39 protein-coding genes and 2 pseudogenes are annotated in these 44,896 nt (G+C 63.9%); 20 read left to right on the forward strand and 21 right to left on the reverse strand.

All coding sequences use genetic code 11. The features are described 5' to 3' along the window. A pseudogene (locus tag BM145_RS14530) lies at positions 1-213 on the reverse strand (IS21 family transposase); the annotation flags it as partial. 51 nt (positions 214-264) lie between these two features. Here BM145_RS14530 and BM145_RS16550 point away from each other — a divergent pair. Next, on the forward strand, positions 265-504 hold the full coding sequence (locus BM145_RS16550) for a WYL domain-containing protein (protein ID WP_281244369.1): 240 nt from the start codon (positions 265-267) through the stop codon (positions 502-504). A 92-nt stretch (positions 505-596) separates the two neighbouring features. On the opposite strand, the gene BM145_RS14535 is transcribed toward BM145_RS16550, so the two are convergent. The 10 genes from BM145_RS14535 to BM145_RS14580 form a co-directional block, all read right to left on the reverse strand. Continuing rightward, positions 597-1,613, reverse strand: coding sequence for an amidohydrolase family protein (locus BM145_RS14535; protein WP_093334393.1), 1,017 nt, complete (start codon positions 1,611-1,613; stop codon positions 597-599). Between the two features lie 237 nt (positions 1,614-1,850). Beyond that, entirely contained in the window at positions 1,851-3,050 is a 1,200-nt protein-coding gene (locus tag BM145_RS14540) for an MBL fold metallo-hydrolase (protein WP_218149666.1), read from the reverse strand. Positions 3,051-3,079: 29 nt separating this feature from the next. After that, positions 3,080-3,817: an SDR family NAD(P)-dependent oxidoreductase gene (locus BM145_RS14545; protein ID WP_093334395.1), complete on the reverse strand. Its 738-nt coding sequence runs from the start codon at positions 3,815-3,817 to the stop codon at positions 3,080-3,082. Positions 3,818-3,861: 44 nt separating this feature from the next. Further along, positions 3,862-4,617 (reverse strand): SDR family NAD(P)-dependent oxidoreductase, encoded by a 756-nt coding sequence (locus tag BM145_RS14550; RefSeq protein WP_093334396.1) that lies wholly within the window; start codon positions 4,615-4,617, stop codon positions 3,862-3,864. Continuing rightward, positions 4,614-5,207, reverse strand: coding sequence for a TetR/AcrR family transcriptional regulator (locus BM145_RS14555; protein WP_093334397.1), 594 nt, complete (start codon positions 5,205-5,207; stop codon positions 4,614-4,616). Before BM145_RS14555 ends, BM145_RS14550 begins: the two co-directional genes overlap by 4 nt. Further along, entirely contained in the window at positions 5,204-5,833 is a 630-nt protein-coding gene (locus BM145_RS14560; protein WP_093334398.1) for a glutathione S-transferase family protein, read from the reverse strand. Before BM145_RS14560 ends, BM145_RS14555 begins: the two co-directional genes overlap by 4 nt. Positions 5,834-6,400: 567 nt before the next feature. After that, complete coding sequence (locus tag BM145_RS14565; protein WP_093334399.1) at positions 6,401-7,435, reverse strand: IS110 family RNA-guided transposase; 1,035 nt, start codon at positions 7,433-7,435, stop codon at positions 6,401-6,403. 253 nt (positions 7,436-7,688) lie between these two features. After that, positions 7,689-8,582, reverse strand: a complete 894-nt coding sequence (locus BM145_RS14570) for an NAD(P)/FAD-dependent oxidoreductase (RefSeq protein ID WP_093334400.1) — start codon at positions 8,580-8,582, stop codon at positions 7,689-7,691. Between the two features lie 55 nt (positions 8,583-8,637). After that, complete coding sequence (locus tag BM145_RS14575) at positions 8,638-9,090, reverse strand: PaaI family thioesterase (RefSeq protein ID WP_093334401.1); 453 nt, start codon at positions 9,088-9,090, stop codon at positions 8,638-8,640. Between the two features lie 29 nt (positions 9,091-9,119). Beyond that, complete coding sequence (locus tag BM145_RS14580) at positions 9,120-10,589, reverse strand: efflux transporter outer membrane subunit (protein WP_245739373.1); 1,470 nt, start codon at positions 10,587-10,589, stop codon at positions 9,120-9,122. 63 nt (positions 10,590-10,652) lie between these two features. Between BM145_RS14580 and BM145_RS14585 the strand changes: the two genes are divergently transcribed. The 6 genes from BM145_RS14585 to BM145_RS14610 all read left to right on the forward strand — a co-directional run bounded on the left by BM145_RS14585 (position 10,653) and on the right by BM145_RS14610 (position 18,566). Further along, positions 10,653-11,270: a TetR/AcrR family transcriptional regulator gene (locus tag BM145_RS14585; protein ID WP_093334402.1), complete on the forward strand. Its 618-nt coding sequence runs from the start codon at positions 10,653-10,655 to the stop codon at positions 11,268-11,270. Between the two features lie 124 nt (positions 11,271-11,394). Then, a complete protein-coding gene (locus BM145_RS14590) occupies positions 11,395-12,432 on the forward strand; it encodes an efflux RND transporter periplasmic adaptor subunit (protein WP_093334403.1) in 1,038 nt (345 codons plus the stop codon). Then, a complete protein-coding gene (locus BM145_RS14595; protein ID WP_093334404.1) occupies positions 12,429-15,575 on the forward strand; it encodes an efflux RND transporter permease subunit in 3,147 nt (1,048 codons plus the stop codon). Before BM145_RS14590 ends, BM145_RS14595 begins: the two co-directional genes overlap by 4 nt. 487 nt (positions 15,576-16,062) lie before the next feature. Continuing rightward, the gene (locus BM145_RS14600; protein WP_093334423.1) at positions 16,063-16,536 is read left to right on the forward strand and encodes a RusA family crossover junction endodeoxyribonuclease; all 474 of its coding nucleotides are present in this window, start codon (positions 16,063-16,065) and stop codon (positions 16,534-16,536) included. Continuing rightward, a complete protein-coding gene (locus BM145_RS14605) occupies positions 16,533-17,186 on the forward strand; it encodes a hypothetical protein (RefSeq protein WP_093334405.1) in 654 nt (217 codons plus the stop codon). Before BM145_RS14600 ends, BM145_RS14605 begins: the two co-directional genes overlap by 4 nt. Positions 17,187-17,273: 87 nt before the next feature. Next, positions 17,274-18,566, forward strand: coding sequence for a HEPN/Toprim-associated domain-containing protein (locus BM145_RS14610; RefSeq protein WP_093334406.1), 1,293 nt, complete (start codon positions 17,274-17,276; stop codon positions 18,564-18,566). A gap of 674 nt (positions 18,567-19,240) precedes the next feature. On the opposite strand, the gene BM145_RS14615 is transcribed toward BM145_RS14610, so the two are convergent. The 3 genes from BM145_RS14615 to BM145_RS14625 form a co-directional block, all read right to left on the reverse strand. After that, positions 19,241-22,897: a DEAD/DEAH box helicase gene (locus tag BM145_RS14615; protein WP_093334407.1), complete on the reverse strand. Its 3,657-nt coding sequence runs from the start codon at positions 22,895-22,897 to the stop codon at positions 19,241-19,243. Further along, positions 22,897-23,811 carry a hypothetical protein gene (locus BM145_RS14620; protein ID WP_093334408.1) on the reverse strand — a complete coding sequence of 305 codons (915 nt, stop codon included), beginning with the start codon at positions 23,809-23,811 and terminating at the stop codon, positions 22,897-22,899. The genes BM145_RS14615 and BM145_RS14620 overlap by 1 nt, the downstream gene beginning before the upstream one ends. 552 nt (positions 23,812-24,363) lie before the next feature. Further along, positions 24,364-24,867: a hypothetical protein gene (locus BM145_RS14625; protein WP_093334409.1), complete on the reverse strand. Its 504-nt coding sequence runs from the start codon at positions 24,865-24,867 to the stop codon at positions 24,364-24,366. Between the two features lie 55 nt (positions 24,868-24,922). Between BM145_RS14625 and BM145_RS14630 the strand changes: the two genes are divergently transcribed. From BM145_RS14630 to BM145_RS16130, 3 genes are all read left to right on the forward strand, one after another. Further along, the gene (locus tag BM145_RS14630; protein ID WP_218149667.1) at positions 24,923-26,056 is read left to right on the forward strand and encodes an FUSC family protein; all 1,134 of its coding nucleotides are present in this window, start codon (positions 24,923-24,925) and stop codon (positions 26,054-26,056) included. A gap of 145 nt (positions 26,057-26,201) precedes the next feature. Continuing rightward, positions 26,202-26,405: a hypothetical protein gene (locus BM145_RS14635; RefSeq protein WP_093334411.1), complete on the forward strand. Its 204-nt coding sequence runs from the start codon at positions 26,202-26,204 to the stop codon at positions 26,403-26,405. Between the two features lie 254 nt (positions 26,406-26,659). Beyond that, complete coding sequence (locus BM145_RS16130) at positions 26,660-26,836, forward strand: hypothetical protein (protein WP_177200230.1); 177 nt, start codon at positions 26,660-26,662, stop codon at positions 26,834-26,836. A 10-nt stretch (positions 26,837-26,846) separates the two neighbouring features. Here the strand turns inward: BM145_RS16130 and BM145_RS14640 are convergent, their stop codons facing one another. Continuing rightward, positions 26,847-27,584 carry an IS6 family transposase gene (locus BM145_RS14640; protein ID WP_093334424.1) on the reverse strand — a complete coding sequence of 246 codons (738 nt, stop codon included), beginning with the start codon at positions 27,582-27,584 and terminating at the stop codon, positions 26,847-26,849. A 361-nt stretch (positions 27,585-27,945) separates the two neighbouring features. On the opposite strand from BM145_RS14640, the gene BM145_RS14645 reads away from it, so the two are divergent. Continuing rightward, on the forward strand, positions 27,946-31,101 hold the full coding sequence (locus BM145_RS14645) for a TonB-dependent receptor domain-containing protein (RefSeq protein ID WP_093334412.1): 3,156 nt from the start codon (positions 27,946-27,948) through the stop codon (positions 31,099-31,101). Positions 31,102-31,356: 255 nt separating this feature from the next. Here BM145_RS14645 and BM145_RS14650 read toward each other — a convergent pair whose 3' ends face one another. Together BM145_RS14650 and BM145_RS14655 are read right to left on the reverse strand one after the other, a co-directional pair. Beyond that, on the reverse strand, positions 31,357-31,872 hold the full coding sequence (locus BM145_RS14650; protein ID WP_342741818.1) for a MarR family winged helix-turn-helix transcriptional regulator: 516 nt from the start codon (positions 31,870-31,872) through the stop codon (positions 31,357-31,359). After that, positions 31,869-33,944: a M13 family metallopeptidase gene (locus tag BM145_RS14655; RefSeq protein WP_093334413.1), complete on the reverse strand. Its 2,076-nt coding sequence runs from the start codon at positions 33,942-33,944 to the stop codon at positions 31,869-31,871. The genes BM145_RS14650 and BM145_RS14655 overlap by 4 nt, the downstream gene beginning before the upstream one ends. Before the next feature lie 897 nt (positions 33,945-34,841). Between BM145_RS14655 and BM145_RS14660 the strand changes: the two genes are divergently transcribed. Continuing rightward, complete coding sequence (locus tag BM145_RS14660) at positions 34,842-35,111, forward strand: hypothetical protein (RefSeq protein WP_245739384.1); 270 nt, start codon at positions 34,842-34,844, stop codon at positions 35,109-35,111. Here the strand turns inward: BM145_RS14660 and BM145_RS14665 are convergent. From BM145_RS14665 to BM145_RS14680, 4 genes and pseudogenes are all read right to left on the reverse strand, one after another. After that, a pseudogene (locus BM145_RS14665) lies at positions 35,047-35,363 on the reverse strand (transposase); the annotation flags it as partial. The gene BM145_RS14660 and the pseudogene BM145_RS14665 sit on opposite strands and share 65 nt — an antisense overlap. Positions 35,364-35,941: 578 nt before the next feature. Further along, positions 35,942-36,607: a TadE/TadG family type IV pilus assembly protein gene (locus tag BM145_RS14670; protein ID WP_143090199.1), complete on the reverse strand. Its 666-nt coding sequence runs from the start codon at positions 36,605-36,607 to the stop codon at positions 35,942-35,944. After that, entirely contained in the window at positions 36,604-37,215 is a 612-nt protein-coding gene (locus BM145_RS14675; RefSeq protein ID WP_177200231.1) for a TadE/TadG family type IV pilus assembly protein, read from the reverse strand. Before BM145_RS14675 ends, BM145_RS14670 begins: the two co-directional genes overlap by 4 nt. Further along, positions 37,212-39,041, reverse strand: coding sequence for a TadE/TadG family type IV pilus assembly protein (locus BM145_RS14680; RefSeq protein WP_245739381.1), 1,830 nt, complete (start codon positions 39,039-39,041; stop codon positions 37,212-37,214). Before BM145_RS14680 ends, BM145_RS14675 begins: the two co-directional genes overlap by 4 nt. 506 nt (positions 39,042-39,547) lie before the next feature. Here BM145_RS14680 and BM145_RS14685 point away from each other — a divergent pair. The 8 genes from BM145_RS14685 to BM145_RS14720 form a co-directional block, all read left to right on the forward strand. After that, a complete protein-coding gene (locus tag BM145_RS14685; protein WP_093334416.1) occupies positions 39,548-40,279 on the forward strand; it encodes an integrase core domain-containing protein in 732 nt (243 codons plus the stop codon). A gap of 137 nt (positions 40,280-40,416) precedes the next feature. Then, the gene (locus BM145_RS14690; RefSeq protein ID WP_093334417.1) at positions 40,417-41,757 is read left to right on the forward strand and encodes an APC family permease; all 1,341 of its coding nucleotides are present in this window, start codon (positions 40,417-40,419) and stop codon (positions 41,755-41,757) included. 108 nt (positions 41,758-41,865) lie between these two features. After that, entirely contained in the window at positions 41,866-42,408 is a 543-nt protein-coding gene (locus BM145_RS14695) for an SAM-dependent methyltransferase (RefSeq protein ID WP_093334418.1), read from the forward strand. A 60-nt stretch (positions 42,409-42,468) separates the two neighbouring features. Continuing rightward, positions 42,469-42,699 (forward strand): hypothetical protein, encoded by a 231-nt coding sequence (locus BM145_RS14700; protein ID WP_143090200.1) that lies wholly within the window; start codon positions 42,469-42,471, stop codon positions 42,697-42,699. 120 nt (positions 42,700-42,819) lie between these two features. Continuing rightward, entirely contained in the window at positions 42,820-43,080 is a 261-nt protein-coding gene (locus tag BM145_RS14705; protein ID WP_093334420.1) for a DksA/TraR family C4-type zinc finger protein, read from the forward strand. Beyond that, a complete protein-coding gene (locus BM145_RS14710; protein ID WP_245739383.1) occupies positions 43,077-43,967 on the forward strand; it encodes an exonuclease domain-containing protein in 891 nt (296 codons plus the stop codon). Before BM145_RS14705 ends, BM145_RS14710 begins: the two co-directional genes overlap by 4 nt. Continuing rightward, the gene (locus BM145_RS14715; protein ID WP_093334421.1) at positions 43,957-44,229 is read left to right on the forward strand and encodes a hypothetical protein; all 273 of its coding nucleotides are present in this window, start codon (positions 43,957-43,959) and stop codon (positions 44,227-44,229) included. Before BM145_RS14710 ends, BM145_RS14715 begins: the two co-directional genes overlap by 11 nt. A 377-nt stretch (positions 44,230-44,606) precedes the next feature. After that, a partial coding sequence (locus tag BM145_RS14720) for a transposase (protein WP_143090201.1) occupies positions 44,607-44,896 on the forward strand: 290 nt, incomplete at its 3' end.

Here is a 44,896-nt window from a genome sequence, read left to right on the forward strand (position 1 = left end):
GTCTTCCTCCAGCAACGCGTCCAGTTGCGCCTGAAACGGCCCCAGCTTCGGCAGCGGCTGCACCTCCCGCCGGTAACCCATGTCCGCCTCCGGCGCCCGGATCGCCTTGCGCACCACCTTGCGCGATAGGTGCAGGTCCCGCGCTATCGCCTTGATGGCCTTCCCCGACGCGTGCTCGCGCCGGATCCTCAATACCGTCTCCAATACCAGCATCCCGATCTCGCCGCCTGACACACCGCCAAGCGAGCAGCCTAGACCACCGGGATGAGGGGTCCTTTTTCGACGCCGATCACCCCGCTATCGGGGTCCCTTTTCCACGCCGATCCACACACCTGCGTCACCGTGCTCGCCTGGTGTTGCCTGCGCGGGGACTTCCGTATGTTCCGCTCCGACCGCATTACCGCGATCGAGGCCGATGGAATGACCTTTCGCCCGCGCCGCGTCGCGCTGCTGCGGGAGTATGTTGGTCGGCTGGCTGAGCGACGCGCTGAACAGGCAACTTAGCACGCAGCCGCATTCCGTTTCAGAGGAACCTGAGACGGACGTCCAGGGCCAGTTTGCCGCTTCTCGGAAGCGAACGTTGGTTCAGGCCGGGATCACGCCTGCTGACGAGCGCACTCCTTCGGGCTGCCCGCGTCTTTGATCAGCCTCTCCCAATTACCGTGTGCCAGGCCGTTGCGGGTAGCGCCGTCGAGATCGAGGCTCTCGATAAACCGGCGAGGCTTGCCTCCTGGCTGATACTGGTAGGGGAAGTCGGTCGAGAACAGCAGGCGCTTAGGTCCCACGATCTCCAGACAGCGCCGCAGGTAGCTCTCGCTCCACATGCCGCTTCCCGTGACGTAGAGGTTGCGTCTGGCGCACTCGGCGAGTGACCGGTCGAGATCGAGCGCGCGGTCCAGCACGGCGCCGGTCCGCTCGATATAGAACAGCACCACCTCGCCCCAGTGGCCCAGGATGATCTGGAGGTTCGGCAGTTCGTCGAACACGCCCGCCGCGACCAGCCGCACCCACTCCAGTCCGGCCTCGTAGTGCCAGCCAAGACCGAAGGCGGAGAGCGCCAGATCGGCCCGCTCGCTGATCCCAGAGTAGCTCGCCTCGCGCACGGCGGGGGCGGGCGTTTGCGGATGAATGAACAGCGGCACGCCGAGCGCTGCCGCGTTGGCGAGCAGCGGGCGAAGCGCCGCGTGGTCAAGGTGGCGGTCGCGCGTGCGGCCACACAGCAGCGCACCCTTAAGTCCGAGTTCCTTCACGGCTCGTTCCAGCTCGCGCGGGGCGGCGTCGGGATCGGACGTCGGCAGTGCGGCGAAGCCCTGGAAGCGATCAGGGCGGCGCGCGCAAGCGTCGGCGATCAGGTCGTTGGTTCGCCGAGCCAGCTCTACCGCCGGTCCAGGCTCGAGGTTGTGCAGTCCCGGCGTGGTGAGCGAGAGCACCTGCACGTCGACGCCCTGCTCGTCCATCAACGCCAGCCGCCCCTCGCAGAGGTCAGCGAGGCGCTCACCCGTCTCCCCTATGTCCGCTATTGCGGAAACTGGATCGTGCGGCGGCGGCGCAGCGGCCCAGGCATCACGGACCTCAACTGGCAGGATATGCTCTTCGATGGCGATAAGGCGCATGCTTCGACTCCAGGCTGGTGATAGAAACCGGCCGATGTGGTCGCGGGTCCATCGGGTCGATCGCCACGGAGACCCAAATCCGGTTATTAGCGGCCTCTTTTCGGCTCCCCAGCTTATGCCATCCATTCATATTGGCAGCGTGAGACTTGCTGAGCGTCGGCCCTGCCGCTGCCCCGCCAGTTTTCGCAAAAAAGGCTTCAAATTCGATACCATCGCGGCTTCCCCGGAAGCCGGTGGTTAGCGGATCGAGACTACCTGCCGCCACCATGCATCTATTGGTTCGGGCAAGGTCGCCGGAGAAGCGTCCGGCTCGACCGGCTCACCGGGTCTTGGAAGAACAACACGCACCCCGGCTACTCGAGCAGCCTCAAGCACGTGTTCCGCGGGTTCTTCCCAAGGGTGGAAGGCAAGGTTGAAGGTGCCCCAGTGCACTGGCAACAGCATTCGGCCACCGACTTGTTGATGAACCGCAACGGCCTGCTCCGGCGTAAGATGGATGTCGGGCCAGGTGGGGCCGTATGCCCCCATTTTAACGATCGTAAGGTCGAAGGGGCCATGCTGCTTGCCGAGTTTCGTGAACCCGTCGAATGCCCCTGTATCCCCGCTGTAGAACACCCGGTGCGACCCGCCCTGTGACGTGGTTCCCGCGATCACGAACGATGCCCACAGCGTCTGGTTGTCGCGACCGAGTCCACGACCTGAATAGTGTCGCGCCGGAGTGGCAGTGATGCTGAGCGAGGCGTTGATTCCACCTACCTTGGCGGACTCGCCCCAGTCCAGTTCGACGATGCGTGCCGGCGCAACGCCCCAACGCTCGAGATGCGCGCCGACGCCGAGCGGCACCACGAAGCGCAAGCAAGGCTGGTTCGGATCGTTGGCGAGCGCCCGAACGGCATCCATGTCGAGATGATCGTAATGATCGTGTGAAATTACGACGGCGTCGAGTGGCGGAACATCGCCGATTGGGAGCGGCGGGGCGTGGAAGCGGCTCGGTCCGACCAGCCTGGACGGAGAGGCGCGCTCTGCCCAGACGGGGTCGAGCAGAACGCGTGCGCCATCGATCTCCACCAGCGTGGTGGCATGGCCTAGCCAAGTCGCGCGCAGCCCAGAGGGAGGCGGCTGCGTAAAGTCGGCTCGTGTGAGGCGCCTGACAGGTATCGCCTTCGGCGGCGTGCGTTGTTCGCCGCCTGCCACCTGCCGCCATGCCGTATTCAACATGCTGTTCGGTAGCATTTTGGCGGTTGGAACCGAGTTCTCGAATGCGCCGTCTTTTGCAGACCCGCGCCATTGTGGCGATCGGATTATGCGCTGGAGCCGTTCGCCAGAGGGACGAGCACCGAACGCCGCGAGCCAGTCAGTCGAACCCACCAGCACACCGACACCAAGGACACCCAGCACGCCCGCAACCTTCGCCGTCTCACGAAGCGGCGTCTTCAACGGCCCGTCATGCTTTCGAGATGGCAACGTCATGACATCAGGACGCCGCCATTGACGGAGATAGTCTGCCCGGTCACCCAGCCCGCGCGCTCGGACAGCAGCCATTCGGTGCAGGCGGTGATGTCTTCAGGCTTGCCGACCCGGCCAACCAGTGTCTGCGCCGCTACTTGGTCTACCATCTTGGCGCTGTCGCCGTAGCCGCCCGCCTCAAAGAACTCGGTATCGGCGACGAAGCCAGGTGCGATGGCATTGACGGTGATGCGGCGCTTTCCCGCGCGTCGGGCAAGATCGCGCGCATAGCCGTGGAGCGCCGCCTTGGCGGTGGCATAGGGGCCGCCTTGGCCATCGAGGCCAGCGGTCGAACCGATCAGGATGATCCGGCCGTCCTCCACCATTTCGGGCAGGACCGCTTCGATCAGCAGCACCGCGCTGAACAGGTTCTTGCCCAGCGCCTCGGACCATGCGCCTTCGATCGCGGCAACCGAATTGCCGGGTTCCTTAAAATCCCCCTGGCCGCCGGCGGTGGCGACGATGGCGCGCACAGCCTGTTCACCAATTGACCCGACGATCGCCTCGACGTCGGCCGTGAGCGACAAGTCGCCCGTGGCAATCGAAACCAGCGCCGCGTCCGCGCTCAGCGATGCGGTTTGCTCAAGCGGTTCCCGGCGCCGCCCGACCGCGAGAACGGGTCGCCCTGCCGCGACAAGCGACAAGGCAATATGACGGCCCATGCCGCTGCCGGCGCCGGTGACGATCGTAAGAGACATGCCGCTATCCTTCTTCGGTTCGATGATCGTTCGTGCCTTTGGGGTCAGAGCAGCCCGGCCGGGGCGATGGTGCGTCCGCCGTCGACATTCAGTTCGGCCCCAGTGATGAAGCCGGCATCGTCGGACAGCAGGAAGACCACCGCGGGCGCGACGTCCCCGGGCTGTCCGACGCGGCCGAGCGGCACGATCTTGCCCATCGCCCAGGCACCCAGCTTGGTCACCACATTGCGGATCATGGGCGTGTCGATCGGACCGGGGTTGACGAGATTGACGCGAATGCCGTCCGACGCGAGTTCGGCCGCTGCGGTTCGTGTCATACCCGCTATCGCCGCCTTGGTGCCGGAATAGGCGATGGCCAGGGGCGCACCGCGCACACCGGCTTCCGAGCCGATGTTGACGATGGCGCCGCCCTTGGCGCGGCGCATCGCCGGGACGACGTGCTTCATGCCAAGCAGCTGGCCGAGCTGGTTGGTGCGGATGCCCGCCATCACCGTCTCCGCCTCGATGTCGGTCACCTTGCCGGTGATCGTCACGCCGGCGTTGTTGACGAGGCCAGTGACCTTCCCGAATGCCTGTTCGGCCCGCTCGACGATCGCCGCCCACTCCGCCTCAGAGCCGACATCGTGCCGCTGGAAGATGGCCCGTCCTCGCAAGTCGGCCTCGATTGCGCGACCATTCTCCTCGTTGCGGCCGCCGAAGACGACCTGCGCACCGCATTCTACCAGCAGGCGCACCTCCGCTTCGCCCTGGCCGCCGGTAGCGCCGCTGACGATCACCACCTTGTCGTTCATGTCGATCATGTCTGGTCCTTTGAAACGATGGGCCGGGGCAGCGCCGCGTAGGTCGCGGCCGTGAGATCGGCGATCGACCGCTCGCCGCCTTCGAGGGTCCACTGCCGCGCCGCGATTCGCAGGCCGCCGATCGCGATTGCCGCGGCCATGGCGGCCGCCAGCGGGTCGCCACCGTGCGCCACGATGGCGGTGGCGACCATGTGCTCCCACACCTGGTACTTCTCGTGAGCGCGCGCCTTCAGCGACGGCGTATCCTCGATCAGGCGACCGACCTTCAGCGATACGGGATGGACGTCGCGATGGGCGTTGATGTGCCCGAGCACCGCCTCCGTCGCCGCGGTGACCGGATCGGTCGCGCAGCGTGCGGGATCGATCCGAGCCACCAGCGCCGGCCCGGTCGTCACGGTCCAGGCGAGAACGATATCCTCCTTGGTCGGGAAGTCGCGGAAGATCGTGCGGCGTGCGACCCCCGACGCCTGCGCGATCATGTCCATCGTCGTGCCCGCGAAGCCATGCGTGAGGTACAAGTCGATCGCGATGTCGATCACCGATTGGCGACGAATGGCCGCTTTTTCCGCCACGGCGCCAGTCGGGGTCATGCGGCGTGCATCTCCACCGGTCCGCCCCGCGCCACGGCGGCTGCGAACGCAGGACGCGCCTCCAACCGGTCGAGATAGGTGCCGAGCGTCGGGTAACTGCGAAAATCCTGACGGGCCGAAGCGGCACGCATCACGAACCACATCTGGATGTCGGCTGCGGTAAGATCGTCACCGAGCACGTATGCCCGATGATCCAGCAGCGCGGCGAGCTGGTCCAGCACCTCTGCACCGGTCGGTCCCGGTATCCACCGGATTGCCTGCGGCACCTCGGCACCCATCGTCTCGATCAGGTCGACCGTCAACGCCGGCATCGCCGTGGCCTCGGCCATGTGCATCAGCATGGCGTGACGGGACCATGCGTCAGTGCCGGGTTCCGGTTGCAGGCGACCGCCGGCATATCGATCCAGGATGTGAGCGATGATCGCGCCGGATTCAGACAGCTCCAAGTCACCGTCGACGATTGCAGGCGCCTTGCCGAACGGGCTATGCGACGTGAGGGCAGACCCACCTCGCATCGTGACCGGATCGCGCTCGTACGTCTCAAGCGCATAGGGCAACTCGAGCTCCTCCATCAGCCAGAGGATGCGGTGAGAGCGACTGGCACGAAGATGGTGGACGGTAATCATGCCATCCGTAATGGCACTTAGTGCCAAAAGTTCCCGCCTCGTCTCCGCCCCCGCTTAAAACAGCGACACCGATCTTCCCGATGGAGAACGTGATGTGGGAAGAAATCTCGCCGATCGTACCCACAGGCGTCCGGGGCACCCGCTTCCCCAAAATCTTTAAGAATGCACTTTCTCGAAACGGCTAGGTGAGAGCGGGGCATCGGGAAAGTCGTGAGGTTCCAAAGGCAGCAAGATTCGGGAAAATGACTGGCATGGCATGAGAACGCCCGAGATGGACCATCCGGCGGTCAGCCGCTGGGCGGCTGACAAGACCCATCTGTGGACGCCCCTTCGGTTGCAAGCGGTATTTGGGAATTCTGACACACGGTCGGATGCTGCCATCTGTCCGGCCTGTAATGCAGCGTAAGCTGCTGGCCCGTATGGGAGTTCGCGGACCGGAACCACATCACAATCGCGTGCTCTAGACACGATGGGTCTACCTGGTTCTTCCGGCCCCGTCTCGCCGACTGTCGTGCCATACCCTCCTTCGACCGACTGCGCCCTCCGACGCCTCTGGTCCGCCTCGGCTTACGCCGTGACTGCGACCGGAGCTCTATAATCCTCTTGCCTCACCAGCAACGCCCAGACTGTGCGTGCCATCTTGTTGGCGAGCGCGACCGTGACCAGCATGCGGGGCTTCCTGGCCAGCATGCCCTCAAGCCATGAGCCCGCCGGCGCCCCGCGCTTGCTCGCCTGAAGCACGACTGCGCTGGCCCCGATGATGAGGAGGCGCCGCAGCGTTCGCTCGCCCATTCGCGAGATCGCGCCGGACTTCTGCTTGCCGCCGGTCGACGCCTGCTTCGGGACCAGCCCTAGCCAGGCGGCGAAGTCGCGGCCCTTCGCGAAGGTCTCGGCCGGAGGCGCTATTGCGGCGATAGCGGTCGCCGTGATCGGTCCGACACCCGGGATGGTCATCAGCCGCCGCGCCACCTCGTCCTCGCGAGCGCGACGCGTGATCTCCTTGTCCAAGGCCGCAATCCGCTTGTCGAGATCGGCGAGCATGTCGACCATCATCGTGAACATTGGTCGCGCCGCCTCGGGCAGCGTTTCTCCTATCTCGCCACCGTCGAGCAGGTCTGCCAGCATCGCGAGGTGCGCCGCCCCCTTGGACGCAACCCAGCCGTATTCGGCCAGATGCCCTCGGATCGCATTGCCGAGCTGAGTGCGCTGCTTCACCGCTAGGTCGCGCGTACGGAACACCAGCGCTGCTGCCTGCTGCTCCTCGCTCTTCACTGCCACGAACCGCATGTTCGGTCGCTGTGCCGCCTCGCAGATCGCCTCGGCATCCACCGCATCATTCTTGTGCCGCTTTACGAATGGCTTCACGTACGCTGGCGGAATCAGCCGCACCTCGTGCCCCATCGCCCGCAGCTCGCGCGCCCAGTGATGCGCACCGCCACATGCCTCCAGCGCCACCAGGCAGCGAGGCTGCGCTGCGAAGAAGTCGAGCAGCTTGCCGCGGGTCAGCCTGCGGCTGAAGACCATCCCGCCACGCTCATCGGCACCATGCGCGTGGAAAATGTGCTTGGCGATATCCAGACCAATCGTGGTAACCTCTGACACGGACGCCTCCTTCAGTGGTGTTCAACACCTCCACTCTGGCACATCAATGCCGTCGGGGGGCGTCCACCCCATCACAAACAGAGTTGGCGCCACTTAGTGCGCCTCCCGAAGTTAGCCGTTCGTTCATCGGCGCGCTTGATTGCTTTTGGCATCCAACGTGTCGGATCGCACGACGTTAAAGTGGTTAAGCACCCACGCCGCAGTTCGACCGGTTTGGAAAGTGATCGTCAACGCCGTCCTTACGATAGTTCGATCACATGAGCATGGACTGCTGGGCCGATATGCCCGCGGTCGCGCCCTGCCATATCGCCGTCGTAACTGACGCCATCAGCGGGTTTGCAAGGTCACCGGCAGCGTAGATGCCAAGTATGCTGGTTTCCCGCCGCTCGTCCACTTTAAGGACGATGCCGAAGGGGGTACCAACCGTGTCGAGTCCCAGTGGTTCATGAAGGCTCGCCGCCGGCTTGTTGCGTGGATGTGCGAACACGATGTCTACGTCGACTTCGGGCGCGCTATCGGGCCAGACGGTGGCGCCATGGCCCTCTCGACGAGTGATTTCGGCGATCCTGCCATCGACAACGGGCACATTGCGGCGCGCGAGGTCGGCTCGGACTTCGGACGAGATGTCGTGCGCGTCCGAGAAGACAGTCAGTCGGTCGGTCCAGTCGCGGAATAGCCTGACATAGTTGTGAGCCTGCGGGCCGGACCAGATAAGACCCCAGTGCCGGTCGGCGACTTCGTAGCCGTCGCAATAGGGGCACGGAACGATCGCCGTGCCCCAGTTCTCGGCGAAGCCGGAAACGGCGGGCATCTGGTCAACCAGGCCGTAGCTCAGGATCAGGCGGCGTGCCCTCAAGCTTGCACCATCATCGGTGAGAACGGAAAAATCGTCGATAACACCGGAAACGCTGTCGGCCCGGGCATCGATCAGCCTGATCGTGGGATAACGCACCAGCTGCTGCCGCGCTTCGGCCAGGATCGACATCGGCGGCTTGTGATCGTGGCCGAGGAGACCATGCGAATGGCCGGCGAAGCGGTTGCGCTGCAGGCCAGTATCGAGAACGGTGACAGCGCGGCGAGCTCGTCCGAGCTGCAGCGCAGCAGCGAGCCCGGCAAAGCTCCCGCCGATGATGATGACGTCATCCATAGGAATGCGCTCCTATCCTTGTAGATCGATGATCAGTTGTCGTACTGCAGGTGCTTCAACGAGTTCGATGCTCGAAGATTAGCAATGTGGACGTGGCAGTCGCGCACAATTTGCCTGCCGCATCGTGGAGTGTCGCTTCAGAAAAGGCTGCGCGACCACCGATGGAAATCAGACGGCCGACCGCCCGGATGGTACCGCTGCGGTCGGAAAGGGGCCGCAGGAACGACACCTTTAGTTCCAGCGTCGTATATGCCTGGCCCGGCTTTAGCGCGGTATGCACCGCGATACCGCAGGCACTGTCTAGTATGGAGGACGTATAACCGCCGTGAGTAAAGCCCATCGGGTTGTAGGATGAGCCATCGGGCGTCGCCTCGAAGACGGCGTGCCCATGGCCAGCCTCGATCAGCGATATACCGAGCTTGACACCGAAAGGTGGTTGTCGGCCGGATGCGAGCAAAGCGCGCACTTGATCCAGGCCAGAAAGTGCGTCCTCTTTCGTTTCGGACACGTCTCGTCCCTCCAGATGTTGGCTTGATATCAGCGGCTGGCGAGTTGCGGCGGGCTCCAGCCGCCACCCAGCGCGCGAAACGATGCCACGGCGCCACGACTGGCAGCAGCGCGTGCTAGAATCGCGCTGTTTCGGGTTTCCAGCAGTCGCCGGTCCGCATCAAGCACTTCGATCAGGCTGACGACGCCGCCCTTGTACGCGCGATCGGACGTGTCACGGGCGCGGATCAGGGCGACCTCGCCGCTTGAGAGCGTTGCGGCCCGCGCTTCCTGTTGCACCAGGGTGGAGAAGGCGTTCTCGACATCCTCCGATGCCCTGAGGACCGTCAGGCGATACGCCGCGAGTGCTTCGGCGTTGCGGCCGCGTGCCGCCTTGATCTCGGCATCGACGCGACCGAAGTCGAACAGACGCCAGCGGAGCCCCAACAGACCACTGGCTTGCGTCGCATCACCGGAGAAAACGCCCCCGATCGCCGTCGTGGCGGTACCCAGCAGGCCGCTGAGGCTGAACTTGGGATAATATTCCGAGATGGCGACACCGATGCGTGCGTTGCTGGCCGCGAGCGTCCGCTCGGCCGCGATGATATCGGGCCGACGACGCAGCAGCGCTGCCGGCCCACCCGCCGTCGATATCCCGGGAGGGGCGGGTATCGGGGCGGAAACGGCGAATTCGGTCCGACTGGCGCCGGGCTGTGCGCCGACGAGGACGTCGATCGCGTTCATCGCCATATCGAGATCGTTCTGGAGCGCCGGAACGACGGCCTTGACCTGCGCCGCTGCACCTTCGACCTGGCGCAGTTGCAGTTCGGCCGCGATGCCCTTGCGATATTGGAGGGCGATCAGATCGACGAGGCGCTGCTGCGTCCGAGCCTGGTCCTTGGCGACCGCGAGGCGTGCCTGCAGTGACCGGATCAGGATATAGGTGTCCGCGGTCTGGGCGGCGACCGACAGGCGGGCTGCAACGGCACTTGCGGCCGACGCCTCCCAGTCGGCCCGCGCGGCGTCACGTGCCGCATCGCGACCGCCGAACAGGTCGAGCTCCCAACTCGCGTTGAGATCGAGCTGGTAGATTTCGGTCGATCGGTCGAATCCGGGAAACCCATTCGCGATCCGGCCCACCGGTGTTTCGAGGGACTGGTAGTTCCCGCCGACCTGACCCGACACGGTAGCCGACGGCAGCAGCGCGGCGTTGGCGTTCTTCAAGGCCGCGCGTGCCTGCAGTACGCGTGCGCGGGCCTGTTGAAGATCGAGGTTCTGCGCCAGCGCGCGATCAACGAAGCTGACCAGCAGGGGATCGTCGAACGACCGCCACCACGCCGTCATGTCGACGGCCGCGGCACCGGCCGGGCGACCCTCGACGGCCGCCGCACCGACGAAGCCGGCGGGGGCGTCGGAGACCGGGGCAACATAGGCCGGGCCCGTCGCGCAGCCGCTCAATGCGAGCGCGAGCACGAGCGTAGAGGCTGTTGTTCCGCAGTCCGGCATGATCGACTTTCCCATTTATGACCGATGTACTGATCGGTCATAGGTTGTTAATCCGGGCGTCGCCGTTATGCTGCACCAATGACGACCGTTTCCATCGCCGAGGCTCCGAACCGCGGCCCGGCCGAACATGCCGTACGCGATCAGATCATCGAAGCCGCAAACGAATGCTTTGCCCGTTATGGATTTCAGAAGACGACGGTATCCGATCTCGCCAAGTCAATCGGCTTTTCCAAAGCGTACATATATCGCTTCTTCGAGTCCAAGCAGGCGATCGGAGAGGCGATCTGCCAGTCACGCCTCGACATCATCATCGGCAGCGCACGATCTGCGATGGCAGAGGCTACGGGCGCGAATGATCGGTTCCGGCGGATGTTTCGTACGGTTACCAACCTGGGCGTAGAACTGTTCTTCGACGACCGGAAGATATACGAGGTAGCGGCGCTGGCCGCGTCCGAGGACTGGAATTCCGCTCGATCCTATACGCAGATGCTGATGTCGATAATCGAGGACATCGTCAAGGAGGGCCGGGAAAGCGGCGAGTTCGAGCGCAAGACGCCCTTGGACGAGACGTGTCGATCCATCTTCTACGCGATGATGCCGTTCACAAATCCCCTTCACCTCGAACGAAACCTCGCCTTGGTACCCGACGGGCAGAACGAGGTGGCGAGCCTCATCCTTCGCAGCTTGGCCCCCTAAAATTCCTATGACCGATTGACATATTGGTCACAGAAATACAGTTGAAGCCTTCTTCATTGAAGGAACGCACGTGTCGACTCGTCATTCCGGTGTCGCCCTGGCGGGCATAACGCTCCTGTCCGTCATGCTGTCGGCGTGCGGAAAGCAGCAGGAGGATCCACGCACCCTGCCCCCGCTGGTGCGGGTTTCGACACCAGCGCTGGCTGGCAGCGCAACGCGCGAGTTCACGGGCGTCGTAGCTGCCAGGGTGCAGAGCGACCTCGGGTTCCGCGTCGGCGGCAAGGTCGTCCGGCGCCTCGTTAACGCCGGCGAGACGGTTCGCCGTGGCCAGCCGTTGATGCGGATCGACAGCGCCGATCTCGCATTGGCGACCCGGGCGGCGGTCGGGACCGTCGATGCGGCCCGCGCCCGCGCGATCCAGGCGGCGGCGGACGAACGGCGATATCGCGACCTGGTCAGCGCGGGGGCAGTATCGGCATCGGCCTACGACCAGGCGCGGGCCGCCGCCGACAGTGCGCGCGCGCAGCTCGCGTCCGCGCAGGCCCAAGCCGGCGTGGCGCGGAACGAGGCGAATTACACGGTGCTCCTCGCCGACGCCGACGGCACCGTCGTCGAAACGCTGGCCGAACCGGGGCAAGTCGTCACCGCGGGCCAGATCGTCGTGCGCATCGCCCGATCGGGACCGCGCGAGGCGATGGTGCAGTTGCCGGAAACGCTGCGCCCGGCGATCGGCTCGGTGGCGAGGGCGCGCATCTTCGACGGGGCGACCGGCACCGCAACCCTGCGCCAGCTGTCCGATTCCGCCGACCCGGCGTCGCGTACGTTCGAGGCCCGCTACGTCCTGGGGGCGCAGGCCGCGCGCGCGCCATTGGGATCGACCGTCACCATCGCCACCGAGTCCGCCGGACGGACCGCCAGCACGGAGGTGCCGCTCGGCGCGCTGTACGATCTCGGGCGCGGCCCGGGCGTGTGGGTGATCCGCGACACGAAGCAGCCGACCATCGCCTGGCAGCCCGTCCAGGTCTCGGCCGTCGGCGAGGAAACCGCGACCATCGTCGGCGGTCTGAAGGACGGACAGCGCTTCGTCGCCATGGGTGCGCACCTGCTCCATCAGGGGCAGGCCGTCCGCATCGCAGCGCCCGCACCGGGAGCCGCACGATGAGCGACCGCGCCGAAGATACCAACCATGGCGGCGCGGACGCGAAACCCGGCCGGTTCAACCTTTCGGCGCTGGCCGTCCGCGAACGCTCGGTTACCTTGTTCTTCCTGATTGCCATCATCGTGGCAGGCGTCGTCGCTTTCACCAAGCTGGGCCGGGCCGAGGACCCCAGCTTCACGATCAAGGTGATGACCATCGTCACCGCATGGCCGGGTGCGACCGCGCAGGAGATGCAGGATCAGGTCGCCGAGCCGCTGGAGAAGCGGATGCAGGAACTGCGCTGGTACGACCGCAGCGAGACCTTCACCCGGCCCGGCCTTGCCTTCACCACGCTGACGCTGAAGGACACCACCCCGCCCGCCGAGGTCGAGGGCCAGTTCTACCAGACGCGCAAGAAGATGTCGGACGAGGCCCCGCGGCTGCCGCGCGGCGTCGTCGGGCCGTTCGTCAACGACGAATATGCCGACGTGACCTTCGCCCTCTATGCGCTGAAAGCGAAGGGCGAACCGCAGCGGCTGCTGGTGCGCGAGGCGGAACGGCTTCGCCAGCGGCTGCTCCACGTGCCCGGCGTCAACAAGATCAACATCGTCGGCGAACGTCCCGAACGGATCTACGTCGAATTCGCAGAGGAGCGCCTCGCCACGTTGGGCGTCTCGCCGCGCGCGATCTTCGATGCGCTGACGCGCCAGAACCTCATTACGCCCGCCGGCTCGATCGAGACCAAGGGGCAGCAGGTCGCGATCCGCCTCGACGGCGCGTTCGATGACCTGTCCAAGGTGCGCGACGTTCCCGTGGTCGTCGGCGAGAAGACGTTCCGCCTGTCCGAGATCGCCAGGGTCGAGCGTGGTTACGAAGACCCCGCCAGCTTCATTGTCCGCCACCAGGGCGAACCGGCCCTGATGCTGGGCGTCGTGATGCGCGACGGCTGGAACGGCCTCGAACTCGGCAAGGCGCTAAAGGCGGAGGTCGACGCGATCAGCGGCGAGCTGCCCACCGGCATGACGCTGGCCAGCGTCACCGACCAGTCGGTGAACATCAGGGAATCCGTCGACCAATTCATGCACACCTTCCTGGAAGCGCTCATCATCGTGATGGTGGTGTCGCTCATCAGCCTCGGCTGGCGGGTCGGCATCGTCGTCGCCGCGGCGGTGCCGCTGACGCTGGCCGTGGTGCTGGTCGTCATGTGGGCGACGGGCCGTGCGCTCGACCGCATCACGCTTGGCGCGCTAATCCTCGCGCTCGGCCTGCTGGTCGACGACGCGATCATCGCCATCGAGATGATGGTGGTGAAGATGGAGGAGGGATATGACCGTATCCGCGCCTCCGCCTATGCGTGGAGCCACACCGCCGCGCCGATGCTCGCCGGTACGCTGGTGACCGTCATCGGCCTCATGCCCGTCGGCTTCGCGCAATCGACCGCGGGCGAATATGCCGGCAACATCTTCTGGGTCGTCGGCTTCGCGCTGATCGCCTCGTGGTTCGTGGCGGTGATCTTCACGCCCTACATGGGCGTCAAGCTGCTGCCGGACATCGAGCCGGTCGAAGGCGGGCACGCCGCCATCTACCAGACGCCGCGCTACCAGAAGGTCCGAGGCTTCGTCGCCTGGGCGGTTCGGCGCAAGGTCGCGGTCACCCTGGCGGTGCTCTGCCTGTTCCTGCTGTCCGGCGCGGGCATGGCGCTGGTCAAGAAGCAGTTCTTCCCCGCCTCCGATCGCCCGGAGGTGCTGGTCGAGGTGCAGATGCCCAAGGGCACCGCCATCGCCCAGACCGGCGAGGCGGCGAAGCAGGTCGAAACCTGGCTGCGCAAGCAACCGGAGGCGAGGACCGTGTCGACCTATATCGGTCAGGGCGCACCGCGCTTCTTCCTGTCGCTGTCGCCCGAACTGCCCGACCCCTCGTTCGCCAAGATCATCGTGCTGACGCCCGATCAGGACGCGCGCGAAGCGCTCTCGCTCAGGCTGCGCCGCGCCGCCAGCGACGGCCTCGCCCCCGCGGCTCGCATCCGCGCGACCAAGCTGACCTTCGGCCCCTATTCGCCCTTCCCGGTCGCCTTTCGGGTCAGCGGACCCGACCTGGCGAAAGTGCGCGACATTGCCACAGGGGCGCAGGCGGTCATGCAGGCTGACCCTTCGATGCGCACGGTCAATGCCGATTGGGGCGACCGTGCGCCGGCGCTGCACTTCGTGCTGGACCAGGATCGCCTGCGCGCGCTCGGCCTGACATCGGGCGACGTCGCCGACCAGCTCCAGTTCCTGCTGACCGGCGTGACCGTCAGCCAGGCGCGCGAGGACATCCGCACCGTCGACGTGGTGGCGCGCTCGGCAGGCAACGACCGGCTCGATCCCGCGCGGATCGGCGACTACGTGCTGACAGGCGCACAAGGGCAGCGCGTGCCGGTCAGCCAGCTGGGCATACTCGAGGTGCGGATGGAGGACCCGATCCTCCAGCGCCGCGACCGCCTGCCGACGATCACGGTGCGTGGCGACATCGCCGATGGCCTCCAGCCGCCCGACGTATCGACCGCGATGCTGGATAAACTGCAGCCGCTGATCCGGCAGCTGCCCACCGGCTACAGGATCGACATAGCCGGCTCGATCGAAGAGTCCGGCAAGGCGAACGAGGCCCTGGCGCCGATCTTCCCGATTATGATCGTGCTCATGATGATCGTCATCATCCTCCAGGTCCGCAGCCTGTCGGCAATGGCGATCGTGCTGCTGACCGCGCCGCTCGGGCTGGTGGGCGTGGTGCCGACCCTGCTGCTCACCGGCCAGCCCTTCGGCTTCAACGCCATTCTGGGCCTGATCGCGCTGGCCGGCATCCTGATGCGCAACACGCTGATCCTGATCGGCCAGATTCACGACCACGAACGCGACGGCATGAACCCCTATGATGCCGTGGTGGAAGCGACCGTGCAGCGGTCCCGCCCGGTCATCCTGACGGCCCTGGCGGCAGTGCTGGCGTTCGTGCCGCTCATCAGCTCGGTATTCTGGGGATCAATGGCGGTGACGCTGATCGGCGGCACGCTGGGCGGCACGATCCTGACGCTGCTGTTCCTGCCCGCGCTCTATGCCCTATGGTTCAGGATCAAGGCACCGACCGACAAAGAGCGTCCCGAGGACCCCGCCCTCACCCCGGCGCATGCATAAGGAACGGCCAACGCTAAGGAAGACATGCGCGATAGCTGCACGGGTGAGTTTTGACCCATATTCGGTCGTTCGCGGGGCCATTGCGGCCGCCCAGCTTCAGACGTTCATTCATCCTAGCTCGGCGCACTGACGATACAGTCGTCGAATGGCGAGAAGTGGGACTTACCCTTCATTCCTGACGGCGGCGGCGAACGACAGCTTCCGGCAGGAGCGGACCTTCAGGCGTTCGCCGTGCCATAGCTGCGAATGAGTAAGCCTGGCCGACAGGTGGCCGACTGCTTTCAGGCACAGGCGCCAAAAAGCGGATCTTCGTCCAGCAAGCTGGCGTATCCGAAACGACCCGTATGCGCACATTAAGGTCTAATTGACGTCTCTCCACCATGCGACATTCCTTGATGCGGCGAGCTGGCGCATAGCAGACCATGGGTGAAACGAGACGAGGCACGAGCCGTTGCATGTGCTCGGCGTCCGCTCCAAACACTTCACCATGGACGACGTCGCGGTCCCCCTCGAAACGCAATTCGCTTCGCTGTTCCCGCTGGAGTTCCACCTGACGGGTGTTCCACTCTCGCTTCAGGCCAAGGCGTCGTCGAAGGAAAGGTGGAAGAGCACCATCGCCGAAGCCGCGCGCCGACGGGCGGAGGATACGGTCGACCTCGTCTGGCTGGAGGACACACCACTGGCCGTTACGATCTTCTACTTCCCCACGGCACCGATGGCAGGCGACGTCGACAACATCGTAAAGCCAATCCTCGATGCTCTGAACGGGCAGGCCTACCTAGACGATCAGGTGGTGGAGAGGATCGTCTCCCAGAAGTTTGAACCCGACACGGACTGGTCTTTCGGAGCGCCGACCGGTCAACTGGCGGCGGCGCTGGACACCATCTCGGCCGCCGGCGAACGGCAGCCGGTCGTATACATCCGGATCGATGATGATCTGAGCTGGAGGACACAACCATGAGCGCAGCTCGACATGAAGAGAGCCAGGCGGAACTCGATCTGATCGGCTCGTTGCGACAACAATACGAAGCGAAGGGCTTCTCGTTCGAGGTCGCACCCAACCGGCAGGATGTGCCAGAGTTCCTTGGATCGTACGTGCCCGACGCAATTGCGCGCAGGGGCGACGAATACGTCGCGATCGAGGTCAAGAAGAGCCGCAGCCGGGCAAGCGAATTGACACTCCAGCAGATCAGGTCGCGATTCGAAGGGCAGCCGAATTGGAAGTTTGCGGTCGCTTACGTTGCCGAGGATCCCCTGAAGACTTTGACGATCAAGTCAGCCACGGTGCCGGCGATACGCCGTCAGGTCGATGAAGTGCGCACTCTAGCGGAGCAGAGCCATCACAGAGCTGCGTTCCTCCTGGCGTGGTCCCTGCTCGAGTCGACGCTTCTCCACATCGAAGCCGAGCAGGAGGCGCGTCCCCGAACTCCGGGTAGTGTCCTGCAGGCGCTCGCCATGCTGGGGCGCATCGAGCCCGAGACGGAACGGCGGCTCCGCCCCTTGATCCTTGTGCGCAACGCAGTCGTCCACGGCGACTTGGCGGTGGAACCCACGGCAGCCGACGTGTCGCTCTTGGTGTCCGCGATCGAAGAGGCACTCTCGGACGCATGAGCGACGCCGGCGCGAGTGCCGATCGCCCACGACCTCGTCTGTTCCACCGACAATGCGTCTTAGGACGCGCGCAGGAGCCTCTAGTCCATGGGCACGTCGATCGAGCTGACGGTGTGCGGCGTATCCCTCAGCTACGCGAAGAACCACATGGGCCTCGACTTCGGATACCTGTTCCAGGACGCGGATCTCACCCGCCGACCCTGCCGCGGCATCGACTACGAGTATTACCGCGAACATCCCGAAACCATGGCGGACTTGATCGAGAGCGAGCTCACCTTCGTCCGCGCGCTTTGTCGCGTCATTCCCAGGCTGAACGTGCTGGGACATTCGCTCGAGGGCGCCCGTGCGGAATATGAGGCGGTGATCGCCGAAGCCGCCTCGCTCGACGATCCGGAACCCGACACGGACCAAGAGCGATATCTCAGCTTCGAGGAGTTCTGCCACCTCGCCAACCTCCTACCTTTGACGGAGCTTTCGGATCGCTTTGTCGATCTACCTAGCGACGAGCGGGAAATTGAAGCGCAGGGGCGCTTCGCCGCGCACGCCGGGCTCTTCGCCCGCCTGCCGCTGACCGACAACTCCGACCTATACTGGTCCGAGGCGAGCTATGTGTCCGCTCGACTGTGCATCCTAAGCGCATCGTCGATGCTGCTGATCTTCGCGCTCAACCCTGAGAATGCGCGTGCCGAGGTCATGTGGCAGTTCGGCGACATCGTTAATGCAGGGTGGGTGGCACGCGACGCCTTCGTGGCCGGTGCGCGGCGAAACCAAGCGATCCTGGTGGCGACCGAAGGCGCCTCCGACGCGCGCATACTGCGCCGCGCGCTCGACCTCCTCCGCCCAGACGTCGCCGACTTCTTCCGCTTCATCGACGGTGAGGAGCGGCATCACTTCTGGGGAACGGGCAACCTCGTCAAATTTGCGGAAGGGCTGCTGCGGATCGACATCCACAACCAAGTGCTCTTCGTGCTCGACAACGATGCGGAGGGGGTCGATGCGCACCGCAGGCTCGGCGAGTTGAACCTGACGGGCAATCTCCGAGCAATGATGCTGCCGGCAATAGAGGAACTCCGCAGCTTCCCGGCGCTCGGTCCGGAAGGCCTAGCCGAAGTTGACATCAACGGACGGGCGGCGGCGATTGAGTGCTATCTCGATCTCAACCTGCCTGGCTACCCGCCGGCGCGCGTGATCTGGACTAACTACAAAAGAGAGCTCGGCATCTGGCAAGGTGTACTCGAGCATAAGGAGTCCTACGACCGGCACTTCATGAGTCAACATGTGGCAATCATTACCTCGGGCGCCTACGATGCCTCCAAGCTGACGCAGGTACTCGACGCGCTGATCTTAGAAGCGTGTCGACTCGGCAGCCGATCTGACTGACGGTCTAGAGGAGCGACGCTGCAGTTCGAGATGTTGCTTGTGCAGGCCGGCGTATCGATAGTCGTCATCACTAACGGCGCCCTGCTACTGCTCGGAACGACTCCGCTTTGCCTAAGACGATGGAGGAGCAACTTCGTGTGATCGTCTCTGATTAGCTGATCAGCGATAAACTGGATCTACACGAATTGCCAGAATGGCTTGGCCACGCCTCAAAAGGGATGGGCCGTCATGCATCATTCCTGCAGACCGCTGCATGGGCGAACGTCAGCTTTCGAGATCAGCTTCGGGGCGGATCGATGACTGAGTTTGGCGCACTGCCGTCCGGCCCCTAGCGGCATGCGAATGACCGGTTTCGGCTTTAGCCGACGTTCGAGCTTCGGCCACGGATGGCCTGAACTGGTCGAGAGCCGCCGCCAGCTTCGCGGCGGTGCCGACTCACATGCGGTCTTTCGCTGCCGTTATCGGCCTAATCAGGGTCGGCTTGAGTCGGCCACGATCCACCCAATTGCCATGACCACCTTTGTCGATCGCATAGGCCATTCATGAGAAGCGCACCTGCATCTCGCTGCCAAGCCCCTCGGCGAGGTCGCGCAGTTAGGCGGCCTTGGCGGCGACCGCCGCTACCTTCAACCCACCGCCGATGATCGCGAGGCATTGTTCCGTCATAGTCGGCCTTACGACGGCTCGCGCCGGTACGGTAGGTAGGGCTCGCCGGTCACCTGCCGCAGGTCGACGGACAGTTCGAAGCGGAATTGCGAAGATTGATCGTTCCAGTCCGCCGGGCGCTCGCAGTGCGCGACGGCATAGCCGGCAGGATCGATCCAGCTGAGGCCATCGTCGGTTGAAAGCGGCAGGACGCTGAGCCGGCGTACGACATAGTCGCGTGCCGATCGCTCGAGCCGCACGTCGAGCACCATCTCGCGTGACGCGCGAAGCACCGGCACCCGCGGTCGGCGCGATTCGACCCAGTCGCTAACGCGGCGAGGGTCGATCTTGTCATTTGGCGCAGTGTCACCGTCGAGCTGCGCATAGTATTCCTGCGCATCCGCTTCCGCCTGCGCACGGTCGCGCGCATTGCCGCGCGCCAGCAGGAAGGCAGCGACCGGGTCCAGCGTGCCCCAGTTGACCAGCTCCTTGAGCCAGAATCCAATCCACGGCAGTCCGCTGCGAGGCCAGTCGTCCATCGTGAGCGCGTCGACCGGGCCCGCCGCATCGCCTTGATCCATGAGCACGCCTACGAGGCTGCCTAGGCCCCAATTGCCGCGATAAATGAAATTCTCGGACACGAAGGCAAACCAGGGACCGAGTTCCTTCGGCTTGGGCTGTTTTTCAAGGCTTGTCTTGAACAGCCACCAGCGCAGCAGCCTTTCCCAGTCCTCGAACGGCTTGCGCATCCGGCCGAGCTTGGTCGAGATGCGGAATGCAGGCACCTCGCCCAGCAGTGCTATGATCGCCCGAACGAACTGGAACTGTTGCTCGTCGGGTCGGTCGGCATAATTGATGCCAGCGGCCAGGGTTGCGCGAATGTCGGCGACACGGTCGAGAAGGATCGATCCCGAGCGGGGCGGGAGGCTGGTCTTGTAAAGCTGGCGGCGGCGATTGGGGTCGGGATAGAGGCTGGTGATCGCGCGCCCGCGCCCGAGCCAGGTTCGGGCGAGGCGATCCTCCTCGTCCGCTGCGACATGGGCGTAGGTCCGCCGCCACAAAGCGGCCAATTCGGTCTCGAGGTCGGCGGCGCTCAGGCCCGCGCTGCGCATCTGCTCAATTTCCTGGATCGCCGCGATTAACAGCCCGTCGAGCGTGTCCAGCAATTTCTCACTGTCGTCGCCATCGCCATCGCCATCGACGACTGCGGTCTCTTCGAGCCATTCGCCAAACGCATCGTCATCGTCACTGCCGCTGAGTTCCTCCCAAGCGTCGCGCAGACGTTCCAGCAAAATGGCAAGCGCGCTGTTGGCACTGCCTTCCTCGACCGACAGGTCGCCGGTTGAGGCAAGCTCGGTTGCGTCTTTCAGCTCCTCGACAAGCTCCTCATATCCCTCCCAGGTGCGGTTCCAGGCATATTTCCGGCTGCGGGCTCGATATTCACGCTCGGGCAGCACGACGAGGGCATTGCCTTCAGTTGCGACGCCGGGCCGACCGGCGCGGCCGATGAGGTTCGAAAATTCATTGACGGTGAAGAGCGTATTCGAGCGGTGGACGCTGGGGATGAGCAGCGTGTTGACCGGGATATTGACTCCTTCAGACAACGTCGAGGTCGCGATCACGACACGGACATTGCCGCGATCAATCGCCACCTTGAGCCGGCGTGCCAGCAGCCCCGGCATTTGACCGTGATGGACCGCGATTCCGCGCACCAGCAGCCGATATTCGAACGATGCGCTCGTGAAGTAATCCTCGGCGGCAGTGAGGCAGCTCTGCCAGTGGGCATCGTCCTCGGCGACCCACCAGTAATTGGGGAGAGCGATTTCCGCCGCGATCCAAGCGTCAAGCAGATCGGCGCAATTCTCGGCGAAGGAGCTGACGTTTTGGGTCAGCGAGATCATCACCGTCGGCCGGGTGCCGTCGGGGCGCTCGGCGGCGAGATGGAGAGCGGCCCAGAGTGTCGGACCGCGTAGCGATTTCTCGACGCCGAGCGTGCTGTCCACACCGCCGGGGACCGGTGGAAACGGGTTGGGGATATACGGGCGATCATCGCTGCGCTCGTCTTCGAATTCGAGCGTGCGGCCGTCCATCAGGTCATAGCGGATGTCGAATCGACCGCTGCGCGCTACCTCGAGCCGCCCGAGCATCTGCCGGGTGCTGCGATAGGTCGAGCTGATCGGCCCGCCGTCCGCGTCGCTCGATAGCCAAGAGGCGATGGCGGGCGCAGCCTTGGCGGCGACGGCCGAGAGCGCGATAATCCGGAAATTCTTGTCGTCCTGCGCGCGCAGTAGCCGCGCGCTGAGCTGCTCAAGGCGGAGCGCGCGGGAGGTGCCGTCGGTGACGGCATCCGCCCGGTTCGGATCCTGTTCGACCATATGCGCTTCGTCGATCACCACGAGGCGCACGCGATCGAGGAACAATGTCCCGAGATAGCGCAGCAACGCGTCAGCTTTTTCGAAGGTGCAGATGACAACGGTCGGCTGATCGACCTGCACCCAGGCATCGGTCGGCCCCCAGTCGGTGCCGCCGTAAAGGCCGGTCACAACGACCGGTTCGGCTGCGATACCGCGCAAGTCTTCAGCAAAGCGGGTCTCGACTTCGGCGGCGAGCGCGCGTGACGGTACGAGGTAGAGAATGAGATTTTCCGCGAGAAACGGGTTGGCGCGGTGCGCGAACAGTCCCTGAACGGCACCAAGGGTGGCGATGGTCGTTTTGCCCGATCCTGTCGGTGTGCAGAGTACAAAACTGTCATTGCCGGCAAGCCGGTCGATGCCGGCGCGCTGGGCGGGCCAGACCAGGGCGCGGCGATTAACGAAGGCGGCGCGGGCAAACTGCGTCAGAGCCTCGCGAGTACGCGAGTTCGCATCATCAGCGAGTCGCTCGATATGCGGCCAAAGACTCGCATCGACGAAGCGATGGGCAGCGCCAGCGCACAGCCGCGCCAGCAGATAGGAATAGGGATCACGGCTATGCAGATAGCTGTGCGCGAGAGCGTCTAGCTTGGCGAGGGCGCGATCGACCAGCGCCGCTTCGCCGGTGCGCAGATAGGAACAAATGGTGCCGATGCACATGATGACGTGGCGCACGGTCGACACCTCAAGATCGACTAGTCGCGCGCCATCGTCTCCATCACCATCTTCGTCCCAGTCACGATCCTCGTCTTCATCGTCTTCCACGACCCGCAAAACGTGGTCCTCGCCAAGGTCGTGCTGCACCCTCCAGAACGCCTGCACGGCGGTGAGTGCGGCATCGAAGTCGCCGCGCAAGAATTCCCGAAGGATCGTGGAATAGGCTTCGCCGGCCGGCATCATACGCAAATGACCAAGCGCCATGGCCGGATAACCGGCCACCTGATATGCGGCCGCCGACAGCAGATGGATCGGGGCCTCGGCTGGTTTCAGGGCGGCGTGCGAAATCCATTCCAGAACTTCGGCAGCACGCTTGACCGCGGTCGTCCAGGCACGGCCCTCATCCGCGGCGCGTTCGAGCCAGCCGGTTTCGAGCAGCAGGCAGGCCTCGTCGAGCCGTGCGGAAAGCTCAGCCGGGCTGAACGACGGCAGTCCGTCGGCGCCCATGTCGCGCCGAACGCGCTGGCTGTAGAGTTTGGCCTGGAGGGGCGACAGCGCCGAGCCGGCCATGTCCGTCCTGATTCTCGCGGCGATCTCAAGAACAGCTTCGCTTGACATCACGCCCCCCGATACAGCGTGTCGACGAGGCCCTTGAGATCCTCGAGTTGGAATTCCATCGCGTCGAATCGCCGATCAGCGGTGTAGGATGTGTGCGGCGCGTCGGAGGGCAGCCAGCTCACCCGGCTCGCGGGCCGGACCGGCCAATGACCAACGGTGTAGGCGAGGCCATCGCGGCGCTTTGCGGTCCTGAAGCCGTCGCGGTACAGTTCGAGCAGGCGAGCAATCCATTCCTGAGCTGCGTCCGTCTCGTAGTCCGAAAGCAAAGTGATGAGCTCACGAATTCCGCTCGGCCGCCGCGGCCCGGCGGCCAGCTTGCCATGAGCGTCCGAAATCGTCCCGGTATTGCTCGTGGCCAGACATTTCGCTTCTAACGCGAGGACATGGGTGATCTTGCCTTGCGCGTCGAGGCGAAAGGCCAGCGCATCGTCGCCGGTCCGCCCCGGCCGCATTTCTTCCTCTGCGTCAGGGGCGTGCGGCTCCCCCATCAGGAAGCGCTCGTTGATGAGATCAAGATGCTGGAATTCCTGATCGTGAAAACGGAACAGGAAGGCCGGGACATGCCAGTCGGTCTTGCCGAACGCACCGAAATGCTCGACAGCGAGACCCGCAAGCGTCTCGCCGAGATAGCCTTGCAGCGTGATGCGATTGAGCATCGCCGGGTAGTGGGCGGCGGGGTCGTCGACGGGATCGGAAAAGGGCGAGAGATTATCCTCGAAGCCTTTGCGAATGCGGGCGCGAGCGTCGTCAAGCGCCTCCTGGGCGTAGTCAATCAGTTCGTCACGCAGCGCCGCGAAGTTGGCGTTTACCTCGCGCCAGACACGCAGTTGATATTTCCGGTGCGAGCCAGTCACCGGCTGAGCGACAAGCCACGCGTTGAGCGGCCGCAATGTCACACGGCGGAAGCGGATCATCTTTTTTCCACTTGCGCCCGCAACAAATCACCATGCGATAGCATGTGCAACGCCCCCTCCTCACCACCTCATCCTCTGTATTGGGAATTGCACCGACTCGCCAGCAGGACTGAGAGCGCATCCGGTCCATCCCAATGAAATTTGACTGCGGCAGTTCGACCACACGCAATAGGGTGCTTGGTAACTGACATGCGAGCGATGCCGGCTTTCAAGATAGCTCAACGATGGCTCGAACGCCGAAATTGGGGCACGTCGCTGCCGCCGGTTACAAATAACGAACTGTCCGTTGCGTGCGATCAGTGCCGGACGCGGACGGTCAGGTTCCCCCGGGAGGTGACCACTTGGTCGCCGACCTCACATGAACGCATGGCTGCTTACCGCGATCGGCACCCGAAAACGGACTGGCTCCTTCCCACCAGAAATGCCGCTGGTCCGCTTCGGTCGTTAGTGGATGAAACAGCCTCGGGGACGCCGCCAACAGCAGATGCCCAGCGGATTGTAGCCGAGCTGGCGAGCTACCGGACCGGAGGAAGATGGACGTTTGAGCGAGAATCACCCGCCCGCATCCGGCGTATCCTTGGCAACCTTGCGTGCCGCGATCGTCTCGGCGAACCGGGCACGCCGCTCGTCGGACCAGCCGCGGGACACGCCAGCGTCCGAGCGCTTGGCGCGCTGCCGCGGGTTCTTGAGCTCGCGCGTGGGCAGGCTGGCACCGGCCGGCGTGCTGCCCGCCAACTGGTCGTCGATCTCGCCGGCGCGCACGGCTGCCTCGAACGCGTCGAGGATGGCGGGGAACTCGGTCGACGACCAGAAGGTCACCGACTTGCCATCGATGACGATTGGCTGGCCGTCGGCGCGGGTCGGGGTGAACGCCACCACCGAGTTGTTGCCGATCTCGAACCACTTGCCGCCGCGTACCTTCGTCGAAGGGTCGGCGAATGCCTCACGGTTCTTAGCGATACGCTCGAGCACCGGGCGGCGCTCGGCATCCGGATCATGGTGGAAGAGCTTCTCGTTGTCCGGCGAAAGCTTTGCGATGATGTCCTTCAGGGCCATTCTTAGTTCCTCGGGTCGCTGCTTCGCGTCAGGTAACAAGTAGTTCGTGTGGCTGATGAGGCAAGATCGCTGGCGTAGCTTCCGCCGCGAAGACATGACGGCGACGGTGCAACGCTGTACCCCCTCCGCCGTGCCGCGCTTCCTCCACTCCGTCGTCAGTGTCTCCGCGCTGAGGCAGGCTGTCCGTATTGCGATCGCCTGTGCGGTCGCCTTTGCCGCCTATAAGCTTCTCGGTCTCAAGCAGGGCTATTGGGCGGTCTTCACCGTGCTGATCGTGATGCAGGGCTCGATCGGGGGCACGCTGGGCGCGGCGCTCGATCGGCTGCTTGGAACGCTGGTGGGCGCCAGCCTGGGGGCAGTCGGAGCCTGGGCGCACGACGGCGGAATTATCGCGACGGGTGGCGCGCTAGTGATCGTCGCCAGCATCGGCGGCTACGTCGCGGTGCTGCGTCCCCAGCTTAAGGTCGCACCGGTGACGGCGTCCATCATGATGCTGACCATGCCGGCGAACAGCCCAATCGCTACCTTCGTGATCGACCGGGTCGCCGAGATCATGCTGGGCGGACTGATCGGTGTTGCCGCCATGGCGCTGATCCTGCCGGCACGCTCGGGCGCGCTCTTCACCGACCGAGCCGCCGACGTTCTCGACACCATGGACGCCTTGGTCGGCGACATGGCAAACGCCATCAGGAGCGGCACGACGCTGGCGCTCGGGACGACGCTGGTCGCCCTTCGTCCCGCGCTGGTCGGTGTGGAGCAGGCGTTGAAGGACGCCGATCGCGAACATGCCGCCCGGCTGTGGCGGCACGCCATTCCGCCGGCGGTACCGCGTACCTTGTGGCGCATGCGCTCGGATGTCGTGCTTGTCGCCCGCGCACTGAACCCGAGCTTCTCCGATCCCGTCCGCGCATCGCTAGGCGAACCAGCGGCGGCGTTGCTACTTCGGCTTCGCGACGAGATCATTGCCTGCGCCGTGGCACTCAGGGCCAAGCGCCGGGTCGAGCGTGTCGACGTGGCCGGTGCGCGGCAGGTGTTCTCCACCGCGCTGACCGAATTCCGCGTGAGCCCGGCGGGCAACGCACTCGACCTCGACACGGCAGGACACGTGTTCGGGCTGTCGTTCGCGCTGGACGAACTGAGCCGTGATCTCCGCGACCTTGCCGACCGTATCGACGAGATCAACGGCTGACCTCGCTTCGAGGCGGACGGGAGCGCGATGGCGCTGGCATCTCGACGCCCAAGAGGCGCTGTTCGCCCCTGACCGCCCATCAGTCGTTGCGGCATGTTCCCTATACGTTCTACACGGCGCCGATCGACTCGGACGAGAGGACAGGATGCAACACGATCTCCAGCTGCGCACGGCGGCGCGCGCCATCTACGAAGCTTGTTACCCGTCGGACGAGTGGACGCCGGTCGGCTTCGAAGAGGCGGAGCGGTACGGCACCGTGCACTACCGCCAAGCGGTCGACGGCGCATGTCGTGCCAGGCGCGAGTTGGTGGAGGCCGGTGAGCAGTTGCCGCTGTTCGGGGCAGCGTAACAACAGCTGAGCACCGGATCGTACAGCCCTTGCAGCTCTCGCATGCAATCGGACATGTCGCCGCCGCCTGGTCAACACGGTGTGAGCCTGCCCTCAGCCGCTGCACAATCTGCTCGACTAGCGCCGGTAGCAGAGCGACACCGCTGGCAGTGAACGCGGACGGTGAGTCGCCCGCTACGCCCCAGGTGATCCGATCACCGGGGCTCTGGCCGGTGGGAGCAGCAACAGGGCTGCCTCCCGCGGGAGACACCGACATGATCAAGCTCACCGACACGCACGCCATCCTACTCTCCACCGCCTCACAGCGTGACAACGGGAGCGTGCTGCCACTGCCCGACACGATCAAGGCCAGCGGCGGCACCAGCAAGGCGCTGGCTGGTGCTGTCAGTCTAACGCGAACCGCTCTCCACATGATGCATTTGGGTCTTTGAGGGCAGTGGCCTAGCTGGCGAGCACCTGCCACTCCGCCAGCGCGGCGGAGCGTCGTTCCCGGTAGGTCTGTCGATCGGTGAGGTGGCGCTCCAAGCTGAAGTGGTTGTGGACGTTGGCGTGGACAGAGGCAAACTTTTGCAAGCTCTTCATCTGCCGGAAGCGGAGCATCGCTCGCTCTCTTCGTCGGAATGGCAGGTGGCTGTTCTCCACCCGGTTGTTGGCCCAACGGCCTACATCCTGCTTCTCGGCGTTGCCGAGATCGTTCATCGCGGCACGATAGGAGCGCAGGCCATCGGTGGTGATCGCCTCAGGCGCGCCGTGACGCTTTAGCGCCTTCTTCATAAAGGTGAGAGCAGCGGCCTTGTCGCGCTTTCTGGTGACGTAGCTCTCGAGTACCTCACCCTCGTGGTCCACCGCTCGCCAGAGATAGACCATCTCGCCGTTCAGCTTCACGTACATCTCGTCCAAGTGCCAGCGCCAGTGACGAAAGCCCCGCATGCGGCTGACCCGCTTGCTACGTACTTCGCCGGCGAACATCGGCCCGAACCTGTTCCACCACATGCGTACCGTCTCGTGACAGATGTCGATGCCACGCTCGAACAGCAGGTCCTCAACGTTCCGCAGCGACAGCGGGAAGCGCACGTACATGAGCACGACCAGCCGGATCACCTCAGGCGAGGAGTTGAAGCGGCGAAAAGGGGAGGGGGGGGCTTGGCGCGTGACGGACGGCTCATCTGACTGAGATATCAGCGCCCTTGCTCCGCTGCCACGTTGGTCTGACAGAGCCCTTACCTGATTTGCGCGGTGCTCATAGCACCAACTTGTAAGCGCAAGCTTGCCGCTGATCCGTTCCCACTGGTGCCAAGCGCGTTCAAGGCTGAAGCCGATCGCGCAAAGCACAGAGCGGCAATCCACAGAGTCGGTTTTCCCAGCATTGGCGCTGCGCTAGACTGATTCAGAGGGTCAGGCATGTTGCCACTTTGCCACGGTTTCGCACAATCTGTCGGTTTTGACGTGTGTCACTTTCACGATGCCAGAAGCCTGATACCAGCTGACAAAAGGGCAGAAATGCTGCCCCGATTGTCACGTTCGCGTAACAGGAATTTCCATGATCCGGACCTATCGCCAGCACCTGCTATCCACGTCGCTAGTCCTCGCCTCAATCCTCCTAGCCGCAGAGGCTCATGCACAGACGGGCAACGCGGCCGGGACAGCGACGGATAACACCCCAGCGGGTACCGCATCGAACGCCGCCGCTAATCAGGCGACCCCTGGCTCGTCACCGGCAGACGAGAACGTTGTTCCCGCGGAGCAAGGAGCCGGTGCCGACGGCGGTGAGATCGTCGTCACCGGATCGCGCATCGCCCGTCCGACACTCGACTCACCGGCGCCAGTGACGACGCTCAACGTGGCTGACCTGACGCGAACGGGTGCAGTGACGGTGGGCGACGTGCTCAACGATCTGCCGCAGCTCCGCTCGACCTTCAGCCAGGCGAGTTCGACGCAGTTCATCGGCACTTCGGGGCTGAACCTGCTCGACTTGCGCGGGCTCGGCACGTCGCGCACGCTGGTGCTGGTCAACGGCCGCCGCCACGTCACCTCGTCCGAGGGCGATTTCCTGGTCGACACCAACACTATCCCGACCGACCTGCTCGACCGAGTCGACGTGGTCACCGGCGGCCAGTCGGCGGTCTATGGATCGGACGCGATGGCGGGCGTCGTCAACTTCGTGCTAAAGCGCGACTTCGACGGGCTGACGCTGAACGGCCAGGCGGGCGTCAGCGACGAGGGCGACCACGGCACCTATCGCCTGACCGGCACCTACGGGAAGAACTTCGCCGGCGGGCGCGGCAACATCGCGCTGAGCCTGGAGTACAACAAGGCCGACCTCGTCACCTACGCCGACCGGCCCGGCCTGACCGGCGCCTTCACCGGTCGCCGCCAGTTCCAGCTGGTTGACAGCCCGGCGCTCGACAACACCATTCCGAACCGCACCTACCTCAATAACGTCCACAGCTTCGGCTACGACAACGGCGGCAATTTCATCGCCTACAACGGCACCAGCCTGCTGTCGTGCGGAGGCGGCGGCATCGCGGCGGCGTGCCTCGCCAACGGCGCGCCGCGCGTGTTCGGCTTTCGGCCGGGCGGGTCTCTTTACGAGTATAACTACGGCACCGACTTCCGGCCGGCGGGCTCGAACAACAACAACGGCGGCGACGGCGGCATCCTCAACGATCGCGGCACGCTTCAGCCGTCGCTGAAGCGCTACGTTGCCAACCTGCTCGGCCACTACGACGTATCGGACGCCTTCAAACCCTTCTTTGAGGCGAAGTTCGTCCGCGTCGAGAGCTTCAACCAGGGCACGCCGACCTTCGCGCAAGGGGGCGAGCAGGGCACGGTGGCGCTCGCCGCGGGTGGTCGCCGCGCCGCCGTCGGCGCGTTCACGACGCAGTCGATCGGCATCCCGATCTCGCTCGACAACCCGTATCTGCAGCCCGGCGCCGCCGCGACGATCCGATCGCTGCTGCCGGCCGGCGCGACCTTCTTCCGGCTGAATCGCAACAACAACGATTTTGGTACCCGCGACGAGTTCGACCGTCGCGACACCTACCGCATCGTCGGCGGCGTCGAGGGAACGTTCAACGAGGATTGGAAATACGATTTCTCCGTCAACTACGGCGAGTTCCGGACGCGCTCGACCTTCTTCAACAACCGGATCAACCAGAACTTCTTCAACGCCGTCGATGCCACGCGGAACGCCGCGGGGCAGATCGTCTGCCGGATCAACGCGACGACGGTGACCGATCCGGCCTGCGTGCCGATCAACGTGCTAGGCGATGGGTCGCCGAGCCAGGGGGCGCTCAACTACATCAACACCGATTCGAGCCGTCGCGGCAAGGCGACCGAGTTCGACGTGACCGCCAACGTGGTCGGCGACAGTTCGCAGCTGTTCGAGCTGCCGGGCGGTCCAATCGCCTTCGCGGTGGGTGGCGAGTACCGCCGTGAGACCGCGTCCTATGCCTACGACGACCTGGTCAAGTCGGGCGCGACCTTTCTGAATGCGATTCCCGACTTCGACCCGCCGTCGTTCGCGGTGAAGGAGGCCTACGGCGAGCTCAACATGCCGATCCTGAAGGACATGCGCTTCGCGCAGGAGCTGTCGGTGAGCGGCGCCGTCCGCGTCGCCGACTACAAGGGTTCGGCGGGAACGAACTGGACGTGGAATGCGGGCGGCATCTACGCACCCGTGCGAGACGTAAAGTTCCGCGTCAGCTACGCCAAGGCGGTGCGTGCGCCGACGCTGAGCGATCTCTACGCGTCGCAGTCGCAGAACTTCGGGCTGCTGAACGATCCGTGCGACGTGAACTTCATCGGCACGGGCCGGGCGACGCGCGCGGCGAACTGCGCGGCGGCGGGGGTGCCGACCAACTTCATCAACAACACCGCGCGTGCGGGCAGCACCGAGTTCCTGTCGGGCGGCAATCCCAACTTGGAGACGGAGAAGTCGCGTAGCTGGACATACGGCGTCATCCTGCAGCCGTCGTTCGTCCCCGGACTAGCGATCACGGCCGATTACTACGACATCAAGATCAGCAACGTGATCTCGGCGGTCGATGCGCAGCAGATCCTCGACGGCTGTTACGACGGTGCGTCGCTCGACAATCAGTTCTGCCGCCTCATCAACCCGCGCCAGGGCAACGGCGAGTTCGCGCAGACCGCACTCCTTCAGAGCACGCTCAACTTCGCCGCGCTGCGTGCCAAGGGCGTCGATCTGGACGTGACCTACAGCCACGCGGTGCTCGGCGACGACAAGTTGGCGCTGCGCTTTATCGGCACCTGGGTGCGCGACCGGACCGACTTCCCCTACCTCGACAATCCACAGCAGCCGGAGCGGGTGAAGGGAGAGCTGGGCGATCCGATCTACAGCTTCAACGCGTCGGCCGACTACAGTCGGGGGCCGTTCACGCTGGGGTACCAGCTGCGCTACATCGGTCGCCAGTCGATCACTGACTGGGAGGCGCAGCACGACACCAACGGGGTCGAGGCGCTCGATCCATATTATGCCGACCGCGTCTATTACCCGCACGCCTTCTACCACGCGCTGCGCGGATCGGTGGATGTCAACAAGAGCTTCCGCCTCTACGCCGGCGTCGACAATCTGACCGACGAAAAGCCGCCGCTCGGCCTGCTGGGCGTAGGCAACGACGCGATCTACGACAACGTCGGACGCTTCCTGTACGTCGGCTTCTCGGCGAAGATGTAAGATCAGGATAGCGCAGAGGGCGCAATGCGCCCTCTGCCGCTTTGAAAAAGCTTGTGATCCAAGGCCTCAGGCAAGGACTTACATAAACGAGGAAACGGCAGCTATCACTGAGTGTCAGTCGAGTATGGCCAAGCATCTTCCTCTCGGGGAATCCAGCATTTGCAGTCCTGCCTTCTCACTGAACGAACAGCAGCTTACGCCGGGTTGTACCTCGAAGCGATCAGGCAGCAATCCACCACACAACGACGCTCACCCTTACTGATCGGCGAAGGCAAGAAAGCGACTATGCGTGTTAGCGTCCATGAGGTGCTGCATGAGTGTCCAATAACCTTTGACGGCCTGCTCACCCGCGGCCGCATAGGCCCGCGCCATGTTCTGGTGCAGCTGTTCGAACAGATCATGCTCCAGCTTCTGTCCCACATCGGTCAAGTAGATCAGCCGTTGTCGCTGATCGGTTTGACCTTTACGCGTCTCTATCAAGCCCGCTCTCTCAAGGTCAGTTTTGACGCGCCCGAATGATTGCTTGGTGATGCCAAGAGTGTCGACCAGTTCGCCGACTGTCTGTCCCGGCCGACGTGAGAGAAAGTAGAGTGCACGATGGTGCGCCCGCCCGAGCCCTCGCGCCGCCAGCGCCACGTCTGCTCGGTTGAGGTGCGACTTGTGCGCGAACATGAGCAAATCCATGCCGCTGCGGATCGCGTCCGATCGCAGGAACTGGTTGGGCGGCGGCGCTACGGTGGCCAGCATGGCGGGCGGCTGCACGTTGGTCACCAGATCCGCACGCGATCCACTGGTGCCAGATACTGTTTCTCGCTCGGGGTGATCTTCCACGCCGCGTACCATGCATCGACGTTGCGCAGCGGATTGACCGCGCGGATCTGCCCGGGCGAGTGCGGGTCGCTGACCAGCTGCTGGCGCAGCGCCTCGTTGCGGAACAGCGTGCGCCAGACCTGACCCCAGCCAAGGAAGAAGCGCTGGTCGCCGGTGAAGCCGTCGATCACTGGTGCCGGCTTGCCGCCGAGCGAGTTGTGGTAGGCGTCGAGCGAGATCAGCACGCCACCCAGATCACCGATGTTCTCGCCCATCGATGCGCGGCCGTTGATGTGCATGCCGGGCAGCCCCTCGAAGCTGTACGCCTCGTACTGGCCGCCGAGCCGCGAGGCCTGCGCCTCGAACTTGGTCGCATCCTCGGCCGTCCACCAGTCGCGCAGCACGCCGCGGCCGTCCGACTTCCTGCCCTGGTCGTCGAAGCCGTGGCTGATCTCGTGGCCGATCACCCCGCCGATGCCGCCATAGTTGACTGCATCATCGGCCTTTGGATCGAAGAAGGGCGGCTGCAGGATGGCGGCAGGAAAGACGATCTCGTTCTTGACCGAGTTATAGTACGCGTTGACCGTCTGCGGGGTCATTCCCCACTCGGCCTTGTCGACCGGATTGCCGATGCGGCGGCGTCGATAGTCCCACTCGAAGCGCTGCGCCGCCTCGGCGTTGCCGACCAGGTCGCCCGGCTTGACCTGGAGCGCGGTGTAGTCGCGCCACTTGTCCGGGTAGCCGATCTTGACGCTGAAGCCTTGTAGCTTGTCGAGTGCCTGCTGCTTGGTCGCCGCTCCCATCCACGGCAGATTGCGGATGCGGCCAGCGAGCGCGACGCGCAGGTTGCCGACGAGCTGGTCCATCTTCGCCTTGGAGGCAGGCGGGAAGTAGAGCGCGACATAATCGCGGCCGATCCCCTCGCCGATCCCGTTTTCGGTGAACGCGACCGCGCGCTTCCAGCGCTCGCGCTGCTGCGGTTGGCCGTTCAGGAATTTGGAGCGGAAGTCGAACTGCGCGTCGACGAAGCGCTTCGAGAGGAGAGGCGCCATGTCGTCGGCGATGTGGAACGCCTCCCACGCCTTCAATGTGGCGACGTCGGTGTCGGCGAACACCTTGGCGATGCCAGGAAAGGCGGTGTTCTGCGCCACAATCGCGCGGTTGGCGGCATCGATGCCGGCTGCCTTGAAGAACGTCGGCCACGGAAAGCCGGGCGCCTGCGCGGCCAACTGCGCCGGCGTTGCCGGATTATAGGTCTTGTCGCGGTCGCGGCTCTGCGCGCGCGTCCAGTGGGCGGTGGCGAGCCTGGTCTCCATCGCGACCACGTCGTTCGCCGATGCCTCGGCGTTCGGCCAACCGGCGAAGCTCAGCATCTGCGCGACATACTGGCGGTAGCGCGCGACCTGGGGCGCGAACTTCGGGTCGAGGTAGAGCTCGCGGTCACCGAGACCCAGGCCCGACTGACGCAGGTACAGTGCGTAGATGTCGGGCTGCTTGGCATCGTCGTTCATGCCGGGCGCGAAGAAGCTGGAGCCGAAGCCGCCGAGCGAGCGGCCCATCAGGCGCGCGATATCGTCCCTGGACGCAGCGGCCTTTACGGCCACGAGCCGCTGGGTGAGCGGCGCGGCATCAAGCCTGTCGGCGGTGGCCGTATCCATGAACCCGGCGTAGAGCATGGCTGCCTTCATCCGGTCGGGATGGGCGGCGTCGGTGGCGCTGTAGCTGCCGATCAGCTGTCGCAGGCGCTGCTCGGACACGTCGCGCAACACCGCAAAGGCACCGTAGGAGGAGCGATCGGCCGGGATCTGCGTGCGGGCGACCCAGCTACCGTTGACGAAGCGGAACCAGTCGTCGCCGGGCTTGACGCTGCGGTCCATGCCGGTCGTGTCGAAGCCCCAGCTGCCGTAGCTCGCGGGCGCGGCGGCGTCGGGTGCGGCCGGTGTCGCTGCCGGCTGCGCCGTTTGGCTCGCCACCGGAATCGCGAGCGAGGAAGCGCCGAGCAGGGCGGCGAGCGACAGGTGCTTGAGGGCCAAACCATTTCTCCGGATCAGGTCATGGCACCTTACCTGCTTGTCGCCGCCGCACCAGTGCTCACTTCATGGCAGCGGATCACGACGACGGCAGTGCGAACTTAGCTGTGGTTCTCAGCGTCACCCTTGGCAGCACTCCTCGCTGCAATCGTCGCGGCGAGTTTAGCGCGCCGATTGTCGGACCAGCCCCGGACAACGCCGGCATCGGAACGCTTGGCACGCTGACGCGGCTTCTTGAGGTCGCGCGTGGGAAGGCTGGCACCGGCCCAGCGTGCTGCCCGCCAGCTGATCGTCGATCTCGCCGGCGCGTACCGCTGCCTCGAACCCGTCGAGGATTGCGGCTCGTGGTAATCAGCGGTGGTTCATGCGAGCCGGATAATAGCGCGGGCATGCCACCCCTTGAGTATCTGTTGATAGCCGTTTGCATGCTCCTCATTGTGGTAACGGGTACAGGCGTGATCGTCATCTCCCGGCTGCGAGCAAAAGAGCGTCACCGGTTTCGTAGACGTGGATACGATGGTCCCCGGCCTTGGTACGCTAAGCTGTGAGATCAGTCGCAGTTTGCCTGCTGATCGGCCGCCACGCGGGGTGGGAAGGCGACATCAAGTCGGTGTGTCCGGCAACGTTGACATCATCCTTCAATTTCTCTGCTCACCATCGCGGTTCGTCGATGGGACTCGAATCGGCTTGACGCCTTGCGCCTCTTAACGGAACATAAAGGGAACAAGCCGAGTCTAGACCATCATGCACGCCGTCTCCGAGTCGCCGCTCACCAGCATATCCGACCTGCGTGCCATGGCCACGCCAGTCACGGATCACCGCGTCATGCCCTTCAGGCTGAGAGCACTGGATGATCGACTCGCCAGCGGGGGCTTACGCGGCGGAGCGCTACACGAGGCCATGGCCAGGACATGCTCGCTTGCCGACGATGCGGCGGCGACGCTGTTCCTCGCCGGCATCGCCGCGCGCGAGTCGGCAGCAACAGGCGGGCCGGTTCTGTGGGCGAGCTGTCGTACCGACCTCTACGCTCCCGGGCTGGAACAGGCGGGTCTCGCTGCCGCCGACGTCATCCACGCGCGCCCCGGCGACGACGCAGCGCTGCTCGCCGTCGTCGAGGATGGACGTGCGCGACGAGCTCGCGCCGTCGCCCAGGCGTCAGGGCTTTTTTGACAGAACGTCCTGCAGGATGTGCTTGTCCAGGCTCAGGTCCGCGACCAGTTGCTTGAGCTTGCGGTTCTCCTCTTCGAGCAGCTTCAGGCGCCGCAGCTCGCCTACCCCGAGCCCGCCGTACACCTTTTTCCAGCGGTAGAACGTCTGCTCCGAGATCCCCATCCGGCGGATCACCTCCGCCACCGACGTACCCGTCTCCGCCTGCTTCAGCGCAAACGCGATCTGCTCTTCGCTATGCCTCGTCTTCTTCATGTCCCAGCTCCTCGCCCGCAGGCTTCAAAGGGCCGGAAAACTCTCACTCAACATGGATGAAAAAACAGGGAGGACGTCAAGACCATATCAAGAGCGTAATTGGAAGGAAAAGCGACCAGCCGAGGGAGGTGAGAAGTGTCCGGCGCTTTTTTGTCTCATTGGCAAAACTAAACCGCTTCAGCTTGTTTCGTCACATCAGACCAGCTCAACACGTATCGTTTGGTGGAGTGGTTGAAATCGATCGAGAAGCGCGGTCCAGGCAAATGGAAAAGTCGTTTTCTCACATAGCCAATATTCGTCCTTATAGAACCAACTTTTGGTACACATGCGGTTCCATGTAGCGCGCTAGCAATATCTCTAATTGAAAGTCCATCTTTATCGGCGCTTAGCAAGGCGTCGAAGATAATATCTTGCTCGCGTGTAAAGCTGACCACAACGCCTCCGCATCGAATGAAGCTTGCGTGCTTTGTGAACGGGAGAGATGGTTCAGAGGTCACGGATATTACCATAGTATAAAGCCTGACTGGCGTAGTTTGTCTTATTTACCTGCACTTGGATATGTTCGAGCTTCGAAAGCATCAGCAAGCAGCTTTGGGCGCGTTGCTTGGATTGTAGATTTGGGTCAGGTCGCGGCGGTCGCGGACCGACATGGCTGCGATCTCCACCATCGTCGTCGAGGGTGACAGCGAGGTGCGGATTAGCGGCTTGTACTCGTAGTAGACCTCAACGAACATCGTGGCGTTGTTGTCCTGTGCCGTAAACTTTTTGAGGCGTCCGATGCCGGAGAGATTAGTGGCCCCCGCCACGCCGAAGCCGGAAGCGTGCGTTGTCTTGGTGCCGCGGCAGCGCTGCCAGACAATCTTAAACTTATTGTCGGTGTTCGGGTTCGTCACCGGTTCTAGGTCGCTGAGGATGACGCGACCGCGATTGTACAGATCCAGATTGCCCCCCTGCATTCCTCCGCCGGTCAGCACGTCGTTGATGTCGGTCTCAGTTACCGTCTTGGCGGTGAGCAGCGTGCCACTGCCCATCCGAGCGGCATTGTCTGCCAGATGTACGGCGACCGCGCTGACCCTCATTCGCGTGGTCGCATAATTGGTCAGTTCGGCTCCTGCGAGCGACAGCGTCGTGAGCAGCGGGAGCGCAATACCAAATTCGATGAGCTGCACACCGCGTCGGTCGGTGAGAATGGGCTGAGCGAAGCAGCGCAGCAGTGTGAAGAGCGAGGCATGACGAACAGTCATGGGCAGTTCCTCAAGGTAGCGGCGCTGTAACTCTGCTGATCGGAGTAAGGCTGGTTCTGGAGCACGGTACGCGCCACGGTGGTGTAGGTCTTCGCGATGCCGAGCGCCCTCCAGTAGAACATGCGGGTGAAGTTTGCCGAGACGGTGTAGACGACGCGGTCTTTGGCGTTGCCCTGCCCCGCGTCGCCGCCATCCTTATCCCACAACTTATTGTTGTTTTCGTCCTGGTACGGCTCGCCGGCGTCGCAGGTCTTGTTGTTGTTGGTGTCGGTCCAGCTTTCCGGATCGGCAAGTGACGCATCCTGGAAGGTGCGGTAGTATCTGCGATTAATCTTTACCGTTGCGCTCTTTGAAAGATTGTAGATCGATCGCGTTACACGGGCGTCGAACTTCGCCTGTGATGCCGCGTCGGCGCCGTTCTCCAGCGTGGAGTCACGGGCCGCCTTCTGGACCGCGCCCTGCATGGCGGAGATCATGTATAACTGATGCGCGAGGTCAAACGCGCCGATCAGCAGCATCAGGAATGTCGGCGCGATGATCGCGAACTCCACTATCGTGGCGCCGCGGCGGTCACCGAGCAGGCGAGGTGCGAAGAAAACGCGCGTCACGAGGTGAGCCTCAGCTGCGAGATCTGGTCGGCAATTGACTTGAAGGTTGCTTGCAGCTGCGGCGCGTTGGTCGCGGTGAAGTACCGTCCCGAGGTGGCGCATGCCTTCAGACGAGTGACCGTCGAGGGGGCGAGCGTGCCAAATGCGACCACCCACAAAGTGATGTTCTTGTTTTTCACTGCGGAGCAGATCGCCGCGGTGCGCAGGTTGACCTGTTCGGTCAGCGTTCCCGTGTCGGTGCAGCCGCCGGTGGGCACGTCAGCCTTGGGTGTCTGGCGACGATCAAACCAAAGCACGCCGTAAGCCGTGTAATTGTCGGGGGCGGTGCACGCGTCACCGTCGGTCATGAAGATCATATGACGTTCGATGTCGCCTCCCTTCGACGTAGTCGCGTTGTCCGCCTTGAACAGGCCGGTAGGCGACATAAGCCTGGCCCCCCAGATCAATCCGATATCATGAAAGGTATTGCCTTCAGGCTTAAGGCTGTCGACGTAATCGTCGAAGTCGGTGGCATTCGGCCAAGCTTGCAGGAGGCGAGCCTCGGTCGGGCAGGCGTAATATGACTGATTCCCATAGTCTGTCGTGGTGGTGCTGGAGCTGAGGTTCCACCCGCCTGATCCATTGCGGGTGTAGACCACGCCGGGTAGAACCATGCCCCAGCGCGTCGCATTATCGCTGGGGACCTCGTCTATGTTCAGATCCTTTGCACCGGCAGGTATTGGCGAGAAGTTGGTCGTTCGAACGGTCTGACGTTCCTCAATGCAGCCATCCCAGGTGATGGTTCGGTTGCTACCGTCGTTTGCGAGCGGCCATTGGAAGCTACCTCTCCAACTACTGCCGTTCTTCAAGAGACTCACATCTACAGCCAGCTCATCATACTTCCAGCGAACGACGTTTTTATCACGGTATTCGTGGACGCAGTAATATGGTCCGTAAGTCACTCCGTTGTAGGTTCTGGTGGGGCCTACGACCCGATACTCACGAAGATCCGTATCGGCTTTCTTGATGCAGGTGTCGTACTGCTTGGCTTCGTAGAAGCTGTCCAACTTCCAGCTTCCGGATGATTCCCGACCATCGATTTTTCGGGTTTGATACTTCCAGCTGTCAGCAAACCATTCTGGCTTCAACAGCCGGCCAACGTTAACGTTGGTAGCATATGGAACGAATCCGAAGCGGATCTGTACCTGACTACCGGTGCCTCCACTCGGATTTCCAGTGGTGCAGTTGGCATCCGTGTCGAGTCGTGCAACAATTTCGTAGAAGCATTTCACTGCGACCTTGAGACTGTCCAGCTTTGTCAAAGTGTCGCCACTGGGCACGTCCTGCATCGACCCCGTCGTATCCAGCACAAACATGACGTCGGTGTTGGGCAGTCGCATCTCGGCATCGCAGCTAACAACCAGCGTCTGCGTTGGCTTGGAGAAGATCTTCATCAGCGTCATCGGCACGTCGGCTTGTGCGCGGCCGCTGACCTTGCCAGCGGCCTCCGTGAAACTGCGCTGTATGTTCTTGGAGCCGTAGGCATTGTCCTCGAAGTTGCCATCGAAGAACAGGTTGGCAGCCTTCAGTGGGGCATTGTCACTTTGCGTCCAAATGCCCGCGCCCATCGATTTGCGGCCGGCGAGCGCGCCGGCGTCGCAGCCGTGCTGAAGGCGCGTTTTGACCAAGTAGAGGCGACTGAGGTCAAGGCCACCACCGACCATGCCGGCCAGCGGCACCATTGCCGCGGCGGCCATCACCAAGGTATTGCCGCGCCGGCTCTGGCGAAGGCGGGTGAGGAGGCCTTCCGTGGAGATCACCTTGCATCGGTTATCACTCATCAACATGTCCGGCAGATCGTTTCCAGCGCCATGATGTGCGATGGTCTGACAAAGCAGGATAAAGCCAAAAGGTTAACAGCGACGTAATTAGCGGCGCTGAGGGGCTCGACGTCCTCCCGGTTTTTTCATCCATGCTGAGTGAAAGTTTTCCGGACGGCATTGTCAGACCAACGTGGCAGCCCTCGATTCAGCGCTGTCGTTTTAGACAAGTTAGACCGCTGAACTATGCTGAGCGTGCTGTCAGTATTGTGATCTTGCTCGGTGGTTTCTGAGATCGGTTGCCGTTTGCCTGCTCATCAGCAGGCAAACGGGGTAGAAACTCGGCCTCCGGTCGGTCTACCCCGTTGCTTTGACAGCTCCCCCGCTGGCCATCAGCCAAATCAGGTCGCTCATCCCTGTCTCCTCACGGAGCCTGAATCAGATCGCGACCCCACATCAATGGGTCCTGACCCTAGGTGTTTGATCCCACGGTTTGATGGTGCGATCCTTTCGTTGGAATGGAAGGAAGCCGTATGGGACAGGTACGTCATGGGTGCGCCACGACCACGCACGCCGTCCGAGCAGCAATACAGCGATCGCAAGCTTCGCTCGCGACGCTGAGCCGTGAGCTGGGGATCAACCCGAAGACGGTCGCGAAGAGGCGGAAGCGGGCGACGGTCGAGGACCTGAAGACCGGGCCGAAGGCCCCTCATTCCACCACCTTGTCCGAAGCCGAGGAGGCAGTTGTTGTGGCGTTCCGGCGGCACACGCTGCTGCCGCTGGATGACTGCCTCTACGCCCTGCAACCGTCGCTTCCGCATCTGACGCGCTCAGCGCTGCATCGTTGCCTCCAGCGGCACGGGATCTCCCGCCTGCCGGATGTCGAAGGCGACAAGCCCAAGCGCCAGCGCTTCAAGCGTTACCCAATCGGCTTCTTCCACATCGATATCGCCGAGGTGCAGACTGCCGAAGGCAAGCTCTACCTGTTCGTCGGCATAGACCGCACGAGCAAGTTCGCGGTCAACGGACAAGTCGAACGGATGAACCGGACCATCAAGGAGGCGACTGTCAAACGCTTCCACTATGAGAGCCACGACCAGCTCCGGACGCACCTCGCCGACTTCATGGCCGCCTACAACTTCGCCCGCCGGCTCAAGACGCTCTGCGGCCTCACCCCTTATGAATACATCGCCAAGATCTGGACGTCAGAGCCAGATCGATTCATCGTCGACCCGATCCTCCAAATGCCGGGACTGAACACCTAGGCTGGGGGTGGCGATCGCGTCGGTTGATCGTCCTTGGCGGCCGCTTCATCGAACAAGGAGATGGCCTTGGAACCCGATCGACGATTACGTCGAACGACACTCGTGTCATATTGCTGACGCGCGCTACACAAGGATGAATGGACCAGACCGCGCTCTCAACCCACGATCACTTAGCGACACCGCGGCCGACGCTCGGCATGCGACACGGTCTGGCGCTGTGTATCGGCATCGTCATAGGCGCAGGCATCTTCAGGGCTCCGGCAATGGTCGCCGGAGCCGCCACAAGCGAGGCGATGTTTCTGGGCACGTGGGCGCTTGGCGGCCTGCTCTCGATCATTGGTGCGCTCTGCTATGCGGAACTCGCGTCCTCCCATCCAAACGCGGGCGGTGACTTCCACTTTTTGGAACTGGCATTCGGTCGCAATCTGGCGTTCCTCTACGGCTGGGCACGGCTCACCGTCATCCAGACCGGATCGCTAGCGCTGCTCGCCTATGTGTTCGGCGACTATCTCGCGGCGCTGTGGCCAGCCGGTCCCAATGCGAGCAGCGTTTATGCCGCCGCGCTGGTGATCGGACTTAGCGGCCTCAACTGGCTCGGTATCCGGCAAGGGGCAGGGACGCAATTCTGGTTGACCTGTGCCGAGGTCCTGGGTCTCGTCGCCGTCATCATCGCCGGGCTGTTCTTCGCGCCCGAAGCCGTCCGCTTGCCCCGCGCAGAGCGGGAGGGATCGCTGGGCCTGGTCCTCGTCTTCGTATTGCTGACCTACGGCGGGTGGAGCGAAGTCGCCTACATATCGGCCGAACTGAGGGATGCGCGTCGTCGCATGGCTCCGGTGATGGTGACCGGGCTGGGGCTGGTCACCCTGCTCTATGTGCTGGTGAACTGGGCCTACCTGCGGGCGCTCGGGCTCGACGGGGTGGCGGGTAGCGAGGCAGTGGCTGCCGACGTGATGGCGCGGGCTTTCGGTCCCGCGGGCGCGGCGTTGATCAGCCTGATCATTGCGATTGCCGCCCTCACATCGGCCAACGCCACCGTCATTACCGGTGCGCGCACCAGCTATGCGCTGGGCAGGGCCTTTCCCCGCCTGTGCTGGCTCGGTCGCTGGAGCGCCACGCGCGACACACCGGGGAACGCCGTGCTTCTTCAGGGGGCGATCGCCGTGATCCTCGTGGCAGGCGCCACCTTCGGCCGCGATGGATTCAGCGCGGTCGTCGAGTACACCGCCCCGGTCTTCTGGTTCTTCCTCCTCATGGTAGGCGCGGCGGTCTTCGTCCTCCGACGCCGCGCACCGCCGCCGCCTGGCTGCTTCCGTGTGCCGCTCTACCCGCTGATACCTTCGCTATTCTGCGCGACGAGCGCCTACCTCCTGTACTCCAGCATCGCCTACACGGGGGCGAGCGCCTTGGTCGGCGTGGTCGTGCTCGCCCTCGGTGGGCTGCTTCTGCTGCTGGTACGAACCCCGCCGACGAGACAGTAGACGCCGGACGTTCGCGCCAATGGTCTTGATGCGTCGGCGGGATGACGAGGCGCGATGGATCGTCGAGGGCACTAGCCCCATTGGACCACCGGCGATACGCAACCGCGAATGTCTCGCCGTTCGACCGTCGCCGCACTCTGCCTGACGCTTCTGGCCAGCGGTAGTGTGGCGCTGGGTGCGCGCTGCCTGTCACCGGCCGTTGCCAGGTGTTCGTGGGCGGCGCTCACCGGTAACGGTCCTGCGCTCGACGTACCCTATCTCGGCACTCGTCCGGCCGTGATCGCCAGGATGCTGGACATGGCGGCCGTCGGCCCCGGTGACCGCGTGCTGGACCTCGGCACCGGCGATGGTCGCATCCTGATCGCTGCCGCCAGACGGGGCGCATCGGGTACCGGCGTCGACATCGACCCGGTCCTAATCGGCGAGGCTCGAGCCGCCGCTCTGACAGCAGGAGTGGCCGAGCGCACGCGCTTCGTTGCCCAGGATCTGTTCGCCACGCCGCTAACAGGCAACACAGTCGTAACGATGTTCCTGCTGCCTCGGGTCAACCTGCGGCTGCGACCGCGCCTGTTGCGCGAACTGCCCCCCGGCACCCGCATCGTCAGCCATGCGTTCGACATGGCCGACTGGGCGCCGGACGTCACGGACTAGGTCAGCGGATCAAACCTCTACCTTTGGCGAGTGCCTGCCCCAGTCGCCGGCGAGTGGGTTTTGGACGACGGCGCCCAACTGTCGATGAACCAGGACTTCCAGATTCTCGGTGGCACGCTGAGCCGCGTGGGCCGGGTCGAGACGCTCACGAGTGGCGTGCTCAGCGGCAACCGCATCCACTTTTCCGCAGGGGGCCGCAGCTTCCAAGGCATTGTGGACGGCGAGACGATCAAGGGCGTCGGTTGGAAGGCTCACCGTGTGACTGCACATCCCCGTTCTGGAACCTTCTGACCCAGTTCCGGCCGTTCACGGATCGCTTTCGGCTCTCCAGTTTCGGCCACTCATTCAGCCAGGTAGACCCGACCCAGTTCTCTACCCATATTACTGAGAGAGGTTCGCTGGAGAGGAACAATGGCAGGCGGATGGACGCGCGACGGTGCGGTACAGGATCAGATCGACGACACGGTGGCGGACGCGGTACTTGCCGCCCGCGCCAGTATGCCGACCGGAGATAGCGAGCCGTTCTGCGTAATCTGCGGTGACGATATACCTGAGGGCCGTCGCCGCGCGATCCCGGGCGTGGGAACCTGCGTCACTTGCCAGAGCGGCCGCGACCGTCCGCTTGCTTCCGCGTTCAACCGCCGGGGCAGCAAGGACAGCCAGCTTCGATGATGGCGCCAGTCGGTGATGACCCCGCGCCCGACTTCGTCGTGATCGACGTTGAGACCGCGTGCTCCCGCGTCAGCAGCATATGTCAGGTGGGCGTGGTCGGCTTCCGCGACGGACGCGAAATCTTTGCGTGGGAGACGCTGCTTGACCCGTGCGACGAGTTTCATGCGGGCAACATTCGCGTCCACGGGATCACGGCCGATCACGTGATGGGTCAGCCGACCTTTGCACACGTCCACGGCGTTATCGATCGGCACCTGACAGGACGTATCACCGTCGCCCATTCGCTTTTCGACAAGGGGGCGCTCGCCGCCGCATGCCGCGTCCACGATCAGCCAACGATCGAGACCCGCTGGCTCGACAGCGTACGCATCGCCCGGCGCGCCTGGCCCGACCTCGACAACCATCGTCTAGGCGGTCTCGCCCGTTTCCTTGGCGTGCCACACCGTCACCACGATGCGCTCAGCGATGCACGCGCCGCCGGTTGGGTGATCGTCCGGGCGATCGAGCATACCGGCCTGTCGCTTGCCGACTGGATGGCACCGCCACGCCAGCCCGGCCCGGCGCCGAGGCCTGCATTGGACGGACGGCTTGCAGGCGAGAAGGTCGCGCTTCTGGGCGAACACAGAGACGGCGCGCTGGCGCGTGCGATTGCCGCTCAGGGCGGCACGATCCACTCATCGGTTGGGCTCACAACGACCATGCTGGTCGTTGCGGCACGTCAGCCTTTTGGACGATCCGTGCTCGGGAGCACCGCCTACCGTCGCGCAGCTAGGGCGATAGCTGACGGTCGTGAACTGAGGATCGTGCCCGCGTCCGCGCTGGGGCTCGACTGTCTGTCAGCCCAACCGATCAATATTCCTATGGACACCGTCGCCGATGCCGCGTGACGTCGCCTCCGACGACTACGCCCGAGGGCGACGCGACGGTCTGCGCCTGGCAGTCGCCATTCTAGCCGCGGAAGAAGCCAAATGGGCCGCTCTTCTCGGAGAGAGTCCCTCGTGGCGGACCAACGCGACACGCGAGGTGCGGCACAAGACGCTGCAGGTGGCCCAGGTACGTGTCCGGACCGCACTGAACAGGCTTACGCCGCGCGGCGATGACCGGATCGATGCGGAGCTTGCTGCCGCCATCGACGCGGCAGGACTGTAGCTGCCGACCGCACGGCCAAAATCTCTCGCGCGCTACGGTTCGGATCGCCATCGTGCGGGCGCGCCTTACAAAAGCACTCAAAATAGAAGACCCACTTTCGTTCCCTTATCTCAAGTGGATGATGTCCCAGCTTATGCCATTCGTTCATCGCGTATTTAAGCAAGCCAACCGCAATGCCGCATGAGCGAACGACCGGACATAGCGAGCAGCGTGCGTCCACGCTTCGAGCATGACACCGATGCCGCGGACCTAGCCGACCTCAGCCGGCCTTTCGCACATAATCACGGGTGGAGGCTCCACCACCTCATCATGCGGCCGCGTGAGGTGGCCCCCTAAATGACCTGACAGGATCTCGCCCTTGGATAAGAGTGAGGCATATGACTGACGGTACGACCAGGCGTTACAATGACGGCGAGGTCCTTTCCGGTGTTCAGCGCCGGAGGCGATGGACACCGGAAGAGAAGGTCCGGATCGTCGAGGAGACGTATTTGCCCGGCATGAGCGTGTCGCTCGTCGCCCGGCAGCATGGCATCAGCGGCAGCCAGGTCTTCACGTGGCGCAGGCTGATGAACCAGGGCGCGTTGACCGCCGCGGCAGCCGGCGAGGAAGTGGTGCCGGCGTCCGAGTACCGCGCCTTAGAGACGCAGGTGCGCGAGCTGCAACGGCT

This window comes from Sphingomonas rubra (assembly GCF_900115745.1).
Taxonomy (GTDB): Bacteria; Pseudomonadota; Alphaproteobacteria; order Sphingomonadales; family Sphingomonadaceae; genus Sphingomonas; species Sphingomonas rubra.

Excerpts from the sequence above, each read along its gene's own strand:
- BM145_RS16550 (WP_281244369.1), top strand. The coding sequence starts at position 265 with ATGAGGGGTCCTTTTTCGACGCCGATCACCCCGCTATCGGGGTCCCTT.
- BM145_RS14535 (WP_093334393.1), bottom strand. The coding sequence starts at position 1,613 with ATGCGCCTTATCGCCATCGAAGAGCATATCCTGCCAGTTGAGGTCCGT.
- BM145_RS14545 (WP_093334395.1), bottom strand. The coding sequence starts at position 3,817 with ATGTCTCTTACGATCGTCACCGGCGCCGGCAGCGGCATGGGCCGTCAT.
- BM145_RS14550 (WP_093334396.1), bottom strand. The coding sequence starts at position 4,617 with ATGATCGACATGAACGACAAGGTGGTGATCGTCAGCGGCGCTACCGGC.
- BM145_RS14555 (WP_093334397.1), bottom strand. The coding sequence starts at position 5,207 with ATGACCCCGACTGGCGCCGTGGCGGAAAAAGCGGCCATTCGTCGCCAA.
- BM145_RS14560 (WP_093334398.1), bottom strand. The coding sequence starts at position 5,833 with ATGATTACCGTCCACCATCTTCGTGCCAGTCGCTCTCACCGCATCCTC.
- BM145_RS14570 (WP_093334400.1), bottom strand. The coding sequence starts at position 8,582 with ATGGATGACGTCATCATCATCGGCGGGAGCTTTGCCGGGCTCGCTGCT.
- BM145_RS14580 (WP_245739373.1), bottom strand. The coding sequence starts at position 10,589 with ATGGGAAAGTCGATCATGCCGGACTGCGGAACAACAGCCTCTACGCTC.
- BM145_RS14585 (WP_093334402.1), top strand. The coding sequence starts at position 10,653 with ATGACGACCGTTTCCATCGCCGAGGCTCCGAACCGCGGCCCGGCCGAA.
- BM145_RS14590 (WP_093334403.1), top strand. The coding sequence starts at position 11,395 with ATGCTGTCGGCGTGCGGAAAGCAGCAGGAGGATCCACGCACCCTGCCC.
- BM145_RS14595 (WP_093334404.1), top strand. The coding sequence starts at position 12,429 with ATGAGCGACCGCGCCGAAGATACCAACCATGGCGGCGCGGACGCGAAA.
- BM145_RS14600 (WP_093334423.1), top strand. The coding sequence starts at position 16,063 with ATGGACGACGTCGCGGTCCCCCTCGAAACGCAATTCGCTTCGCTGTTC.
- BM145_RS14605 (WP_093334405.1), top strand. The coding sequence starts at position 16,533 with ATGAGCGCAGCTCGACATGAAGAGAGCCAGGCGGAACTCGATCTGATC.
- BM145_RS14610 (WP_093334406.1), top strand. The coding sequence starts at position 17,274 with ATGGGCACGTCGATCGAGCTGACGGTGTGCGGCGTATCCCTCAGCTAC.
- BM145_RS14615 (WP_093334407.1), bottom strand. The coding sequence starts at position 22,897 with ATGTCAAGCGAAGCTGTTCTTGAGATCGCCGCGAGAATCAGGACGGAC.
- BM145_RS14620 (WP_093334408.1), bottom strand. The coding sequence starts at position 23,811 with ATGATCCGCTTCCGCCGTGTGACATTGCGGCCGCTCAACGCGTGGCTT.
- BM145_RS14625 (WP_093334409.1), bottom strand. The coding sequence starts at position 24,867 with ATGGCCCTGAAGGACATCATCGCAAAGCTTTCGCCGGACAACGAGAAG.
- BM145_RS14630 (WP_218149667.1), top strand. The coding sequence starts at position 24,923 with ATGAGGCAAGATCGCTGGCGTAGCTTCCGCCGCGAAGACATGACGGCG.
- BM145_RS14635 (WP_093334411.1), top strand. The coding sequence starts at position 26,202 with ATGCAACACGATCTCCAGCTGCGCACGGCGGCGCGCGCCATCTACGAA.
- BM145_RS16130 (WP_177200230.1), top strand. The coding sequence starts at position 26,660 with ATGATCAAGCTCACCGACACGCACGCCATCCTACTCTCCACCGCCTCA.
- BM145_RS14645 (WP_093334412.1), top strand. The coding sequence starts at position 27,946 with ATGATCCGGACCTATCGCCAGCACCTGCTATCCACGTCGCTAGTCCTC.
- BM145_RS14660 (WP_245739384.1), top strand. The coding sequence starts at position 34,842 with ATGGCCAGGACATGCTCGCTTGCCGACGATGCGGCGGCGACGCTGTTC.
- BM145_RS14670 (WP_143090199.1), bottom strand. The coding sequence starts at position 36,607 with ATGACTGTTCGTCATGCCTCGCTCTTCACACTGCTGCGCTGCTTCGCT.
- BM145_RS14680 (WP_245739381.1), bottom strand. The coding sequence starts at position 39,041 with ATGTTGATGAGTGATAACCGATGCAAGGTGATCTCCACGGAAGGCCTC.
- BM145_RS14685 (WP_093334416.1), top strand. The coding sequence starts at position 39,548 with ATGGGACAGGTACGTCATGGGTGCGCCACGACCACGCACGCCGTCCGA.
- BM145_RS14690 (WP_093334417.1), top strand. The coding sequence starts at position 40,417 with ATGGACCAGACCGCGCTCTCAACCCACGATCACTTAGCGACACCGCGG.
- BM145_RS14695 (WP_093334418.1), top strand. The coding sequence starts at position 41,866 with ATGTCTCGCCGTTCGACCGTCGCCGCACTCTGCCTGACGCTTCTGGCC.
- BM145_RS14705 (WP_093334420.1), top strand. The coding sequence starts at position 42,820 with ATGGCAGGCGGATGGACGCGCGACGGTGCGGTACAGGATCAGATCGAC.
- BM145_RS14710 (WP_245739383.1), top strand. The coding sequence starts at position 43,077 with ATGATGGCGCCAGTCGGTGATGACCCCGCGCCCGACTTCGTCGTGATC.
- BM145_RS14715 (WP_093334421.1), top strand. The coding sequence starts at position 43,957 with ATGCCGCGTGACGTCGCCTCCGACGACTACGCCCGAGGGCGACGCGAC.